Source organism: Alteromonas sp. DY56-G5 (assembly GCF_041414725.1).
GTDB lineage: Bacteria > Pseudomonadota > Gammaproteobacteria > Enterobacterales > Alteromonadaceae > Alteromonas > Alteromonas macleodii.
On record NZ_JANHZQ010000021.1, the window covers coordinates 1 to 57,671 of the forward strand.

The window sequence follows — 57,671 nt, forward strand, 5'->3', positions numbered from 1 at the left end:
AGACTGATATCGGATTTTGAAGCCTTAAAAAGATCGGTCAACCGATCATGAAAATATTCTTAACTGATCGGCATTACACTTTGATATGGGCTTTAGTGCGCTTTCAAAATGCTCTTGCTTAACAAAAGTTTTGAGGCGTATTAAGCACTGAGCTTCTGAGCTAATTCCTGCCTTACTATTTCAGCGCCAGCGCAGAGCGCCTCCAGCTTGCCTCGAGCAACCTGTCGAGAAAGGGGGGCCATACCACAGTTTGTACAAGGGTAGAGTTTGTCGGCATCCACGTACTTTAATGCTTCACGTAATGTAGCTGCTACTTCTTCTGGTGTCTCTATTGTGTCAGTTGCAACATCAATAGCGCCCACCATCACTTTTTTGCCTTTAAGAAGCGAGATCAGTTCAATGGGTACATGAGAGTTATGGCACTCCAGAGAAACCATATCAATATTAGATTTTGCTAGCTTAGGAAAGCTCTCCTCATATTGTCGCCACTCAGAGCCCAATGTCTTCTTCCAGTCGGTATTAGCTTTGATGCCATATCCGTAGCAAATGTGTACCGCAGTTTCGCATTTAAGCCCTTCAATGGCTCTTTCTAATGTGGCAATACCCCATTCATTGACTTCATCGAAAAATACGTTAAACGAAGGTTCATCAAACTGGATAATGTCAACACCAGCAGCCTCAAGCTCCTTTGCCTCTTGGTTTAGTATTTTGGCAAACTCCCACGCAAGCTTTTCGCGACTTTTATAATGGTCGTCGTACAGCGTATCAACCATCGTCATAGGGCCAGGTAACGCCCATTTTATGGGCTGATCGGTTTGGCTCCTTAAGAACTTTGCGTCTTCAACGAACACTGATTTTGGCCGTGTAACAGCTTGGGTAACGACAGGTACGCTAGCGTCGTAGCGATTGCGAATACGTACGGTTTTACGGTTTTCAAAATCAACACCGTCAAGGTGCTCAATAAAAGTAGTTACAAAATGCTGACGAGTTTGCTCACCGTCACACACAATATCTATGCCTGATAGGGCTTGTTCCTGAAGCGTAACGCGAAGCGCGTCTTTTTTGCCTTCCTCTAATGCTTCATCTTCTAGCTTCCACGGCGACCACAGGGTTTCAGGCTGTGCAAGCCACGATGGTTTTGGAAGACTGCCTGCAATAGAAGTGGGGAGTAGTTTTTTCATGTGATTCGCTTTCTTCTAATCAATAATTTGTATGGATGCGCGAAGGGCAGAACCTGCTGCCCTTATCATAGTTTTGTTGTCGCAACGTGTGCGGTTTGAATATCGCAAGTATTTAAATGAACGGATCAGGCGTAGCTTGCTGTGAATTGCGCTAACTTGTGTTGATAAGGCTTTATAAAGTTCTCTTCTACGAACTTGCCTTGTTCAACGGCTAGATGAGTCCGCTCTTCACGGTCATAAACAATGCGAGTCACTGAGTGATCGCTATTTTTCAAGTTTGGTTTGTAGCTTAAACCTGCCTGGGCGTTAGCGTTATAAATCTCAGGGCGATAAATTTTTTGGAAGGTCTCCATCGTAGCAATTGTGCTGATAAGTTCTAAATTGGTGTAGTCGTTTAACAAATCACCAAAGAAATAAAATGCAAAAGGAGCAGCACTGTTTGGTGGCATGAAATAGCGCACGTTTAAGCCCATCTTCTTGAAATACTGTTCAGTTAGTGATGATTCATTAGGCTGATATTCGACACCTAAAACGGGGTGCTGATTTTCTGTTCGACGGTAGGTTTTATTGTCGGAAACGCTTAAACAAATGACCGGCAGCTTTGAAAAATGTGCTTTATAGGCTTCTGAATTAACGAAATACTTAAACAACTTTCCGTGCAGATCACCAAAATCGGTAGGGACACTGAACGAAGACTGGCCACGATTGTGATTAGATAGACGAACGCTAAAGTCATAATCGCGAACATAAGACGAGAAGTTGTTTCCTACAATACCTTGAGTGCGTTTACCCGTTTTTTTGTCAATTATATTGGTTTGTAAGATTTCGATAGTTGGGAATGTGTTGCCGTTACCCTCAACGTCGATATCTACCGACACAATTTCAAGTTCGACAGCATAGCGATCGCCACTTTCATTATCCCAGCTAGCCAGTGCATTGAAGCGGTTGTTTATCATGCTTAGTGCATCGCGCAAATTTTCTTTGCGGCGTTGACCACGAGCTAAATTGGCGAAGTTGGTGGTGATGCGTGTGTTGTCTGAAGGGCGATAATCTTCATTAAACTGAACGCTGTTAATAGTAAAAGAGAAATCTGTGTTCACGTTGTTGTTCATGAGAATGCGCTTCTATTCCTAAAGTTAAACCGAGTAGTGAGACTGCTGTAAAAGCTATGAACACGTTATACGTTGATTTAACTATGAATAAAAATGACTTATTTTCATTTTATCATGAAATATTGTCATATATTGAGCGGGCGAAGAGCTAGTCGCCTACTATTGAGGTGGTAGATCTTTACTTGAAGTTGAGGTTTGCCACGAAATGCACAAATTATGCGTGTCTGATAAAACGTAATCATCACCGCCACAGTGACCAGTTTTTGTATGTGGCGGTCTATCCGCCACTAATGATTGCGTAACGCATCAATTAATTCGTCTTTGCTCATGTTAGAGCGACCTTCAATGCCGACTTCCTTGGCCTTTTGATACAGTTCCTCTTTAGTGCGATCCTCGTACTTTTTGCCTTTTCCACCATCTTTAGAAGGCGTTTGTTCGCTATTGGCTTGCGCATTGGCAATGCGCGCCGACTTCTCTTTGCTATAGCCTTCCTCGCGAAGGGCTTCGTAAGTGTCGTCGTTTTTAATTTGGTTACCGTGGTCCTTAGCCATGTTTAACTCCTGTTTTGCATACTGAGTAATCGATTAATGTTTCGCCGTAATTCTTACTTTGTATTTATATAGATGGATTACACAGTCGTTTAAAAGGCAGGCTTCAAGTGCGAAGAACCAATAGCGAGAGAGTGCTGCGCCTTTAACATCAGAAAAAATGTCATTCATCGCAAACGCCAAAAACGACAAAATAACGCTGCACCGTAATGTAACGACTTAACGCGTTAAAACTTATTATGTTGTCAATTTTAGTGCGCCACATGCACGTAAAAAGTGCATTTATGTCAATGGTTTAGGTCTTTCATGCTATTGCGCGTTCAAAATTAAGCCTTTAGTCTAAAGTGAATATAGACGGAAGGCAGAGCGAAATATGAATAAAAATGAACAACAGAGCACCGTGAATTCTTCACGCCGTAATTGGTTAAAGTCTGTGGGATTAGGTGCAGGAGCAGTAGCGCTAACGACCAGCGTTGACAGTATTATGGGCGACCTTCGTGCCGCAGGTATGCAAACTGAACACTTCCCGTCTGCTACCCCCAATGTAAACGATGGTCTTATTCGCTTATCGTCAAATGAAAACGCTTTTGGGCCGTCAAAAAAAGCCGCAAAGTCAATGCAAAGCGAGCTTTTAAACCTAGCGCGTTATACCGACGCTACGGTTGAAGTGTTAGCGCAAAAAATTGCTGAGCAAGAAGGTGTATCTGCTGAGCAAATCGTAATTACGAATGGATCTTCACCTATTCTTTTTGGCTATGCGGACTGGATCACCAAAAACGGCAATAAGCTGGTAACGTCTATGGCAACCTACGAAGGCGTACCGCGGGGCGCTGAGTTTATGGGGGCAGACGTGATCTACGTGCCGTTAGCCAATGATATGACTTTTGACCTAGATGCAATTGAAGCTGCAGTAACCGAAGATACGACTGCTGTGTACGTATGTAATCCAAATAATCCGACAGGGAGCATGGTAGATGCGGCGAAGCTTACCGCTTTTGCAAAACGCGTATCGAAGAAAGCACAGGTTTTCATCGATGAAGCCTACATTGAAATGTCTGATGCTTACCCCGCTAATGTGCAATCGAAGCTAGTAGCTGAAGGCTATAATGTGGTGATTTGCCGCACTTTCTCTAAGATTCACGCCATGGCGGGCCAGCGTCTAGGTTACGCCATCATGCCTGCTGAGCAAGCTAAAACAATGGGCGGTATGCTGCGCATGGGTGGTGTGAACTACCTGGCTCTGGTTGCGGGTATGGCGAGTATGGATGACCATGAGAACTTAGACACGATGCGCTCACGCATTAAAACTGAGCGCGAAAAGTTAGTGAAAGTAGCCAAAGAGTTAAAGCAGCCGTTTGCGCCAAATCCACAAGGGAATTTTATTTACATAGATACGGGCATGCCGCACGATAAATTTTCAGAAAAGATGAAAGCTCAAGGTATAAAGGTTGTAGGGCGCACATGGCCTGGGTACGACTCCTGGTCACGTATTAGTGTAGGGACACCTGAAGAAACAGACGCGTGCGTTAAAGCATTAAAAGCGGTACTCGCTTAAAAAACAACAATAACACCTAGCGCAGAGAGAAAAGGCTGAACGCAATTTGTGTTCAGCCTTCGTTTTTTGAATGGCTACTTCTCGATAGCAAACGTTAAGCCTGCTTTTTCTTCTAAACGGCTGATAAGCTTGTTACCGAGTGCTGCCGCAGGAGTGAAGAAACCACCAGATAAACTAACGTCTTTGCACAAGCAAAGGGCAGATTCTGAAATCATTTTACTGGTAGAGCCGTAGCCTGGATCCTTGTCGCCTTTTACCGATACGGCTAGCATATCACCATTGGTAGCGGTACCCACAAACATCACATCGTAAAAGCCATTTTCGCGCTCTTCTTTGCTTGGGCCTTCACCTGGTTTAGGGCCATCATCACTTGCAAGCGACTTATCTTTGGCAACGTGATTCGCCATGGCTTCACCTTTCTCACCTGGGCCAGTCATCATCATTTCATCATACTGAAAGTTCTTGCCGTAGCTATATCCGCCCAGGTAGTTCGTGCGATGAACGTTTTTAGTATTAATGGCCGCCATAATAAATGGTGCAACCCATGTGCCTAACTGCTCATCGAAGTAAGGTTTGTTGCCATCGGGCTGTGGCTGATTTGACGCACCATCGGTTAATGAGTGCGGGTTTATAAGCGCAGCCATGACAGACTTATCTTTGTGCGCAGCCGCCATGGTCGCTTTTAAACTGGCAGCCGTACCGCCAGAGAACGTGCCCTGCATTTTACGAACGCGACCTTTCACATATTCAATTACTTCACCAGTTTGCTTTTTAGCGTGCTCTTGAAGGTAGTGTACACCTAAGTCAAATGGTACCGAATCGAAGCCACACGAGAACACAATGTTAGCGCCGGTTTCTTTGGCTTTCGCTTCGTATTTGTTGATCATTTGATACATCCACGCTGGCTCACCACATAAATCCGTATAGCCAGTGCCGTTATCGACGCACGCAGAAAGTAATTTTTCGCCGTAAATTTGGTATGGCCCAACAGTGGTAAGTACTACCGCCGTGCGCTTTGTCATGGCATCGAGTGCTTCGGCATCGTCACCATCGGCTACAATGCTAGCTACACTATCACTAATGCCTAACTCCTGTTTTACATCGTTAAGCTTTGCTTCGTTACGACCAGCAACAGCCCATTTTACACTACTGTCGCTGCCATACTGCGCCTGAAAATATTCAGCTACTAATTTGCCCGTAAAACCTGTAGCACCGAAAATAACTACATCAAATTCCCGTTCGTTACTCATTGTTTTGTCCTGTTTTATTTCGTTTCGACACGAGTTAACCATTTATGTGACCCAATATACGCACAAGCGCCCTTATCTATCATTTTTTTCGGTAATATTTGTCTATTCACGAAATTAAACGGTAATTAATAAAAACCGTTAGTTTAATGATTCTACAAACTCAGCTAGCCGTGAAAGCCCTTCCTTCAAGCGTTCAATGCTAGTGGCGAAAGACAGTCTTACGTAATGGTTGGCATTGTACTCACCAAAATCATTACCCGGCGTAAGCGCTACATGATGTTGTGAAAGTAGGGCATCACAAAACTCAATTGCATTTAGCCCTGTGTGTTTAATATTGATGTAGGCGTAAAACACACCGTCAGGCTTTGCATCTAAACCAAGCCCCATATTTTCAAGTGCGCTAAAAACAAGGGAAGCTCGCTTTGTTAGCGTATTGCGGTTTTGCTCGCACTGCGCCAACGACTCAGGCGTAAAGCACGCAAGGGCGGCCTTTTGCGATAGGGTAGAAGGGCAAATAAACAAATTCTGCGCGAGTTTCTCAACGATGGGCGTCATCACTTCAGGTACCACACACCAGCCAAGACGCCAGCCCGTCATGCCAAAATATTTTGAAAAACTGTTTATTACGACCACTGTTTCTTCAAGCTGTGCATTGGCAAGTACGGTTTGAAGTTTGGTATCAGTGCCCAAGGTCGATTGGGAAGCGAATGCATCATTGCGAACATCGTGAGCAGCGGAAAGCGAAAGATCCAAGTAAATTTCGTCAACAATTAAAAAGCCACCTTTGGATTTGCAGTACTCGCCAATTTTAGTCAGTTCTTCTGCATCTATAACCGTACCAGTAGGATTGGCAGGTGTGGCAATAAGTACACCTTTCGTGTTGTGCTTCCAATTATCAGCAACACTTGTAGCGGTTAATTGAAAGTTATCCTCGCTGCGTGTTGGCACCAGCGTTACCTCTGCGCCAAATGCGTTTAAAAAACGTCGGTTACAGGGGTAAGACGGGTCGCCCAATATCACGTTATCGCCTGGTTCAACCAAGGCAGCACTTGCCAAAAGTAAAGCACCAGAAGCCCCAGCGGTCACTACCACTCTAGAAGGGCTTACCGCTACGCCATGTTTAACTTCATAAAAGCGTGCAATGGCTTCACGTAGTTCAGGCATGCCCAGCGCCGAGGTATAGGGAAAATCTGGGGCACTCAAGCTTTCTTTCATTGCCGCGAGTACTGCCGCGGGTGCGCCGAAATCAGGCTCGCCTAAATTAAGTCTTATAACATCTTTACCTTGCTGTTCTAGTGTCGTGGCTTTTTCGCCATAGGCCATAGCAAGAAACGGAGAGATCGCCGTAGCGCGAGAGGCAAACTTCAAAATAAAACCCTATTAGTAAGTGCCAATTCAAACTGTACCGCAATTAGTGATCACTCTTGGTCATGATTCAAGGGAATTCTTCGAGAAGTACAATTAACTCGCTGACTTACTTCAAAGCTAACTATTTAAACGAACAAACTTTTCGGCCAGCTCGTCTAGTGACTCTCTATTGTTCGGGTCGGGCTTAACCACATCGATAGGGCATACCGCTACGCAAGTAGGTGCATCGTAATGTCCCACGCATTCTGTACAGCGTAACGGGTCTATTTCATACACTTTATTGCCCATGCTTATAGCGGCATTAGGGCATTCGGGTTCGCACATGTCGCAGTTAATGCAGCTATTAAGAATAAGCAGTGCCATGCATTATGCCTCGCTCGCGTTTTCGGGTGTTACTGCACTAGGAGCTTTTCGAAACGGATTGCGGGTATCAACGCCTTCATCTAAATTTCGCAGCAGTAGGGCAAAGTTTAGAGACACATCGCTGGGTATCGGTATTCTTACTTGGTGTCCTGAACCCTTAGCATCCGTAATAGAATGGTTTCTCTTATCCAGCATCTCATTTAGAGTAAAGGTAATGTTGCCGCTTGGCGTCATCAACTCAAGCGAGTCACCTACACAAAATTTGTTTTTAACGTTTATAATTGCATAGCCAGACCCTTCACAACGATCAATCACTTCACCAACAAATTGCTGTTTATCGCTGACTGAGTGGCCATACTCATAGTTCTGATACGCGTGGTGCGCATGGCGACGCAAGAAACCCTCGGTATAACCTCGATGAGCTAAAGTTTCCAAGCTTCCCATTAATGTACTATCAAAAGGCTTTCCTGCTACCGCGTCGTCAATTGCTTTGCGATAAACTTGTGCTGTTCTAGCGCAGTAGTAATGTGATTTAGTGCGGCCTTCTATTTTTAAACTATGCACGCCCATTTGGGTTAACCTGCCAACATGTTGCACGGCACGCAAATCTTTAGAATTCATGATATAGGTGCCATGTTCGTCTTCAAAAGCTGGCATCAGTTCGCCGGGCTTTTCCTTTTCTTCTAACATAAACACTTGGGAGCTTGGCGTGCCTTCACCAAGGCTAGGAATTACCACTTGAGGTGCTGTAACTGCCTTATTAATCTCATTGGTTAGAACGATGTCGCCAGTTTCGTTTTCCTCGCCTGCCTTAACATCGTAAGACCATCTACAAGCATTGGTGCAAGTACCCTGGTTTGGGTCGCGTTTATTCATATATCCAGACAATAAGCAGCGGCCCGAATACGCCATACAAAGCGCGCCATGCACAAATACTTCTAACTCCATGTCTGGAACATGTTCGCGAATAGTTTCAATTTCTTCCAAAGAGAGCTCTCGGGACAAAATAACGCGCTCTATGCCTTGTTTCTGCCAAAACTTCACCGTGGCGTAGTTCACCGCATTGGCCTGTACACTCAAGTGAATAGGCATTTCAGGGAAGGCGTCGCGCACCATCATAATAAGCCCTGGGTCTGACATAATTAACGCATCGGGCTTCATAGCAATTACTGGTGAAATATCTTTAAGGTAGGTACCTAGCTTACTGTTGTGCGGAGCAATGTTGCTTACTACATAGAACTTTTTACCTAAAGCATGTGCTTCTTCTATGCCTATCGCTAAGTTCTCAAGGCTGAATTCGTTGTTTCTTACGCGAAGCGAGTAGCGTGGCTGCCCAGCATAAACAGCATCAGCGCCATAGGCGAAAGCGTAGCGCATGTTGCGTAAGCTACCCGCAGGCGCAAGCAACTCTGGCGCGATTAACGTTTGTTTTGGCAATGTTGAAACCGAGTCTTCACGTAGGTTAGAAGAGCTGCGATTAGGTGATAATTTTGAAGTCATAGATAAAAACCGCTACTAGACGCTTTAAACAAGGCGGCGGATTTTATAAGCCGTAAAATACCTCTACAACTCAAACAAAGCTTGGTGTTGACCAAGATCAAATAATTTGTTGTCGCTCATGTTTTTGAATGTTTAAACGGCAATTGAGCAGGGTCAATGCCAGCTGTTTTCTTCCATATAGTTGCTTTTTTAGTGCATTACCTTCGGTAGGAAAAACCAAGCCTGTTCACAGCTAAATAACATGCAAAAAGAGCGCATTTAAACGATGAACTGCCATGGGCAAAAGCCACCACATAGGGTAGGCTAGAAATTCACAATAATAAGGACTAACTGCATGCTGCAATTGAACATTTTTCACAAAGCGGCGCGACATGTAAAAGCATCGGGTAAATCGGCCATTGCGATTACGGTATTATTTGTCGTGTCTACGTCTTCCGCATTGGCAGCGCTGCCAAGCATTGGTGAATTCACCAGCGATATGACCAAAAAAGATGGTTTAATTCCTGTTTATTATGATGATGAAAGCGACAAAGTTTACTTGGCGGTGCCAACAGACCACGCCGAATACCTGTTTCAAAGTAGTTTGCCGTACGGCGTAGGGTCTAACGACATTGGCCTTGATCGCGGCCAGCTAGGCAATACGCGTTTAGTAAGCTTTGAAAAATTTGGAAACAAGGTTTTATTAAAGCAGCACAACACCAAATACCGAGCAGCCCATGGCAGCGACGCTGAGAAACAGAGCATTGATGAAGCCTTTGCTGATTCGTTTATCGCAGGTTTTACGCTGGTAGCCAAAAACGACAGCGCCAGTCTAATAGATTACACACCGTTCTTATTAAGCGATATCCATGGCATTGGCAATCGCTTAGCGGGAACTAACCAAGGCAGTTTTAGCGTAGATAACATGCGAAGCGGCGTGTATTTACCTAAAACCAAAGGCTTTGAAAAGAATACTGAATTAGAGGCTTTAGTCACCTTTGCAGGTAAGAAGCCAGGCGAATACGTGCAGCAAGTTACGCCCGACCCAGAAAGCTTGTCGGTGCACTTGCATCATTCGTTTGTGGCTCTGCCTGATGATAATTACACGCCCAGAGAGTACCACCCGTACTCGGGCTACTGGAAATTCAGTTACTTTGATTATTCAACGCCTATCAGCGAGCCTACTGAACAGCGTTTTATTACCCGCCATCGTTTAAACAAGAAAACCCCGCATGCTGCAATGAGCGAAGCAGTGGAGCCTATTGTGTATTATCTAGATCCTGGTATTCCAGAACCCGTAATGACCGCGCTTAAAGAAGGGGCGAGCTGGTGGAATCAAGCCTATGAAGCCGCAGGCTACAAAGATGCGTTTCAGGTGAAAGTATTGCCCAAAGGTGCCGACCCAATGGACGTGCGCTATAACGTAATCAACTGGGTACATCGCGCAACGCGCGGTTGGTCTTATGGTTCGTCGGTTGTCGACCCGCGCACTGGTGAAATTATCAAAGGTCACGTTACGCTCGGCTCATTGCGTGTAAGACAAGATTATTTAATTGCCCTTGGCCTAACCAGTCCTTTTAAGGACGGCAGCACCGACACCACTGCACAGCAAGAAATGGCTTTAGACCGCATTAGGCAGCTTTCAGCCCACGAAGTAGGGCACACATTGGGTATAGCCCACAACTTTGCGGCAAGTGAAAATAACCGTGCGTCGGTAATGGATTATCCTCACCCCAAAATTAGTATTAAAAACGGCAAAATTAGCTTGGAAGGCGCGTATGATAAAGGCATAGGCGCATGGGATATTCACGCCGTCGCGTATGGCTATCAAGATTTTGCAAGCGACGTAGAGGCAACGGAAGCCTTGGCAAAAATTATCGTAAAAGGCCGTAATGAGGGTTTAAGTTTTAAGTCAGACCCCGATACCCGCAGTAGTCGCCATGCATCGGCAAACGGCCATATGTGGGAAAACGGTAGCAATCCGCTAGATGCTTTCGATGAGATTTCACAAGTACGCGAACTGGCGTTAGCCAATTTAGGTTTAGACACCTTAAGCCCAAATAGCAGTTTATCCTCTCTTGAAAATGCTTTAGTTCCCATATACTTGCTACATCGCTATCAGCTAGAAGCCGTTGCAAAGCAAGTCGGCGGCTTAGTGTATGAATACGAGCGCAAAGGTGACTATACCAAAGCACAGGGCCAGCAGTTTGTAGCACCCGCGGTGCAGCAGCGCGCTATGCAGAAGTTAATTACGGCCACTACCGCTGATTACCTGACGATACCTGAATCGGTACTCGCCCTTATTCCACCGACAGCGTATGGCGACGATATTACTCGCGAGCACTTTAATGGCAAAATGGGGTTAATGTTAGACCCTGTTTCTGCCGCTGCTTCAGCATCTAACTTTGCGTTTGAATTACTATTGCACCCAGAGCGCTTAAACCGCTTAGAGTGGCAAACAAGAAGTACTAATGACAGACGTAAAAAAGTAGGCGTTTCTATGCTGGTGAAGCAAATACTTAACGTTCACTGGTATAAAAATAAGTCACAAAGCCCATTAGCAAAACGCTTACAGTTAGTGGCGTTGAACGCTGTTATGCAGGCGGTTACTAATGAAAAGCTAGCGCCTGAAGTAAGAATGGAGGCCGAACTTGCCCTGCTTGAATTTAGCGAATGGTTAGACGACAAAGCAGACGACAATCAGTATGAAATACTGAAAGAACAGTTCGATACTTATTGGGCTAGTAAGGCATGGCCAAGTACCTTTGAAGTAGAGCCGCTACCGCCAGGTTCGCCGATTTAAGGAAGTTGATAATAAATGTTAGGTACAACGCAATTAGAGCAAAATCATAGCCCGAGTAACCAGCAAGTGCCGCAAAGAACTTTTGCGGCCTTGATCACTCCGTTACTCGCTGTGTTAATTCTAATATTAGTTCCCTTAGTGGAAAGTCTGCATGGTGGTGTGCTGTGGGGCTTAAACTACCATTCCCCCAAGTTTATGTCACAGGTCGGCGACGCGTTAGCCTTAGTTAAGCTTATAGCGCTTTGCGCAGGGGGGTACCTGCTTTTTACGCAGCAAGGTACATTTAGGCATCTTTTTAAAAGTAAATGGATATCTATTGTTTTGAGCAGTGTTTTAGCAATAGTGGCGCTCATTCAGATTGCGATAGGTCTAATAGGTGTACTGATTGATGCAACACTAGGAACTAACCGAGACTACTTTCATAAAGAATTTGCAATAGAAAATAACGCTATTTATGTGTTTACCGCAGATCCAGGTGCCATGGGGACGGCCTACCATTATTTTTATTTAAAATGCCCACTTCCTTTAAACCGTTATGAACTAACATTTATTGAAAAAATAAATTGGGTATGGGAGCTAGAGCTTAAAGCTTCTGATAATGGTTTTGACGTATTTAATCAGCGTGGTGAGTTTAAATATCGCGTTAGTTTGGGTGAAGTAGGGTGTGGTTAGGTACCTTGTAACTCTGCTCTGAGTGAATGAAATCTTGTGTGGTTATCGTTAAGTGATACTATAGTGGTACATTTGAAAGCTGGAACCTGCATCGTGAAAGTAGAATTAGTTACTACATTGAAGAGACAAGCCACAAAAATTTTGCAAGACCTGCACTCTTCAAAAGAGCCTGTTTTGATTACTGAACATGGTCAGCCATCGGCTTACTTAGTTGATGTTGATGATTATGAGATGATGCAAAAGCGCATGTCGATTCTGGAAGGTATTGCAAAAGGTGAGCAGGCAATAAGAAATGATGACGTTTTAACTAACCTGCAGGCCAAAGAGAAAATGGATAAATGGCTGAAATAGTATGGACAGAACCTGCTCTAAATGACTTGGACAGTATTGCTGAATACATAGCGGTATCTAATTTAGTTGCGGCAAAGAAACTGGTTAAAGAAGTCTTCGCCAAAGTAGACATACTTCAGGAATATCCTAAATCAGGAAAGTCAGTCTCTGAATTACCATCTCTAAATTACCGCGAGCTTTATGTGAAGCCCTGTCAAATTTTTTATAAATTTGAGGACAACAAAGCATTTATTCTGCATGTAATGCGGCAAGAACAAGATCTTAGGCGCTTTTTACTAGATTAGCGTTGATTAATCTTAAGTACATTTGGTAAATACAGAAGCTTTTGTTCGTTACTTTCGGCTTTTGACCATTAGCGGACACTCAATCTTGACACCAAGTGATCAAAAACCAATCGAATACGTTGTGGTACTGGACCACGTTGAGGGCGATAAATATATAAATCCCAAGGCACAGGCTCGACCTCTTCTAACACTCTCACAAGTTTCTCTTGGCGTAATAAATCTTGGACCAAAAAGTCAGGAGTTTGAGCAAACCCCAGTCCATTTTGTATAGCCATTAATTCAGCTTCGGCGTCGGCACTTCGAAAACGTGTTATGGATGGCGTCCACTGTCTGTCCATCGAAAAAACCCATGGCCAAAGCTTTCCCGTATTGCGATCTACTAACCCTGTAACCGGCAAGTGGTTTAGATCGTCAGTAGACGCAGGCGTTCCCACTCTATTTATTAACTCAGGCGAAGCCACGACATACATATTAATTTTGGCGAGCTGGCGGGCAATAAATCGACTATCCCTCATGAAGCCGATACGAATCCCAATATCTATTTTTTCGTCAACTACATCCACGCGCTCGTCACTGAGTGTCAGGTCTATATCAAGTTGAGGATGTACTGTTGAGAGTTCCATTAATGCTGGCATTAAGCATTTATGACCAAAACCAACAGGCGCTGCGATACGAACCCGCCCTTGTAATTCATTACCCGAGTTAGGGGCGCTTGTTTGAAACAATTCATCTACAGCGCGCAGGCGTTCTTTTGCTATCAAAGCAAATTTTTCTCCAACTAGGGTCACTTGTATGTGTCGAGTATTTCGATGAAATAAAAGCTCCCCTTTCAATTGCTCTAATTCCTTCACTGCTCGTGTCACTGCCTGAGGAGAAATTCCCAGACGGTTAGCCGCTTCTTTAAAGCTGCTAGACTCAGCAGCAGTACAAAATATCCGGAGCATTTCCAATCTGTTAAGCATCACAGTCACATTCAGGTTTGATATGAATACACTAATATTATTCCAAATTATGGAATTGTGAAATTAAAACTTTTCCATTTATTGGTTTTTGAAAGTAAGGGATAATTTGCATGTTATTTAGACAGAGTCATTCATTCAACTGATTTGAGGATATTAACTATGAGTAGTGTTTTAGCAAACAACATCAGTGGTAAGGTCGTTGTCATCACTGGTGGTAGCAGCGGTTTGGGCGAGACCACGGCAAGACATCTAGCCAGTCTTGGCGCATCTGTTGTTTTAGGTGCCCGACGTATCGAGAAGCTTGAAGCTATTGCTGCTGACATTCGCTCAGCAGGCGGAAAAGTTGCGGTTCAAGCGACAGATGTGACTAGCCAGGAAGAAGTGAAGGCCCTTGTAAACCTTGCACAAGAGCGCTTCGGTAAAGTTGATGTGGTTATCAATAATGCAGGATTAATGGCGATTGCACCGTTAGCTGAGACTCGAGTTGACGAATGGGATCGCATGATTGACATCAACGTTAAAGGTCTGCTGTATGGAGTAGCCGCAGCGCTTCCGATCTTTCAGGCTCAGGGAACAGGCCACTTTATCAATATTTCTTCCGTAGCGGGTATCAAAGTATTCAGTCCCGGCGGCACGGTTTATAGCGGAACCAAATTCGCTGTTCGCGCTATTGCCGAAGGCTTACGCCATGAAGTTGGGGGTAACATTCGTTCAACAATCATTTCACCAGGTGCAGTCGAATCTGAATTAAAACATGGAAGTTCAGATACTCAGGGTGCAGCCTTTGTAAAAGATTTTTATCAGCAAAATGAAATTCCATCTGAATCTGTTGCTCGTGCTATCGCATACGCAATTGAGCAGCCTGCGGATGTGGATATCAACGAGATTGTTCTGCGCCCAACTGTTCAAGAATTTTAATTCGTTTAATAAAAGATCTATTAACCAGCGGGTGATTTAACCACCCGCTGAATATTCAGTATGTGAGGTTATTGATGACAGCGTTAAACAGACAAATGCGTGCTTTGGTATTAGATAGCTATGAAGAAGGTACAGTATTCCGGGATGCCCTGATTAACTTACCCTCTCCATCAGCAGGTCAGGTGCAAGTAAAAATATTTGCAAGTGGAGTCAATCCTATTGATTACAAGATCCGCCAAGGTGTCGCTCCTTATGCCATGCCGGAATTACCCGCAGTACTTGGCACCGATTTAGCTGGAGAAATTGTTGCGATCGGCGACGGCGTCACCGGCTTTGCAGTAGGCGATGCAGTTTATGGTCTGACTGGCGGAGTGCGAGGATTGCAAGGATCATTAGCTGAATATGCCAACGTAGATGCTGAGTTACTTGCTCTCAAACCGAAAAATTTGTCCATGCGTGAAGCTGCGGCTTTACCTCTGGTTGCACTTACCGCTTGGGAAGGTTTGGTTGACAAGGCGAATGTTAAAGCGGGCCAGAAAGTCCTTATCCAAGGTGGAGCTGGCGGAGTTGGGCATTTAGCTGTGCAAATTGCTAAGGCCTTAGGTGCCGACGTTTATGCCACTGCATCGACTGGAAAACAAGAACTGCTCAAGGCGCTTGGTGCCACGCCGATTGATTATCACACTGTAAGCCCTGCCGACTACGTGGACGCATACACCCAAGGCAAAGGGTTCGATATCGTTTACGACACTGTCGGTGGCTCTGTACTCGATGCCTCATTGGGTATCATTGCACATTATGGACATATTTTAAGCTGTGCTGCATTCGGCTCACATAACCTGGCACCGTCGTCATTACGCTCTGCAACATTGTCAGCGATTTTTGTGTTACACCCACAGCTCAGCGGAGAGGGGCGCAAACATCATGGTGACATTCTGCGGCAAATTACGGCGCTTGTTGAAGCTGGACAAATTAAGCCACTACTCGATCCGTTACGCTTTTCCCTAGACACGGCAATGGATGCACATAATGCCGTAGAGTTGGGGTCCATGGGTAAAGTAGTTATTGATGTAATTGCTTAAAAAGTCATTGTTGTAATTACTTAAAAAGTCATTGTTGAGGATGCATATGAGCCCAAGAAAACTAATTCGAACTGTTCGTTTCCATGAATTAGGTGGCCCCGAGGTATTAACTATTGACTCGCTCGCGAGTCCAAGTTTGCAGGCCACTGATGTACGTATTGCGGTCAAGGTTGTTGGGCTCAATCGTGCTGATGCCATGTTTAGGCGAGGCAGCTATATAGAAAAGGCTGACTTCCCTTCGCGAATCGGCTATGAAGCATCCGGGATAGTCATTGAAGTCGGGGAAGAGGTAAATCATTTACGCCTTGGGGACGAGGTTTGTATTGTCCCTCAGATGGGGCTTTCTCAGAACGGCTGCTACGCAGAAGAGATTGTCGTACCAAGTGAATATGTGGCACTCAAACCAGCAGGGCTAACCTTTGCTGAAGGCGCAGCAGCTTGGATGCAGTACCTGACAGCTTATGGCGCTTTGGTCGAAATTGCTAACGTGCAAAAAGGCGATGCAGTACTGATAACCGCCGCATCGAGCAGTGTTGGATTGGCTGCGATTCAAATTGTGAATGCTCTGGGGGGCATCCCTATCGCTACAACTTTAACAGGAGCTAAAAAGGCTGCTGTGCTCAAGGCTGGCGCGGCCCATGTGATTGCAACCCAAGAAGAACCGCTGCTGGATAGTTTGAGAAGTATCTTGGGAGAAAACAATTTAAAAATCGCATTTGATGCTGTCGGTGGGCCGCAGATAGCAGAAATTGCTGAAGCAATGAGCCCTGAAGGAACAATAATAGCACACGGAGCATTAAGTCCCGAAGTCACTCCTTTTCCCTTAAAAATAGCACTTCGTAAAAGTCTGACAGTTAGGGGGTATGTGTTTACTGAAGTTATAAAAGACATCGAGCGTTTTCGCAGAGCAAAGCAATTTATCCACTCGGGTTTATCCGAGGGAACACTCAAGCCTGTCATTGATCGAAGCTTTAAATTTGAAGAGATAGTAGCAGCGCATCACTATCTGGAGTCCAATCAGCAGATTGGTAAAATAGTGGTCGAACTTGATTAACAGTTCGTAGCTTCCGCTAGTCTCTCAACTCAGTCAGTGGCTGATATTGGTTGGGAATTTGCGTGTTCAGTGGCGAGTAGCATGGCGGAATTTATTGGAAGGCTAGATAACCCAAGCAATGAGATTTGGACGATCAAACGGGACGGTAAAATTCTAGCTTCTGTACGAAAGTCAGGGCTCTGAATTGGTGGAAGAGAAACTAGGCTTACAATGGGGTATAGAAGTCTTGGAGCAACGCTTCACCAAGTACCTATAAACGTGAATAAATATTTAAGGAGTCTCAATGACAGCTACAAAAGAAGAAGTTATCGCTTTCATGAATTCGGAGTTTCCACAAAGCAAATGCGTTGTGGAAGCAGTGAGCAACGGTAGAGCGACTGTATCTCATCATGTAGGTCAGGATGAATTACGTCCTGGCGGAACGGTTTCGGGGCCTGTCTTAATGAGTGTGGCTGATGTGGCACTTTATGTGGCGATACTTGGTAAAATTGGCATCGTGCCATTGGCAGTAACAACTAGCCTTAACATCAACTTCTTACGTAAGCCATCGGCAAATGAGCGAATCATTGCGGAATGTTCTCTGATAAAAGTCGGCCGTACTCTCGTGGTTGGGGAGGTTTCTCTGTACTCTGACGGGGTGAGGGATTTGGTAGCACATGCTGTGGGTACATACTCTATACCGCCCTATTAATGCTCGGCTAACAAAAAAAGCCAGCCGACGCATACCGCGCAGCTGCTTTGAGCGATGGGCCGCTTAAGGTACTCTTCTGCCGTTCAATACAATAAATTGAACGGCAGGAAGTAATTCAAAGAATAAACCAGTGACTTGCGTGAGACGTTCCTACGTACCCTAATCAACCATGTTGTAATAAAGTTTTACTCCATCAACTTGCGTACAAAAATCTACAACTCCTTATAATTCGTAAACACTTTGTACAACTGTGTACCACTTAACACCGAAGCCGACGGGAAGTGCAGAATAGGGATCAAATCGCAGGGCGCTTCTAAGGTCCTGCTGCCGCTCTCGGTATCCAGATCGTCAATATTTAAAATTTGCGCCAGTGGTTCGCCTTTTTTCACCGTTTGGCCTGGTTTCGCCATGTACTCCACCATGCCGCCCCAGTTAGTAAACAGGGTTTTATAGTCTTTTAAATACACGCCTAAACGCTTCATTTCTGTCGGTTTAATATCGCACTCGTGCAATACGCCTTTGGCGTTTAAGTAGCTAAGAATACTGGTGGCGTCTATATTACCTTCGTTAAAGTCGATCACTTCTTGGCTACCCATTTCAAGCGTAAACGCTTCAACGTTAAAGCTTATCTCACGCGCTAAATTAGTTTTGATGCTTTCTTGCAGTGTCCACCATGGGCAGAAGGTGGCTTCGTCTAGTGCTCCTGCAAATACGTTAGGTATAAAAATACAGTGGGGAATGTTAAACAGCTTGGCGCTGTCTTTGGCGTACTCTGGAATGTAAACGTGACGGGTAGACACCGGGCCGTTGTGGAGATCTAACACGAAATCGGCGTTGACCGCCATTTGCTGTAGCTTTAGGTTTAACTGCTGTGCCAAGCCTAAACCCCATGGTTCAGCCAATTTGTTGTCGATAGCGTTAGATAAATGAGCGCGAAAACGTTGTTTTATGCCTTCAATAGACTCTTCGCGGGTTACCGTTTTGGCGAAATGCTCAACTGCATCTTTATCGAAGAAGTAGCCACGGTTCCAGTTTGTGCCGTTCACAGGATCGAACCGGCCTAGTGTGTACTCACCGGCTTTAATGTTAGTACCAATGGGATTACAGTTGGGCACTAGGATAATTTCGCCGCAAATATCCATGTCTTTTAAGCGCTGAATGAGATGGTAAATTACCACGTTGCCTTGCACTTCAGCGCCGTGAATAGAACTTTGAATATACACGGTGGGGCCAGGGCGCGCGCCCTTCATACGATAAATTGGCACGTTCATGTTACGTCCAGACGCGTTTTGCGCCACTACCATGTGTTTTTTCACTACTTGGGTTGTCATTTAAATCAACCTATTTTCTGTCTTGTTCTTTGTTTTAGTCTGTTGCTTTTAACCACGTCTTTAGAATTCATGCCGCAAATGCACATAAACTTAACAAGCACATAGCTCGCAATCTACGCCTTTAGGTAGCTTCCAGTTTCGCCACTCGTGCGACAGAGCATCAAACGTCATTAACGTGTTTTTAGGAATACTATCGAAATCCATCAATACTTGCATAGCTAGCATCGCTTGGTAAGTACCAACAATATTCACCACTGGCGAGAATATACCTGCCTCTACACAGCTTAAATCGGGCGATTCAAATAGCGTCCGTAAGCATGCATAGCAACGGCTCTCACCGGGTATAGCGACGAAAAGCTGGCCTTCAAAGCGAATGGCCGCGCCCGATACTAGCGGGGTATTTAGTTTAAAACACAGTAAGTTTACTAAATCTCGCGAGTTTGTATTGTCGGTGCAATCTAGCACAACGTCAGCACGCTCTATGGCCTGCTTTAATTCTGGTGACAGCTGACTAGTGTCGGGCGCCGAAAACGGTTCTGCCATTACGGTAATGTCGCAGTCGCTGTTTATTGCAGTAAGCCGCGCTTTAGCCGCCTCTACTTTACTTGTGCCTACATCTTGTTCGCTAAACAAGGTTTGCCTTGGCAGGTTAGTGGCTTCGACTGTGTCGTGGTCGATGAGTGTAAGAGAGCCCACGCCACTGGCGCAAAGGTTAGTGGCGGCTGCGGTGCCAAGCCCGCCAATACCAATGATACAAATATTGGCGTTTAGCAGCGCTTCTTGACCGTCTAGATCCACTTTTGGAAGCACGATATGGCGGTTATAACGCATAGCCTGCTGATGAGTTAGGCTTTTAGACATAGTTTATGCCAACTTAGTTGTTGAATTCATGGCGTGCACCCTTATAAAGTGATAACCAAATAGTATTTTGGCTGGTACTTTATCAAAAACCGCCAAAATGTCGCATATCAAATTAGGATTTCATATGTCAGTTGTCAGCCAACCCCTTAATATTGCCGTACTCACTATTTCAGATACGCGCACCCTCGAAAACGACAAGTCGGGAGACTACTTGAAAGAGGCGCTTACCTCGGTTGGCCATAACCTTTACGATCGCGATTTGGTGAAAGACGATATTTATCAGCAGCGCGCCGTGGTGTCGAAATGGATTGCCGATAAAAACATTCACGCTGTCTTAATTACTGGTGGTACAGGTTTCACCCACCGTGACTCAACGCCAGAGGCCATCAGTGTATTGTTCGACAAAGAAGTCGACGGCTTTGGCGAGCTATTCCGTCAAATTAGCTATGAAGAGATTGGTACATCAACCATTCAGTCTCGCGCGGTTGCGGGCTTTGCTAATAATACGGTTATTTTCTGCTTACCAGGCTCAACAGGCGCGTGTCGTACTGCGTGGGAAAAAATAATTTCGAGCCAGCTTGATGCCGACTTTAGACCGTGTAATTTCGTAAAGCATCTGGTGGAAGCATGAGCACCTTTAGCCATTTAAACGCTGGCGGTGAAGCTAACATGGTTGACGTTAGCGACAAAGACGTTACCAAGCGAGAAGCCACAGCAGAAGGTTTTTTATACGTAAGCGAAGACGTTATTCGCCAAATCTCTGAAGCAAAAATTGCAAAAGGTGATGTATTTGCAGTTGCCCGTGTAGCGGGTATTCAAGGGGCGAAACGCTGCGCCGATCTTATTCCTCTTTGTCACCCATTGGCACTATCAAAGGTGGATATAAACTTCGACATTCAGGCCGACCAAAATCGAATTCAAGCCACCTGCTATTGCAAGCTAAGCGGTAAAACCGGCGTTGAAATGGAAGCGCTCACGGGTGTAAATGTGGCGCTGTTAACCTTGTTTGATATGTGCAAAGCCATCGACCCTGGCATGCATATGGAAGGGGTACGGGTACTGGAGAAAAAAGGCGGTAAGACAGGCCACTGGCAGTCCGACACCTAGTTTTCACAAAGGCCAGTGAAAGGCCAGTGAGCTAAAAAAGTAACGTGTATAAAGCGAACAAGCATTCAAGACGCAGCGCACTTTAGGCTCAACGTATTTCCGAGGCTTGGAAAGATTAATTAGCGCGCACAAAGCAACCTTAACAACGTAGATAACAGGCAAAGCATGCAGGTAACGGTAAAAACATTCGCACAAACCAGAGAGATTACGGGAGAGGACAATATCGCGCTTCATATAAGCGAGAACAGCACTATTGAGACCGTGATATCGCAGCTTAAAACGCGTAGTGACAAGTGGGCATTAGCCCTAGAGGGCAGTGTGCTAACTGCCTGTAATCAAGAGCTTTGCGATCTCCAAACAGTACTTAGCGACGGCGATGAGCTGGCGCTATTTCCACCTGTGACAGGGGGCTAGCTATGTTCGCACTAGTTCAAGTTGAAGATTTCGACCAAGGAGAGCTTTACGCTAGGCTAAAACAGTCGGCAGATGAGAAGGCCTGCGGCAACACCGGCGCGATTGTTACTTTTACTGGGCTAGTGCGAGACTTTAATAACGCTGGCGATATAGACGGTATCGAATTAGAGCATTACCCGGGCATGACTGAAAAAGCGTTAATGCTTCTGGTTGAACAAGCGAGCGAACGCTTTTCACTTAACAGTGCTGGCGCACTGCACAGAGTAGGGCGCATACACAACAACGAACAAATTGTATGGGTAGGTGCCGCCGCTCCCCACCGCCAGGCGGCGTTTGACGCTGCCTGCTACTTAATGGACATGCTTAAACAGTCGGTACCGCTTTGGAAAAAAGAATTTAAGGGCGATAAATCTGAATGGGTTGCGGCGAAAGCATCTGACGATAAAGCGGCACTTAAGTGGATGCGCAAAAAGTAATGGTTTGTTCTTTAGCAATGCGACTTTCAAGCTTTGTTAACTTGGCCATGCTTATTTTGGTAAGTGCAAGTGTAACCCTAGGCGTTACGGCTTTTTCAAGTTCTGTGGCACATGCAAGCAGTTTTGAAGCGGCAAATAATAATGTAAATGAAGGGAGCGTTATTAGTGCTGAAAAACAAAACCAGTCAGTAAATTTCAAGCGCGACGAAAAAATTAACGTAGCCGTTGCGGCAAACTTTGCAAAACCGCTAAAGAGTATTGCTGAGCAGTTTACTGAGCTAACCGGCATAGAAGTCGCGGTAACGGTATCTTCAAGCGGTACTTTGTATGCGCAAATTCAACATGGTGCTAGCTTCGACGTTTTTCTATCTGCAGATCGCGCTAGGCCGCAAGCGTTGGTTGATAACAACGTAGTTCACCACGGCAATCTGGTGGATTACGCTAAAGGCAAGCTTGCGTTTGTCTATGCTGGCGACTTATCAAGTGAGGCATCACATGAAACATCCGGTGAAAGGAATTGCGAGCAAATCGCGCACTCATCTACTGGAGACACAACTGCACAAATAAACGTTCAGCTTACCGATTGCTTGTCGAAGCAGCTTGTTCAATTAATGGAAAATCCTCAAAACAAGGTAGCTATCGCAAACCCTAAACTGGCTCCCTATGGTGATGCTGCGCAACAGACGTTGCAAAACTTATCCTTATGGCAACAGTTTTTACCTCACAGAGTGATGGGTAAAAACGTGCTACAAACCTTGCAGTTTTATACCACCGGCAGCGTGAAAGGGGCGTTCGTTGCGTACTCATCGGCGTTAGATTTGCCCGCAGACTTATCCTCTAATTTGCCTTCTAATTTTAACAGTGTTGTGAATACCGAAAGCGCTGAGGCTATTACGGTTATCGTCCCAGTACCTGAAACCTTATATAAACCCATCATTCAGTCGTTGGTGGTTAACAGTAAAACGGTAGCTACATTATCTCCGAATCTGTTCGAACCACTTCCAATTAAAAATGCGACAGCGCCAGTTGATGAGCCTATTCACAACGACAACGTTGAGCCAACCAGAGCATTTCGTTTGAGTGACGCTAAGGGAGTGTCATCACCCAGCCTGTTCGTACAGTATTTAATGTCGCAAGGGGTGCAGCACAGCTTAATTGAATGGGGCTATGAACCTATCATTGCATCGGGCGTCGGTAACTAAGTATGCTCACAGAATTCTTCGGGGCATCGACACTTGAAGCCATATTACTTACCTTTAAGCTGGCCTTTATAACCAGTGGTTTGCTGTTGTTAATCGCATTGCCGCTAGCGTGGTTTTTAGCGAAATGGCAGAGCAAAGCTAAGCCTTTGGTTATGTCGATACTCGCGTTGCCTTTGGTGTTACCGCCAACTGTGCTGGGTTTTTATTTGCTTATTGCTTTTTCGCCGCAAAGTGCGTTGGGGCAGGGATGGCAAAGCCTCACCGGGAGTAATTTAGCATTTAGCTTTGAAGGCTTGGTATTGGGGTCTGTTATCTACTCCCTTCCATTTGCTCTACAGCCTTTGTACAGCGGCTTTTCACAATTGGATAACCGTTATTTAGATGTAGCAAAAACGCTGGGGTTTTCGGCTTTTGAAGCGTTTATAAAAATAGTGCTGCCTTTAAGCAAAGCGCCCATAGTGGTGGCATTAGGCTTAAGCTTTGCACATACCATAGGCGAGTTTGGCGTAGTACTAATGATAGGTGGCAATATTCCTGGAGAAACTCAGGTGCTGTCTATCGCGCTATATGAACAGGTAGAAGCGTTGGAATATAACAGTGCACACAACCTTGCGTTGGCCCTTCTGATTTTTTCATTCGTGATGCTCGCGGCGCTCTATCGTTTTAACGGTGTCGCACGAAGTGATGAGGCGCGTTAACATGCAAATATCTGCGCGACTTTCTAATCGCATTAACGCACAAATCTCATTGCAGCCGCAAAGCCGATTCATTGGGATTACCGGTCCATCAGGTGCGGGAAAAAGCAGCTTGTTTCGCGCCCTAGCTGGCGTAGAAAAAAGCGCAAGTGTGCAAATGCCGTGGACCTCTCAAAAGGTCGGTATCGTTTTTCAGCAGCCCATGCTATTTCCCCATACCGATGTGCGCGGTAATTTAGCCTTGGCGCAGCGTCACGCAAGCCCTAATGCAATGTCTATCGACGCCTGCTTGCGCGGCTGTTATTGCGAACATTTAATCGATAAGCCTGTTCAGGCGCTTTCTGGTGGAGAAGCGCAGCGGGTCGCGATTGCGCGTGCGTTGGTCAATGGACCAGATGTGTTATTGCTAGATGAATCGTTAAGCGCGATTGATATTTTCACCCGTCGCAAAATTTACCAGTTTTTGAATAATTTGTGTGTGTTGGGGAAGCTCACCTGCCTTGTAATTTCTCACGATTTAGATGATCTTGCCTTGTTCAGCGATGAGTTGGTTTTTATTGACCAATGCCGCACCGAGCTTTGTGGAAAAACGCGCGATGTTTTGACTCAAGTATTCGAAAAAGAAGGATTTGCGACATCGTCTAGCGTACTTGAGGGATTTAAAGTTACTGCGCATAACGAAGCACACGACAGCAACCAGTCACAAAACGCCGTTGTCAGCTACAAACACGGTAGCCAAACGCAACAAGATCAAAATGCTCTAACCTTACAAGGCAATGAGCAGTGCCAGTCGGAAAACGGAATTGAGCGCGTTGAGGTAGCGGGGCAAGAGATATTCGTCACTGCAGAATCAGTGTCCTATTTGCCTCAGCAAAGCGGTGAAAAAGTTTCTGTTCGTTTTGCAGTTAAAGCTTGTGATGTAAGTATCGATACCAATATTGCTGACTTTGGCAATGCCAGCACAATCAGTATTTTAAATGCGCTGCCATGTGTTATATCTAGCATCGAACCCGTGGTGAATCCACTCAGTCCCCTGAACGAACCTGAAAATAACGCCGATACAAAACTCGCAGATACAAAGTTAACTTCTAAAAAGCTAGCGACCGTAAACAGCGCGAAAGTGTTGTTAAAACTTGATGTACTAGGCAGTAACCAAACCCTTTATGCCAGCATTAGCTGTATCTCTCTATCGCGTCTTAAGCTTGATGTAGGGATGCAAGTGATTGCGCGGTTTAAACTGCCCTAGGTTTAAATGGCTTTGGAGTAGCTACTGAGTATTTCACTTGCGTTCAAATAAGCGTCGAAACGCGCACAAATAGCCCGAATGTAAATACGAGCAGACTCTGGCACTCGAATATACCGAGATGTCGTTTCGATAAGCCCGTCTTCTTTAAGTTCTTCAAGGTTGTTTAAGGCTGAAGCAAAGTATTCATCAAAAATGATGTGGTGCTTGTCGGCAATTGCTTGCTTGTCTACCGCTAAATTGCACATTAAGCTAGAAATCACGTCTCTGCGAATAAGGTCGTCGACACTTAATGACAGTCCGACTTTCGCATTGGGCAGGTGGTTGTCTAAGCGATGGTAATATTCTTTTAGCTCCTTAGCATTTTGCGCAAAGGCATTACCTACCGTGCTAATGGCTGATACGCCGAACCCTATAAGGTCGGTGTCTCCACGTAAAGTATAGCCTTGAAAGTTGCGGTGAAGCTCGCCTTTATTTTTCGCAATAGCCAGTGAGTCTTTGCTTAAGGCAAAATGATCAAGACCAATCATTTCATAACCTATGTTTGTAAAGCTGTTAACGGCAAGCTTGTAAAGCGCCGCTTTTTCTTCACTACTTGGCAGTGTTTCTTCAGCAAATTTACGCTGCGCTGCGAACCTCTCGGGAAGGTGTGCATAGCTAAAAAGCGAAATACGATCTGGCATCATGGCTTTTGTTGCGGCGATGGTTGATGAAAACGTTTCAATTGACTGATTCGGTAAACCATAAATTAGATCTAAGTTGACTGAGTCGAAACCCAGCGACCGAGCCTCGAATACTAAATCGGCAATGTGAGATGTGCTTTGTACACGATTTATGGTTTTCTGAACATTGTAATCAGTATCTTGTAAACCAAAGCTAATGCGTGTGTAGCCGAGACATTTTAAGTTTTGAAGATAGCGTTTATCGATATTTCTGGGATCTAACTCAATTGACAGTTCAGCACCTGCTTCAAAGGTAAAGTGTTTCTTAAGCAGGTACATTAAATAAGTATGCTGAGTCTCGCTCAAAAAACTGGGTGAACCGCCACCCAAGTGCAGAGAAACTGCACGCCTGCCGTCAGTTAAATAACGCTTAGACAGGATTTCTTTTTCTATGTAATCTAAATATTCGTCCGCTTTTTCATTGTGACGCGTCACCATTTTATTGCAGCCACAGTAGTAGCACAGCGTTTTGCAAAATGGAATGTGCACGTAGAGACTTACTGCCGGCGCTTTTGACACTGCAAGTGCTTGTGGAAGTATGTCATCTTGTAGCGGTTCAAATTTAAGTGCAGTAGGGTAAGAGGTATAGCGAGGAGCATTCAACGCATACTTGGTAATGGTTGATACGGGGCGTTGTTGTACGGCAATTATAGTCATATTGGCTCTGCACTTATATGTAGATATCTAGGCGCGAATTCAATTCGATGGTTAAAGCTTAATGGATTGCTTAGGAGGCTGACTTGATCTACTTCAAGGTTTTGGTATTAAACCTGATAATTGTTTTACTTCTTCCAGTCATTTTGCTTCAAGCATTGTGGGTGAGGAAAAAGACAGCTGTACTGCCAGAGCCTGACGGCGAGCGGGTATTAGCCTCAGCCGATAGTAAATTGCTGCTAACTAATAACGTTTTGGTTATAGGCGATTCTGCTGCCGCTGGTGTTGGTGCAACGACGCAAATGGGGGCACTCACAGGTCTGCTGTACTCAAACCTTGTTAAGCATGGGCCAACGCGAGTGACGTTGAACGCTAAAACAGGTTTTAAAAGTGAAGATGTGCTCAAGCTTCTTCATGAAATGCCTGCCGAGCACTTTTCGTCGGTGCTCGTCTCTATTGGTGTTAACGACGTGACCAAATTTGTACCGTTGAAACGGTGGCGACAAAACATCGATGCTATGAGTACGCTACTGTCAGATAAATTTGGGTGCGAAACAATACTGTTTACTGCGCTACCGCCAATTCATTGCTTTCCTGCGCTTCCGCAACCTTTGCGTGCACTATTAGGTTACCGTGCGTGGCTACTAAACCAAGTTTTGGCTGATAGCGTAACAGACCTAGCTAACGCAGACATGTTATATGTTAGTGCACTTAATGTGAGCGGAACTATGACGGATATTCAGCAAAGTGGTTTGATGGCAGAAGATGGCTTTCATCCCTCCACGAAAGGCTATGAAATATGGGTACACTCAGCCCTTGAAAAACTTTCCACGCTTTACAGCACCACAATGGGCACGACAACAAAAGTCACAGCAGAAACTGATGTAACTGCGACGAAATAATCGCAGTGTGGGGTTGAAGTTTCTTTTTGTAACCTTATCTAAGCCCTTATATCTTCATGAAATCAATAAAGCGAGGCCTATCATGGCAGCAAATGAGCAAGGTGTACAAAGTGCGAGCGGTATGCAGAGTGTAACAGTTAATATGGTTTCTGACGTAGTATGTCCATGGTGTATTGTTGGGTACCAGCGTTTGCAAGAAGCCATTAAAACCCTTGATAACATTGAAGTGGATATTAAGTTTCACCCCTTCGAGCTAAACCCCAATATGCCAGAAGAAGGGCAAAACCTTCGCGAGCACATAATGGAAAAATACGGCATTAGTGAGCAGCAAAGCGCGCAGAACCGAGCACGGTTAGTAGAAGCGGGCGAGCAATTAGGCTTTTCGTTTAACTTTACTGACGACTCTCGCATGCAGAACACGTTTAAGGCTCACCAACTTATTCACTTTGCTGCAGAAAACGGCCTTGAAGAAGAAATGAAGCTGGCCTTATTTAATGCCTACTTCACAGACGGTAAAAACATTAATGATCTAGGTGTTCTAGTAGCGTTGGCACAAACGGTTGGCCTTGATAAGTCTGAAGCTGAACAAGCGCTTAAGAGTGAAAAATACGCGCAAGCAGTGCGCGAGGAAGAAGCCCTTTGGATGCAGCGCGGTATCCAAAGTGTACCTACTTTTGTCATTGGTAATCAGGGCGTAGCCGGGGCACAAGAGCCAGCAACATTGGCTGCATTTATTTCCCAAGCGGCATCACAGCAATAAGCAAGTTAAACGGGTTTAGAGGTAGTTATGAGTAATCACGTTAACCATTTGTTGGCCCAGTGGCTTCCACTTAAAAACAAACATAAGTGGGTGTTAGGTTTTATTTTTAAAACCGAAGGCTCATGCTACCGCAAAGCAGGCGCCATGATGTTGTTTAGTGACGCTGGGCATCAGTTAGGTATATTAAGCGGTGGCTGCTTAGAAAGTGACATCGTTAAAAAAGCCCAGCGAGTAATGACAGACGGGGTTAGTCGTACCGCGGTTTACGACGATGAAGATGAAGAAGACATCGCGTTTAAGCTAGGTGTTGGATGCGGCGGTGTGGTGCACTTGGCACTCGTACCAGTTAACGAGAGTAACCAGTATTTATCGTTGGATGTGGTTAGCAAAAGCTTATCAAACGGAAAAGCGTGTGAGTGGCGCTGCGCTGTAGACGGTACGTTGGGTGATTGCACGGAATTGGAAGACCATTCTGCTAAACCTAGAAAAGCTGTGCTAGACACCGTTGATGGCAAGCGCATCTTGTCGGTTTTGATGCTGCCGCCTATCCACCTACTTGTTGTTGGAGGTGGGTACGACGCTACCTTTATGACTAAGCTTGCTAGTTTGCAGGGCTATTTAGTCAGCCTTTGGGATCCAAGGCCTGCACAAGCAAGACTTGAACATTTTCCCGAGGTAAATTACTTGATTGAAGACCCGTCTACTGAAGGCTTACGTCTTCACATGGGCGAACATAACGTTCAAGCAGCAGTGCTTATGTCCCATCACCGTGAAATTGATGCAAAGGCGCTGCAGGTGCTAAGCAAGCAATCGTTAACCTATACGGCAATGCTCGGGCCACTGCACCGTAAGCAGGAAATTATGGATTTAGCCGGGCTTGGCGATACCAACTTTACTCAGTATTTTGCAAGCCCCGCTGGTTTCGACATTGGTGGTGAGCTACCTGAGCATATAGCGCTGTCTGTTATTGCTCAGTGCCATGCGGTGTTTCATACCAAACCTACGCATTTAAAGCGTTAGAAAGACTTTCTGAAGGTAACGCCAAAGCTTCTAGGCGCGCCTGGGTAGGCCATGATCTTTCCGGTTTGTACGGGTACATCAAAGCCACTTCGTGCAACGTACTCTTCATCGAAAACGTTGCGCGACCACGCAATAATTTCGCTATCCCATTGTGGGATAGTGAAACTTACGCGAACGTTAAATAATGAAAAGTCGTCAGCGTATTTGTACGGGTCGTTCGCATCATCAAGAAATACGTCGCCCGTGTATTGGTAGTCAATACTGGCGGAGGCTGGATAATTCCCAACTTCGAAATAGTGATTCAGCATAAGAGACAGTGAGTTCTGAGGCTCGAAGCCTACGCGGTCTCCGTCTCTTGAACAGAACGGGTCGTTAGGCGCCACTCGGCCCGGATCGTCAATGCCCGTCTGCCACGTGTACGCAACCCAACACGTACCGCGTTTAAACTCATCAAAGTTCGCCAATGTGCGCGATGCAACAGCGTGTAATTCGGTGCTTTCTGTCATTAGCCATGTGGCTTCAAGCTCTATGCCTTTTACTATGATATCGCCCGCATTTTGCAGGTTGAACCCCGTTCCGGTAAAGGTCGTCGCCTGAAAGTCGCTAATTTGTGTATAGTGCGCCGCAGCATTTACGCGCACGCCGTATTCTTCAAAATCGTGTTTTATACCTATTTCAGCACTTCGCGATTTTTCAGCATCAAAAAGCGGGCTAAGCGAAGGTAAGATTCTGTCGGTATTCGTACCGCCAGCTTTGTAACCAGTCGCAAAACTAGCGTAGGTTAGCGTGTTGTCATTAGGGTGATAAGCCAGTTTTACCGTGCCGGTTAACTGTGAATCATCAAGCTCTTCGTTTAAGTCAGGGCGCGGCATAACCGCTGCAGATCCCAAGAAAAAATATCCCCAGCCCGCTTGTTGAAATGGTGCTATTGCGTTAAGGGACTGTGCTGTAGGAGCTTGTCCCGCCGCTAACGCAGCAGCGATGTTTTGTAACCCAAATACAGCACGACCTACATTAGGCCATTGCGCTGGGTCTTGAGTCAGTCCGTCAATACCAGGCCCTTGCTCATCGTAGGCTCCGACAATCGACTTTTCTTCGCGGGTATAGCGTAAGCCCGTTGTTAAGGTGAAATCACTGTTTAACAGCCAATCCAGCTGAGAGAATAAAGCAATACTATCTTGCTCTTGATAGGCGCTGTGCGCGAAAGCAGTACCGGACGGCGCGGGTGCTGCAGCAGGCGCAATAAAGCCTGATGTAACTGCAGATAGCTCGTTGATGGCGTTAGCCAAAGGCAGCAGATCGGGCGCGGCGGCATTAAAGAACGCACTAAAATCATCTTGCGTGGTAGTATCAAAGGTTAGATCTAAGTTTTGGCTGTAATAGTAAACACCTATTAAACCGCGCACATCTTCACTGGTGTAATGTAATCTAATTTCTTGAGAAAACGACTGCTGCTTGGCGTCGTTAGTGGCAGTAAGAAGGTCCGCATCAGAAAAGTCGGTATCTACCGTATCAAAGCTGTCAAACGCGCGGTACGCGCTTATGCTCACTAAATCCCATGCTTTGTTTAAAGCCACATCTAATTGAACTGATAGTCCCTTGTCTTTCATTTTTGAAAGGGGAGTTTGCGACAGCGAGGTTTTATAGTCATAAAAGTTATCGCGCCCGTAAATAGTCGCATTGAATGGCGGTTGTAGCAGCAGCGCATCAGTGCCAAATTTACCCGCTATGTCATTAGCCTGAATGTTGTTTTGAAAAGTAAGTGCGCCGCAGCATCGTTCATCTAGCTCGCCGTAATCAGCGATAAGCCGTACGCTAATGTCAGCTGTTGGAGTGTAAAGCAGCTGTGCTTTTATCGCAGAACGGTTACGGTTATTCAGGGTTTGCCCGCTGCGCTCATCGGTAATGAAGCCGTCGCTATGAGAGCTAAAACCCGAAACCCGCATGGCAAGTACATCGTCGATAAGCGAAAACGATGAGCCTGCGCTTAAACGAACCAAGTTACCATTGCCGATGATGGCTTCGGCAAAGCCGTCGCGCTCGTAGTGTGAAGGTGCGACCGTAGTTAACGTCATTGCGCCAGCGGCAGTATTCTTTCCGAATAGTGTGCCCTGTGGCCCACGCAACACTTCAATAGATTCAATATCGACTAAGTCGTTAATTAACGCGTTTTGTCGTGCACGGTACACACCATCTACGTATAAACCCACCGAAGACTCGAAGCCGAAGTTTTGTGAAGACGTGCCAATGCCGCGTATTGAAAACCCTGAATTTGTTACGCTTTGATTTTGAAACGCGCCAAAAGCAGGTACGTAGTTTTGCAGGTCAAACACATCTCGGCTTACGGTTTCAACTAGGTCTTGACCTGAGAGCGCAGTGACCGCAACGGGCACATCTTGCAAGTTTTGACTGGTCTTTTGCGCCTGTACAACAATGTGTTCCAGCGCCTTTTTGTTATGCGGAGTAGATAGAGCATTCTCATCGGCGTGAGCGTGGGGAGCCAAAGCAAGTGTCGACGAAACAATAGAGGCAATAAACGGCGAACTACACAGGCAACGCGTAATGGCGTTTTGTGGTGTAGATATGCTTAAGCTATTACAAGACAAAGCGTGTGTAAGTGACTTCATTTTGGTTCTTTTTATTTTTCAAAAGCGGGGGGCTTTAAACAAAATTAATCACGACAAGGTCGCGTCCAAATGCGTACAGTCCTTTACATTTTAAATACGCCAACTTCCCTATGACGTCGTGTAGTGCTTTTTCACTATACAATCTAATGAACATATATTGCACGCATTTGAAGCTATCATGTCAAATTTTGTTCGTAACGTGCAAAAAGCGAACGGATATTTGGCAGTGAATAGTTTCACATGATGCATACTCATTCAAAATATCAATTAAACTTATATCGCTGTTTTCCTTAGTATGTTGGTTGAAAGTTAACATATTAATAACATCAGGCAGCGGTATGACAGACATCTATTTAGTGCGACATGGTCAAGCGTCTTTTGGCAAAGCGAACTATGACAAACTTAGTGAACTGGGTGGGCAACAGGCCATTTGGCTTGGTGACTATTTCAAGCATCGCAATGTTGAATTTGATGCAGTTTTCTCTGGCGACATGGTTAGGCATCACGAAACCAAAGACGGTATTGCCTCGGGTATTGCTACTGAAGACTATACGCTACCTGAAGTTACAGTGAATAGTGCACTGAATGAATTCAATTTTCAGGCAGTGGCTACCGCCTATTTAACACGCTACCCAGAAGCAAAAGTACCTGAAGGTGCTTCGCCTTCTGAATATTACCGATTGCTAAAAAAAGCAATGCTTGCCTGGTCGCAAGACGAATTGGCGCATGAACTCCTTGATGAAACATGGGGTCAGTTCGAAGACAGAGTTCACAGTATGCTCACGCACCTTCAAAGTATAGATGCGAAGCGTGTTCTCGTTGTGAGTTCTGGCGGTGCAATTGCCATGATGCTCAAACACATTCTTGGCTACGATGCGGCCACCGTTGTAAATATGAATTTGCAGATCCGAAATGCCAGTTTTTCTCAATGCTTTGCCAATGCGCGAGGCGTTCACCTTAATAACTTCAACAGCGTACCTCACCTGGATGTGATTGACAGGTTACACGCCATTACCTACAGCTAAATGGGGCAGTTATGAACTTTGAATATAATGAAAAGACCCAAGCACTTTTAGAAAAACTAAAAGCGTTTATGAAAGAAGAAGTGTATCCAATTGAAAAGGAATACATTCACGCCGTAGAAAATGGCTCTGCCAACAATGGCGAAGGTCGTTGGAAAACGCCTGAAATGATGCATACATTGAAAAAGCGTGCAAAAGAAGCGGGTCTTTGGAATCTATTTTTACCTGAGGAATATAAGCCATATGGCGCGGGCTTGACTAACGCAGAGTATGCACCACTTTGTGAAGAAATGGGCAGAGTTTTGTTTAGCTCTGAAATCTTCAACTGTAGTGCGCCAGATACCGGCAATATGGAAGTGCTGGCGAAATACGGTAACGAGAGTCAGAAAAAGCAGTGGTTAGAGCCTCTCTTAAACGGGGAAATACGCTCAGCCTTTGCTATGACAGAGCCTGCAGTGGCATCAAGTGACGCGACAAACATCGAAACTTCCATTAAGCGCGATGGCGATGAATACGTTATCAACGGCCGTAAGTGGTACACCAGCGGTGCTATGAATGAAAACTGTAAAATTATGGTGGTAATGGGCAAAACTGATTTCGATGCGCCTCGTCACCAGCAGCAGTCTCAAATCTTAGTTCCTATGGACACCAAGGGTGTAACTATTGTTCGCCCAATGGCAGCAATGGGCTATTACGACGAGCCTATTGGTCATGCTGAAGTCTTGTTTGAAAACGTACGTGTACCGGCAGAAAACTTACTGCTTGGTGAAGGGCGTGGTTTTGAAATCGCGCAAGGGCGCTTAGGCCCGGGCCGTATTCACCATTGTATGCGCCTTATTGGCTGTGCACAGCGCGCGCTCGATATGGCCTGTGAACGAGTTGAAAGCCGAGTGGCGTTTGGCAAACCGTTGTCAAAACAGCAATCGGTTAGAGAAAGCATTGCGCAGATGCACTGTGATATTGAACAGGCGCGTCTGCTTACGTTGAAAGCGGCTGATAAGATGGATCGCTATGGCAACAAAGTATCGCGCGACCTTATCGCTGCTATCAAGATAGTTGCACCTACTATGGCCTGTAACGTTATCGACCATGCCATTCAGATGCACGGCGCTGCAGGTACAAGCCAAGATTTCGTATTGTCTGCCATGTACGCTTATGCGCGTACTATCAAGCTGGCAGATGGCCCTGATCAGGTTCACATGATGCAGTTAGGTCGTAATCTTATTGCTGAAAAAGCAGTCGCTGAATAAGTCAGTGTTGTAAATAAACAATACAAAAAATTACGGGTAAGGAGTGAATGTGTCTAAAGACAATGCGAAAGCCCCACATGTCATAGATTTAGCAGTGCTGAATTCGTATTTATCTTCTGCGTGCCCGAGTATTGGGCACGTCAAAAGCGCTGAGAAATTTGCGGGTGGGCAATCGAACCCGACGTTTAAACTTACTACGGATAACGGCGTTTATGTATTACGCCGTCAACCTCCGGGCAAATTACTGAAATCGGCCCATGCAGTTGACCGAGAATTTCGCGTTATCAACGCGTTGCAGGGCTCAGAAGTGCCTGTGCCCAAAGCGTACCATTTATGTGAAGATGCCAGCATAATCGGTAGCATGTTTTACATTATGGCCTATGTTGAAGGTGACATTTTCTGGAATAGCGCACTGCCTGAAATAGCATCTTCTGCTACTCGTGGTGCCATGTATGATGAAATGAACCGGGTGCTTGCAGCGCTTCACAGCGTAGATATTGAAAGCGCAGGCTTACGCGATTATGGAAGGCCTGGCAGCTACTTTGAACGTCAGCTAAGCAGGTGGACCAAGCAGTATCGTGCATCTGAACTTGAGCATGTTGAAGAAATTGAAAGTCTTATTCAGTATCTTGAAATCAACCTGCCAAAAGATGATGGTCAAGTCTCGTTGGTCCATGGCGATTTTCGTTTAGACAATATGATGTTTGATATGTCTGACCCTAAAAAACCAAGAGTAGTCGCGGTGCTTGATTGGGAATTATCAACGTTGGGGCATCCGTATGCCGATTTGGCTTACCAATGTATGCAGTTGCGCCTTCCCTCTGACATTGCGCACGCAGCTGGGTTAGGTGGTTTAGACAGAGAGCAGTTAGGCATTCCAAGCGAACAAGAATATATCAATGCGTATTGCGAGCGAAGAGGTATTGATGGCATTAGCAATTGGACGTTTTACCTCGCATTTAGTTTTTTCCGTTTAGCCGCTATTTTACAAGGCGTGGTAAAACGCGCACACGATGGCAATGCGTCAAGCGAGAAGGCTATGCAATTAGGCGCAATGGTGCGACCTCTGGCGCAAATTGCGAACCAAACCATTCACCAAAGCGAATAAACGCCATATAACGTATTTAATGACATGTCATGCTATCAATAGCGTGCTCGTCGAACAAAGCAACTGGAGACAGTATGAAAGCAATTGTATGCGAATCTTTTGGACCACTTGAAGAACTTCAATTTAAAGACGTTGCAGACCCAGAAGTAAAAAAAGGGCATGTAGTCGTAAATGTTGAAGCCGCAGGGGTGAACTTTCCAGACGGACTATTGGTGCAAGGTCTGTATCAAATGCAGCCAGACTTCCCGTTTATTCCTGGCAATGAAGTGGCAGGCACCATATCTGAAGTAGGTGAGGGCGTAAGCCATTTAAAAGAAGGGCAACGAGTTATTGCGTTGTCTAACTTAGGTGGTTACGCAGAAAAAGCGCTGATCCCTGCCACTCATGTTATGCCGTTACCTGATCCCATCCATGTTAATGAGGGGGCTGCTCTTGTAACTGCGCATGCGACAGCACATCACGCGTTAAAGCAGCGCGCAAAACTGCAGCCAGGCGAAACACTGGTTGTAACCGGCGCAGCGGGTGGTACTGGCTTAGCAGCAGTGCAAATAGGCAAGATTATGGGCGCTAAAGTTATTGCAGTTTGCTCAACAGAAGAAAAGCTGGCGCTTGCTAAAGAGTATGGCGCAGACGTTTTAATTAACTACAAAGAAAAAGATCTCAAAGAAACGCTGAAAGAAGTCACAGGCGGCAAAGGTGTCGATGTAGTTTATGAATGCGTTGGCGGTGACACATTCCACGCTTGCAGCCGCAGTATGGCATGGGAAGGGCGTTTACTTGTGGTTGGCTTTGCTGGCGGTGAGATCCCGAAATTCCCGGTTAATTTGGCGCTGGTAAAAGGCTATTCAGTCATGGGGGTATTTTGGGGTTCGTTTACTCAGCACGATCCAAAAGGCTTTGCGGAAAACATGCAAGAGCTTTTAACTTGGTATGTGCAAGGTAAGGTAAAGGTGGTCGTAGATGAAGCATTACCCTTAGAACAAGCAACGAAAGCCATGGCCAAGGTAATGAACCGGGAAGTGAAAGGTAAGATGGTGCTTGTGCCCTGATCCTACAAGCCTGACACGTGGGTAACTTAACAATAAAGCCTGAACAATCGATGTTCAGGCTTTTCTTGTTAACAGTGGGTTATTCCATAAGCCACATTCGGGCGCTTCTTCCTGGTACATAGAACTTGTGCCACTGAGTTGTAATATATTGCACATCATTACTTAACGTATCGCGGTAATTTCTATACCACCACAAATTGTCCGTAGATGTATCTACCCATATATCTTGGCCGTCTGCGCATTTATTAATACCCACAACGCCTTGATGGTCACGCTTGAAGAAAATAACGCAGTCATTATGACTTACCACTTGCATGCCACTGCCCTGAACTCCGTTATGGAATTTAACCATACCCTTGATGTCATCACGCTTGTACAAATCTACCCAACGATTATCACCACTTTCATTGTTATCTGAGTACAGTAATGGAACACCACCGTCACGGCCTAGTACATAGGCATTTGCCAAATGTTCGTCGGTAGGGTCAAGTAACTGGTAGCGGAAGCCGTCGTTTAGCGGGATGTCGTGGGTAATACTAAATGTGATGGCCTTGTCGCCTGATAAAGCCTGACCGTACGCTCCTGGGTCAACTAAGGCATTCATCGAACCACCGAAGCTAAATGCACTGCGTATCTGCGCGAAAAGCGGGAAGTCGTAGGCCGAGTGACCTGTTGCTGATAAATAAGGTGCAAGGAAGTTATCATACTCACTAGAGCCTGCACCGCCCGTGGTAATTATTTCTCCGAAAACATGCACGCCGTTTTTTATATTGCTGTCGAACACCGCGTTGATATGATAGTTGGTCATGTGCTTTGCAGCATCAACGCGGAAACCGGTTACACCCATGTCTTTTAACGCCTGAAGATACGCTTTTTGCTGGGCTACTACCCAATTATTGGGGTCTAGGTCGGGCAAGCCAGGATCTGGCGCGGCGCCGCATAATCTATTGTACTGAACATCGCCCACGTCGCTGTAGTTACTAATGCACTTAGGGCCACCTTGATCATACGTACCGTGGAAGTCACCACCGCCAAAAAGGCCGCTACTTACATCACCAAACAATGTGATGCCATTGTAGTATCCCTGATTTGAAGAGTACTGCTGTAGTATTTCACTTCCGGGGTAGTTTAAGTCTGAACGTTTCCATGCTTCGTTCGCCATATGATTAAAGACAATATCCGCATAGGTCTCTACACCTTTGGCATTTAATGCATTAACCATCGCTTGAAAGTCAGCAGTGTCACCAAGTGGGTTATCAATAACTCGATAGTCCTGTGGTTGATATCGCGCCCACCACTGATCACCTGTCGATTTATAAGCAGGCGAAACAAGTACTTTGGTGTAACCAAGATCCGCAATTTCCTGGGCTTTTGCGGCTACGTCGTCGTAGGTCCAGTTAAATGCGTGTAGTATAACGTCGGCATAGCTTTGATAACTTAATGTACTCAGTGCTGCGCCTATTAGAACGCCAGCCGCATGTTTCTTCATCTTCATAGTGTGTCCTATTTTATGTGGAAGCGAGATAAAAGATGAAAGTAATGCTTACATTTTGTTTACAAATAATAAACATCATGCATACGTATTCAATTCACCTTTAATTTTAAATTAAAGGAAAGGTGAACAATCAAGATGCGCAGGGAAGGGAGTACAGTTAGTTATTGCAATTGGGTTAGCGGCTCTTAGTTGCGCAGCACTGTTTGAATTTTTTGTTGCTACCGCAAACACAAGGTAGGTTTCTCCCGTATTTAATTTTGCCGCAGTCGTCGTGTAATACGCCGTCGTGATAACGCCACTTACCGTCTTCAACACTAAAATTCGACGTTTCGTGAAGCTGATACATGCTTTTATTTTCAAAATAGTAAGCAGTGAATTCAACAATGGCATTATTGGGTTTGGAGATGGACTTTAAATTAGTCTTAGAGATTGGCTCGGCGTTGGTTACTGCTTCGACTTTAGCGTCGGCATGTACAGTACTGTCTATCGAACTATCTTCAGTACTACTGACCGAGTTACCTACCAAGCTATCTACGGAGCTAGCCGCTAGAGTGGGGTGAACTTTAAGTGCGAACCATGTCGCACCTTGTGCGCTTTGCGCCAAATCCTCTACAGAAAGACCCTGCTGCTTTTCTTTGGTGTAGGTTTCAAGAATATACTGATAATGCGCTGTAGCGTAGGCTGAAAAACGGGAGCGCATAAGTTGCTCTGCAGAACTAGGGTGTTTATCACCCTTAATAAAAGGCCCGCAGCATTCGTCGAAGGATTTTGATGAGCAACAGTAGCAGCGCATAAGACAACTCGCAGTTTAAGAGTAAAACAAAGCGCTACAGTATAAGTATAAGTTGCGTGAGCTCCAACTTTTTTAGACGTAAATATTGCCGATATTCAAAGATTCCTTGGCGGTCCATGCCAGAGGGTACATGTCAGAGATTTCAAGCCAAAGAGTTGTATGAAAATAGATATTTAGGTTTTGTTTACGCACCGCTACTCAGGCTAACGTAAGATGGGGCAAACGCAAGATGTAAGCATAAACAGGCTTTGTATTACCAAGGACCTAATGCTACGTTTTGTTCGTCATTAATACTGTTAACACGTACATTCACTAGGCTGACAGAATAAAGCTCACACAGCTTTCTGATCATTTCACTGTCGGTTGGTTGAAGGTCTAAATCAATGTTTTCCACATACAGTGTTTTACACTGGCCACCTGTAATCAGCTTACTGATCCATTCGGGCATTTTTTCTTTTTCAGGTTTTTGAATACGGATAGCGTGATCTACAGTTTTCGAAAACGACACCGTATTTGAAAGCAGATAATTCCAACCTTTGTCGTTACTTCCTTTTCCATTACCTTGTTTTTCGCTAGGAAACCCTTCTATCGGCAAAGGTAGTTGAACAACATTTGAAACCGAAGCGCGTAAAGCATTGAATCGTGAAACTGAAGATGTGTTCATAGTAAAACCCTTTATGCATTTGCCCTTAAGTTCATAAATCGAACTTCAGGAATATTGTTATTGATTGATACTGGTTGCTTGTACAGTGTGTATGTGTATACAGTATTCTTAAAGGAGGACTTTGGCAAGTATTTAGTTGTACTTTTTTCACACAAATTGGTGTTTTCTCAGTAACTACATAAAAGATAATGGTTTTTTTGTGCTATCGAATTCTGAAGGAAGTATTCATACTCCGATTAAGGTAAGATGCGCGCGAATTTTACATAGAAAACTACTGTATAAAGCTGGAGGAGCGTTGAGCGCATTAATACATTTAGGCTACTTGGGGATGTTCTTATCGGCATTTTTGGCAGCCACTATATTGCCTTTTAGTTCTGAAATCGTGCTTAGTGCTTTATACAGTAGTGGGTTGAACTGGGTGTTGTTGCTTGTTGTTGCTTCGTTGGGAAATGTACTTGGCTCGGTGGTTAATTATGCATTGGGCTTCAAGTTCGGAAAAGAAATTGCGACCGATAAGTTAAAAGTGAGCGAAGCGGCGTTTAAACGTGCAAGCTACACCTTTACAAAGTGGGGGAAGTGGAGCTTGTTTTTATGCTGGGTACCTATTATTGGCGACCCTATTACTTTAGTAGCAGGTGTACTTAGATGCCCGTTTTGGTTTTTTATTCTCGCGGTAACGCTCAGTAAAACAGCGCGTTATGCTGCGCTGCTTTACGTACTTGTTTAAAAGGTTTTCGACTTTAGTTTTCTCACGCCACTGCGTTTTTGCCTCTCGACTTCTTTTGGCTTTTCTTCTGATACGTCACATACCACAGCTTCATTCTTGGGCTCATTAATATCAGTCCAATCATCCAATACCAAACGGGCTCTTGCCAAAACGTCTTCTGCGACCAGCTGAAATGAAGTAGTGCAAGGGGCAGGATCAGGTAAATGCTGTTGTGAAGCTTCTGCCACTTTTTTCCCATGTTGCGCTGGATACGCTTGAACGACGTAGCGGTGAGAGCAAAAAGAAGAAGTAACGCTGCCATGCCAACAATGATGTATGGCCTGCTTACTATCTCGCTAGCCACTAGTGCCATATCAAGCTGGATTTCAAACACAATGTATGTGAGCAGGTGTGCAAAGGCGTACACAAAGGTGTATACGCCAATCATACGTCTGAATTGCATCGGTTCTGGGCTTGGTAGCCATTTAGCAAGTGGGCTAAGAGTAAGCGTTAGTAAAAGAAAGTGAATTGCCCAGGTTCCAGTCTCATTGATGAGCGTGTTTACAGGGTCTGGACCAAGCTGATCGGTTACCCCTGCAAAAAACAACCAGGCGATATAGCCCAATGCGAAAAGGTGAATAAGACCTTTTAGGCTGCGGCGTTGCCAAACAGAGAGTCGAAATGGTTTTTTTCTTAACGGCATTAAATGAACAACTTAATAATAATGTTTAATAGCTTCGGTCATGAGATATTGGTTAGAAGGGCTAGCTATTTGCTCGTAGCCCTATAAAACGTACCAGCTAGTAATAACGGGACAAGTCCATATCTTTGTATAGCGGCGCGACTTCGCTGTAACCGTTGAACATTTGGGTGTCGATGCGATTTCTGGCGAGTAGCCCACCTGTGGTTATTCTACGCTCGCTGGCCTGGCTCCACCTTGGGTGCGACACGTTTGGATTCACATTGGCGTAAAAGCCATACTCGTTGGCAGCCAGTCGATTCCATGTGGTAGGCGGCTTCTTGTCGGTAAGGCGAATTCTCACAATAGACTTAATGCTCTTAAAACCATACTTCCACGGTACAACAAGCCTGATAGGCGCGCCGTTTTGAGGTGGCAAGGTCTTCCCGTAAAGACCAACCGACATGAGCGTTAACGGGTGCATGGCTTCGTCAAGACGCAAACCCTCTACGTAAGGGTAATCAATACCACCACCGGTAAAGCGGCTTCGTTGACCGGGCATTTGCTCAGGGTCATATAAAGTTTCAAATGCCACATATTTGGCTGACATTAATGGCTCGGCTTGTTTTAACAACGCCCCCAACTCAAACCCAATCCAAGGCACCACCATCGACCATGCTTCCACGCAGCGCAAGCGGTAAATGCGTTCTTCAAGGGGAAAACGCTTTGTCAAGGCATCGTGATCAAGCTCAATGGGGTTTTTAACCATCCCGTCAACTTTTAACGTCCATGGATTAGTTTGAAATTCAGTCGCATTTTTGGCTGGTGCATCTTTAGATGTGCCAAACTCATAGAAGTTGTTGTAGCTGGTCACTTTATCTTCAGGCGTTCGGGTTTCCGTTATTTGAAACTCAGGGGGCTGACTAAACTCCAGCGCCTTTCCCTTAAACGCTGCCTTCTCTTCTTCATCTTCCCAAAACCAACCGGCAGCGCCTGCCGACTTCGCCAACAGCGTAGACGCTCCCACAAAGCCCATAGATTTGAGCAATGAACGGCGACTCTTGTAAACGTCTTCATTGGTTACGTCGTTATCAGTTAATTTTACTGAGGGTTTAAATGGTTTTGGCATTACGTCACCTAAATTATGATAAGACTATGAGAAATGGTCGTCACTTCGCCCAGTACATTTAGCTACGTTAATGTAACGAGTAAGTTCAACATAATAAAAAAGACCGAGAGTACGGTCTTTTCATTTCAATTAATTTGGAAAAACAAAACAATCTACATATGCAGACTATCTTGAATACCGCCTTGTTTAGGTGAAAAGATATTACTGTATAGGCGAGATGCGAATTCATCGGTCATACCCGATATATAGTCGGCGAGAACGCGCATACCATTGCCGCTCTCGCAGGCCTTACGCCAGCGAACTTGAGTGTTTTCGGGAAGTAAGCGGTCGGGATCTGATGCAAAGGCTTCAAAAAGCTCCATAACCACCAGCTGTCCTTTGTATTCAAGAAGCTGCACATCGGGGCGGCGTATTACTTTGTTAAACACAAAGCGTTTGAAAAGCTCCAAGGCTTGTGCAAAATGTTCAGGCATTACGGCGTTGAACGCCAGTAACGGGTGAGCGAAACCCTCAACGCCTTTTATTTCAATAGCTGTAATAAAGCTATTTACCAGCGCGCCTATGGCATTTTTTCTTTCGTGATGTGCAGCGCTAAATAGCTTATTGGTTAGCACTTCTATATTGTCTGAAAGCCACGGTACATCTAGCGCTTTTAGCGGCGTGGTTACATCCTCGACAAAGTGATGCTTGTCGACCATATCCATTACAATGGCATCTTCTAAGTCGTGAATGCCATAGGCGATATCGTCAGACAGTTCCATAATTGAGCAGTCGAACGATTTAAATTGCGTTTTACTGTGTGCATTCAGTTTTGCAGTAAACTGCATAAACCCATCTTTATCTTCATTGCTAAATGGCGTAAGTAGCCAGTCGAACAGGGGCTCATCGCAGCGAAACAGACCTTTTGGCGGATGCCAGTCGTGGGCCTTCACCTGACGAAGTGAAACAGGGCGCTCTGGCGTAGGTCCTTTACTATGAAGGGCATCGATAAAATTCGGATATTTAACCAAGCCTAACACGCTTCTTCTGCATAAATTCATGCCGTGTTCGGCGGTATAGGGCTCTAGCTGAGTGATGATCCTAAAAGTTTGTCCGTTTCCTTCAAACCCGCCGTATTGGTGCATCATGTAATTAAGCGCAATTTCACCACCATGGCCGAATGGGGGATGACCAATATCGTGAGCCAAACAGAGGGTTTCGATTAACGTAGGATCAAGCGCTAACGTCGAGGCAATATCTGGAAATTTCACCCAAAGTTGGGCAGTAATACCGGTGCCAATTTGGGCGGCTTCTAGAGAGTGGGTTAGTCGAGTGCGATAGAAGTCGCTCAGCCCCACACCGAGCACCTGGGTTTTTGCCTGCAATCTACGAAAGGCGGCGCTGTGAAGAACGCGCGCTTTATCACGTTGATATGGATTGCGATGATCGCCGTCTCTTGTTTCGCTACGGGGTAAACGACGCTCGTGTAATGCTAATTCCCAATCGCTTGTTGCCAAAAAAACCTCGCTGCCTTGCTTTGTATGCTACTTCTATTCGTCAGTATAGTGATTTATGGGCTGTTAGCCGCCTCGCTCACATATCGTCTTGCGTAATTTCATCAAGACTTAAAGAAAAGCTTGGTACGTAACGCGTTAAGAAGTAGTCCACCTCTTCAGAATGATATTCTTTAAGGGTTTTATCTAATCTTTTCTTAGCCAGCTTAAACTCTTGGTTACCAGCAGCTAATTCTTCAAGCGTTTTTAGGTAAGCGCAAAGTACGTCTGCTGCTTTCACAATAAAAGCTTCTTCTTCACTATGGTAGTGATGATCAATAAGCGCAGCGTAGTCTTCTCGAAATGCTTCTGGTGCCATTTCAATTAGCTTGTTCTCTGCAATTTTTTCGATCTTTTTATATTCTTCTTTAATCGCAGGGTTAAAGTATTTCACTGGGGTAGGGAGGTCTCCGGTGAGTACCTCCGACACGTCGTGAAATATTGCCATGGTAGCAATACGATCAGGGTTTAGTGTGCCGCCAAAAAACTTATTTTTTATTAAAGCAAGTGCGTGGGCAACCATGGCCACCTGCAAACTGTGCTCCTGCACATTTTCTGTGCGCACGTTGTGCATTAGCGGCCAGCGATTAATAAGCTTTAAGCGCGCCAGGTGCGCAAAAAAGTGACTTTTATCAGACACATTACGCCCCTTGCTTATACGTTCTAAAGAAGTTGCCAATACGATGCAGAGCAGGCACCAATACATCGCTGTGCGGTAAAAATACTAATCGAAAGTACGTGCCTTCGGTCAGGTTAAACGCGCGACCGTGTACCAGCAGAATTTTTTCAGAGCTTAATAAGTCCAGCACCATTTGTTCGTCGTTTTGAATGTTGAATTTCTTCTCATCTACTTTGGCGAAACAATACATGGCACCTTTAGGTTTAACGCACGAAATACCGTCAATGCCGTTTAGCATATCTGTAGTCACGTCGCGCTGAATGCGAAGACGCCCGTTTTCTTTCACCAAGTCGTCAATGCTTTGATAGCCGCCTAACGCAGTTTGAATAGCACTTTGACACGGTACGTTAGCGCACATCCGCATGGAAGACAGAATATTAAGCCCTTCAATATAGTCAGACGCTAATCGCTTATTGCCGCTGACTACAAGCCAGCCAGAGCGAAAGCCCGCCACACGGTAGTTTTTGCTTAAACCGCCAAAGGTAACAAAAAAAACATCGTCAGCCAGTGAAGCAATACTGGTGTGTTTTGCTTCATCGTAAAGAATTTTGTCGTAAATCTCGTCGCTAAATACAACAAGTCCATGTTCGCGGGCGACTTCAACCACATCTTGTAAAAGGGCTTTGTCGTAAACTGCGCCGGTTGGGTTGTTAGGGTTGATCAGTACGATCGCGCGAGTTTTACTGGTGATTTTACTTTTTATGTCGTCAATATCTGGGAACCAGCCTGCTTGCTCGTCGCAGCGATAATGAACGGGTGAACCTGACGAGAGGCTAACTGCTGCTGTCCAAAGCGGGTAGTCAGGGCTTGGAATAAGCACTTCATCGCCATGATTAAGTAGCGCCTGCATTGCCATCATAATTAACTCAGATACGCCGTTACCAATATAAACGTCGTCTACACGGATGTCTTTAATGTTGCGCTGCTGGTAGTACTGCATCACGGCCACACGGGCAGCATAAATTCCTGTCGAGTCTGAATATCCTTGAGACGTAGGCAGGTTATGAATAACGTCTTTTACGATATCGTCAGGGGCTTCAAATCCAAATGGGGCAGGGTTACCGATATTCAGCTTTAATATGCGGTGTCCTTCGTCTTCCATTTTGCGTGCTTGCGCAGCGATTGGGCCTCTAATGTCGTAACAAACGTTATCTAATTTATGTGAGCGAGATACAGTTTTCATGGTCTATCTGGTTGATTTACATACCCTGAGATTATCGCAATACAAAGCCATATGCGATGGCCTTTTTGCAGTATTTCTGCTTTAAGCACTACTTTTTTCACCAAGTGGCTATTTATTAATCACATAACGAGATGAATGATCCGCTTGTCACTTAAGTATAAAATTTATGTTAATAGCTTGTGAACTTTTCATTCAGCGCCTATCGTAGTAGTAAGGCGTGTATAAAAAACGCGTTAGTAACAAACAGGCTAACAAGCAGAGGTGATAAGAATATGTCGCACCATTTCAAAGAAACACCAGAGAATGCAATCACGCAAAGTGGTATAGCACGCGTTATTCCCTGTAAAGAATTAGACGTTGGCGACCCTATAAAATGGTTGTCATTGGCATTACGAGACGCTATGCGCGCACCAGGTCTCACATTGTTTTATGGCGTTCTCTTCGCGGTTATTCCGTGGTTTATTATGTACTTGGTTGAAATGACAGGTTGGCACTTGGTCATTCTACCGGCCATTGTTTGCTTTATGTTGGTAGGTCCATTTTTGGCTGCTGGTCTTTATGATGTGAGCTGGGAAATGGAGAAAGGCCATAAGCCCACGTTACGCCATTCTTTGCGTGCAATGCGCAGAAATGCGTTTAACGAGTGGGGCTTTGCCATTTTACTTATGGTGATGATGATATTCTGGTTGCGTGTTGCATCGCTAATCCATGCACTTTATCCGCCTTATATCGAAAACGATTTAGAAAGCTTATTACCATTTTTAGCACTAGGCACAATTGTTGGTGCGGGTTTTACATTGGCCATGCTTTTCATTACGGCGTTTACCCAACCAATTTTGATGGAACGCAAAGTTGACCTTGCCACCGCTGTATTAACCAGTGTTAACGCAGTGTGGCTTAATAAGGTCCCCATGCTTATTTGGGGGGCGATCATCTTTACCACCGTTGCGATTGGTTACGTAACCGGGTTTATTGGTTTTATCGTGTTAATGCCTATAATCGGCTACGCGTCATGGCATGCTTATATTGATGCCATTGAAACTAAGCGCGAACGCAAATATGAGTAATTGCCCACGCTTTCTGTAATTTAATTACGGAAATGGTGAGGTTTTCTGTACGTTAGATGCGCTTTATCATTATATATTTTGTTAAAATTACAGTTTTAAGGCCCCAAAAGGGGCCTTTTTATACTTAAGTCTTATATTTCTTTCTTCCTACAAGTTCCATCGCTAGATACATTAGTAATATGTAATCTAAATTAATCTCGATAAAACAGTGATTTAGCCTAGTAACAATGGTGTAACAAACTGATTTACCACACATTTACCCCCATTACACAATCATTCAACAGAAAAGTTCTAATTCTTGATGCATAAATAAAGGGCGTTGAGCGAATTGTTGATTGTTCAGCTTTGTTCAACCAAAAACTAAGAGTTTGCCACAAACTTGATTAAAGCCTTTATCTACACATTGAGGAATTAAACATGAAACCAGTTAAATCGAAACTAGCCAACGCGGTAAAAGTGCTAGCTGTAACTGCAACCGCAGCATTTAGCGTTAACGCAACTGCCGCAGCACCGCAAAAAGACATACGCTTTGTAGGCGAAACCCAATTTGCAGGGTTTTGTAAAGCTGTGATAAATGATGATGTTAGAGTACTTCGCTCTAGTCTTTCACGTAACGTAGGTCGCATTGGTGCTAGTCAGCGTGAAGTGTTGCGTATGGTAACGTCTGAAGAAGGATTAACGTGCAATGGCAGTAGCCTAATTGAGTTTTCAGTTGAGCGTCACGCTGATGCCGTACATGAATACTTAACGTCGCGTAGCTAAGGCGTGGTAGCGGTTACGATAAATCCAGAAAAAGCGGGCTAGCTTGCACTCATCGTCAATCACGTTGACGTAAATGGTGAAAACTAGACCCGCTTTTTGTCTTACTTTTTGCTTTAAAATGCGCCTTAATTAGCGATTTTAATATACGTGGCTACACGCGCTTTACTGGTTTTAAACAAACGTTGCGTTTTAAACCTAAGCTTTAGTAGCAACACGTAAGCAAGTGGTACTAAGAACAAGCTGGTTAGTGTTGAGAACACCAGCCCACCAATGATTGCAATGGCCATTGGCGAGTAGGGAGGGCCGTCGCCGCCAATTCGAGTACTCCCCATCGCAAGTGGAATAAGCCCTAGAACTGTAGTGGCTACTGTCATCAGAATAGGCCTGATACGTGTCATACACCCTTCAATTACTGCGTCATACAGCGACAGACCTTCATTGATGAGCTGATTAATTCTGTCTACCAATACGATGCCATTGTTAACCACAATACCCATCAGAATCAGCATGCCAATCATCCCCATGATAGACATAGATGTGCCTGTAACCATGAATGCCCAAAAAACACCTGTAAAGGAAAACAGTAGTGACGTAATTACAGATGTTGGAAGAATTAGCGATTCAAACAGCGCGGCCATCACAACGTATATCATGCAAAGCGCTAATAGCATATTCATTTGCATTACGGCATTGGCTTCATCCTGGCGAGAGAAGCTGCCGTCTAGCGTCCACTTATAGCCTGTCGGCAATTCGATATTAGCTAATGCTTTTTCTATGCGTTCACGAGCTTGTTCGGTGGTGGTTTCACCCTCTAGATTTGCACCAATAGCTAGCGCTGTTTGACGATAGTTGCGGTTAATTTGCGAAAGCTGTGGCACCACAGAGAAATCTGCAATCATGTTCAGCGTTACCGATTGACCCTGTGTAAACCCAATATTGATGTTCTTAAGTTCGCTTAGCGAGGCTTGAATATCGCTGCCAAACTTAAGCTGCACCGCCACTTCTCCGGCGTCACCATAGCGGAATGTACGTAAATTACTGCCGCGTAGTGCCGTAGAGATAAGTTTAGCCACATCGTTTACTTGTATGCCAAAGCGGTTTGCTTTCTCTCTGTCTATGCGTATTTGAACCTCATCACGGGTAGATCCCGTGTCGGCTTTTACATCTTCCAACCCATCTATGGTGGAAAGAATAGGAATGATTTGCTCTGAAATAGTGAGCAAGGTTTCTGAAGATTCCCCCAACAGCGTTACTCTTACGCCACCACCGTTGCCGCTATCCCACTGGAAAGAGGGGCGAGCACGCACAAATGAAGGCATGTTTTCACGAATATCCTCCTTGATTTTTCCTACACTTACGGGCAATTCATCATTAAGCGTGATACCACTTACCGCATGGCCGGCAGTAAAATAGGTATACACCTGCTTAATATGAAAGCGTTCTTGGTTTTCATAAAGATATGCTTCCATTTTATCGACTGTTTTTTCCACTTCTTCTAGAGTGAAGTTTTGCGTCACATGGTAATTAAGCCAAATACGCTCTTGGTTGTCGTTACCCTCATCGTCAGACGTAACCACCTGCATAGGCACAAAGGTCGACGCGAGAATAAGCAGAGCAATAACACAAGTTACGCCCTGGTGTTTCAACATCCAGTTAAGCGCACGACCATAGCCTTTTATGTAGGACGGTGTTTTAGGCGTTTTTACAACAGGGATCTTTACCTTAGTTGTCAGCAAGGGAATAAGTGTTTTAGCAATGAAAAGCGACGCGAACAGAGATATACAGATAGCCACAGCAACGTGCTCTAGGAAAATAGTCACGTCTATTTTTACCCCAATAATATTAGGTAAAAACACTATTGCCGTGGTTGCAGTTCCGGCAATGACTGCAAGACTGACTTTGTTTACACCAATCTGGGTGGCTCGCTTAATGTCTCCCTCTTGTTGGCGTTCTTGAAATACGCTTTCAGTGATCACAACAGCGTTGTCTACCAGCATACCCACGGCTAGCATGAGGCCCATTAACGATAAGATGTTGAGGGTATAGCCCAATAAATACATCACGCCTAAGGTAATACAAATCGAGAATGGCACTGAAAGCACGACGATTAAGGTGGTGGTAAGCTGGCGCAAAAATAAGTACAGCACAATCACTGAAAGCAACGCACCTAAAAGGCCAGCGTTTAGCAAATCGCCCAGCGACGAAGTCACGCTCTTAGCGGTGTCGTCCATTACAAATAAACTAATGCCTGTAAACTCAGGGTCTTCCTTGGCTTTTTCGATAACCTTCATTACCGCGTCGGAAACTTCTACAAGATTGCTGCCCGATTCGCGAAATACGTTAAAGCCTACCGCAAAGGTGCGATCTAAATGACGTCCTTCATTGCGTTGAGGAAGCTCGTAAGTCACGCTGGCAATATCAGACAAGCGAACGCTGCGGGTAACCCACATGTTTTTAAAGTCGTTTACATCGGTAAATTCGCCAGTTGGGTTAACCAGAATTTTTTCACCGTTATTGTACATGTAGCCCGCGGTTAGCGAGAAGTTGGCGTTTTGAAGCTGCTGCTCTAAGCGTGTACCGTCTATTTGGTAGGCCGCCATTTTCTTAGGATCTAAGCGAATAGTAATTTGACGCTTCATGGTGCCGTATAGCTCAACTTTCGATACACCCGGAACACGCTCTAGCGGTCGCTTAAGGTTACGTTCAAGCAAGTCGTAAGCATTCGATAAGTCGCGGTCGCTCGATACACGCAGCTGGAATATAGGCATATCGTTGGTGTTAAATTTATACACCATGATCCGCTCTATATCGTCAGGAAGTTTGTGGCGAATAGCGTCAATCTTCTCCCGCGCTTCAATACTTTTGGCTTTAAGGTTTTCATCCCAATCGAACTCTACAATGACCTCAGCCATATTGTCGTACGACCGTGCCCTTAATCGCTTTATCCCCGACATGGTAGCAACAGCTTCTTCAACCGGACGGGTTATCATCGTTTCAATCTCAACAGGCGTTGCATCAGGGTAGGGGATCTGCACTACCATTTCTGGAATATCAATCCCAGGGAATTTCTCTAAAGGCAATAAGCGGCCAGATACAATGCCGAACAGCAACATAGACAAAAACAGCTTTCCGATGGTAACGGGCTTATTTAACGCAAAGCGTGCAAGCGAGGCGCCTATACCTGCAATTTTTGAAAGGTGCGGCTGTGAAGCTATGTCTGTCTCGCGTTGATTCGGGTCACGTGTTTGGCGCTTGTCAGTGTGGGTTTCAGAACTGTTATTAGCGTTGTGAGAAGGTGTACTCATAGTACACCTCCTTTCGACATTGCTCCTTCGTCACCAAAGCCCGCATTAGTATTAACAGACGTTTTCTGCGCAACGTTTTTCTTAACGTCGAACAGGCTGTAAAGCACTGGCAGTAATATGAGGGTGAGCAAGCTTGCAAACAGAAGGCCGTATATAACGGTGATGGCCATTGGCGTGCGAATTTCAGCACCTTCACCAAAACCAAACGCCATAGGCAATAGACCCAACACCGTAGTAAGTGTAGTCATCACAATGGGGCGCAGGCGGGTCTTTGCAGCATCTAGAATAGCGGTGTCTTTATCTACTCCTTGACGGCGTAATTGATTTATACGGTCAACTAATACAATAGCGTTGTTCACTACAATACCGCAAAGCATAATCAAACCGATAAATACCACCACGTTTAGCGGCGTATTGGTAAGCCACAATCCATACACAGAACCTGCGCCGGCTAGCGGCACTGCGAACAAAATAAGCAGAGGGTGCAGCAGCGACTCAAACTGTGACGCCATAACCAAATACACCATAAACACTGCAAGTGCCAGGGCAAACTGTAGCGAACGGAAGCTGCTTTGCATGTCTTCACTTTGTCCAGTTACTGTTGCACTTAAAGATAGAGGAAGTTGGGTTTCATCAATGACTTTATTAGCAACGGCAACCGCTTCATCAAGCTTACCTTTGGCTAAATTCGCAGATACCAGCGCTACACGCTGCTGTCCAACGCGGGTGATCTCGCTAGGACCTACACTCATGTAAACGTCTGCCACGGCACTTAATGGAATAGGTTGTGCAGAGCCTGGATTAACAACAATGGCACGCACGCTGGCGATGTCATCTCGCTGGTTTTCTTGCGTTCTTACTAGCACATCCACCTTTCTGTCTTCAACACTGTACTGTGTAGCGACACGGCCACCTACTTTGGCTGCAATAAGCTGAGAAACGGTTGATGCATCAAGCTCAAGGCGAGCAAGTTTGGCGTGATGGAAGGCTATTTTAAGCTCTGGGTTTCCGTCACGAATGCTGGTCGTTACGTCTGCAAAATTACTAAAACTGGCTAGCTTGGTCGCAATGGCGTCGCCATACTGCTGTAACTGATTTAGGTCGTAACCCGCAATTTCAATTTGAATAGGCGATGCAAAGCTAAATAGCTCAGGCTCTGAAAACGTTGCCTGAACCTGAGGTTTAAAGGCTAGGTAATCACGAAGCGCACGCTTTACCGCGTCCATATCGCCAGCTGTCGCCGAAGGCTGCATGACAATGTTTAAGCGGCCCCAATGATCGCCACCCTGATTAGGCGCAGCGCTTATAAGGCTTCCCGTACCAGACATGGCATAGGTGCGAAGCACCTTGGTTTCGCCGCCATCATTGTTATTTACTGCAACCGCAGCAAGCTCGCTGATAATAGCGTCGGTACGCGCTAGTGGCGAGCCCGCAGGAAGGGTCACTTCTACCGAAAATTCTCCTTGTGACAGGGTAGGAATAAGTTCCATACCTAGTCTTGGTACAAGCATTATCGCGCCAGCAGCAAGAATAAAGGCAGTAGCTAACACCAGCGCTTTGGCTTTAAGACTTACGCGCAGCAGTTTTTCATAAGTAGAAGCGAGAAGGTCAAACCCTTTGTTAAATACCCAGATAAGTGGTTTAAAGGCAACGCTTAATAACTTGCTGACGATATGCCATGCACCTATCACCAAGGTGACCAAGGCTGCAGGTAAAAATACAAAGATAAGTCTGAATACCCAACGAACTGGCAGGGTAACGTAATACATAACTTTGCCAAACGTCGACGTAGGAGGGGTAGGCGCTGGTGTAGTGAACACATCTTCGTGATCTAGCTGTTGCTTTTTCTTCTTATGTGCCATCGCAGGGATAAGTGTGAGCGCAACAACAAGCGATGCAGCTAAAGCGAACGACACGGTTAACGCTTGATCTTTAAACAGCTGACCTGCAATACCTTCTACAAATATTAGCGGCACAAACACGGCCATAGTGGTCAGTGTCGAAGCCACAATTGCGCCAGAGACTTCTTTTGTTCCTTCACTGGCGGCGGAATCCTCTGCTTTAGTGTTTTCAGCTCTTGAGTTTTCATTAGCTGTAGCGTTATCACTCCCAGCCACTTTTAATTTTTTATGGCGATCGATATTTTCAAGCACAACAATGCTGTTATCTACTAATAATCCAACAGCCAGCGCGATACCACCTAAGCTCATCATGTTTAAGCTTATATCGTTGGCATACATTAGATTAAAGGTAGCAATTACTGATACCGGAATAGAAACCGAGATAATAACGGTAGCCCAGAAGTCTTTAAGAAAAAGATACAGCACTAACATGGCTAAAATACCGCCCATCACTGCCGCTGATTTTACGTTATCTATAGCTTGCTTAATGAACACGCTTTGGTCATAAATTTCGCTAAGCGTGTAGTTTGAAGGCAAGTTGTTGTTGACCTCATTTAACCGGCTAGCCACTTTTTGCGCAACGTTAACGGCATTAGCATCGCCTTCTTTATAAATGGCAATTTCAATGCCTTCATTGCCGTTAAAGCGCGTTACCACATCACGATCTTTATAAGCACTCTCAACCGTTGCCACGTCTTTAAGTTGAATGTTTCTGCCTTCAAAACGCCCAATGAAAAGGTTTTCGATATCGCTCAGTGTTTCAAACTGATTCAGGGTTCTGACCAAAAACGCCTGGGCTGCGTTATCAATTCGACCGCCGGCCGCGTTAATGTTTTCAGCACTGACCCGGTCAATAATACGGGTAATAGGAATAGACAGCTGACTGGCTTTCTGCTGGTCGATAAGAATGTGTATCTCGTTTACTAAACCACCGCCAACGCGCACGGCTGCCACACCTTCTACCGACTCTAAAGCTCGTTTTACCTGTTGTTCGGCATATAAACGTAATCGCTTCATTTGCGCTACGCTTAAACTTGACGTATCGCTTTGTGCCGTCAGCCCCAGTTTAATTACCGGGTCTAGACTTGGGTTAAAACGAAGGAGTCTTGGCTTTTCTATATCAAGGGGAAGTTGTAATACATCAAGTTTTTCGCGCACTTCTAAGCTCGCGAAATCCATGTCAGTACCCCATGCAAATGAAAGCACTACGTCAGACTGGCCTGCGCGCGATGTGGACGTAACTTTACGTACGCCTTTTACTACGCCAATGGCTTCTTCAATGGGTTTTGAAACCAGTTGTTCGACTTCGCCTGGCGCTGCACCGTCGTAGTCAGTACGAATGGTGAGAGTAGGGTAAGATAAGTCAGGCAGTAGGTTAACCGACAGTCTGCCTAACGACACCATACCAAATAGCAATACCGCAAAAGTGAACATACTAACGGCAACAGGGCGCTTTACAGCAATATCTACAATACGCATTGTGTGAGTTCCTTGTTGGGCCGAATTAGCTGTTAACTACTTCAACAGGGGCGCTGTCTTTCAAGTTTTGGTGGCCTGCGGTAACCACTTCTTCATTACCGTTTAAACCATTAATAACTTCAACGACTTCGTTGTTTTCAAAACCTGTAGAAATATCAACTTTTTTAACTTTGCCGTTGTCGACAACGAATACACTATGATTATTATCGATGGTAACTAGCGCTCTACGAGGCAACAACGTGGCGTTAGCATGTGTTGCGTACTCAAGTGACACATCGGTAAACATGCCGGCTTTAAGTTTGTTATCTTCGTTAGGTACTTTTAAGGTTACTTTGAACGTGCCTGTGGTCGCATCGATGACCGGGCTTATACGTTCAACACTCGCGGTGATACTCCTGTCGCCTAAAGCCGCCACGGTAAGCATTGCACCTTGTCCAATCACTACGTTAGGTAGCTCATTTTCAGGCAGATACACAATGCCTTGAAGATTACGTTGCTGAACGATATGGAACATTCTCTCCCGTTGGAACGATTCGGTTAAGTTACCTACTTTTGCGTTTCGCTCTGCAATGTATCCATCAATTGGGGCTGTGATCGTTGCTTCTTTCAAATCAAGTTCAGCCAAGCGTACAGATGCTTTTGCTGATTCAAATTGCGAAGTGAGCTTGTCGTAAGTGTCATCGCTGATAAGCTTTTTGGAATAGACTTTGTTGACCTTTTCTAGTTCGCTTTCAATGCCAGCTAAATCAGCCAAAGCTTTTGATAAGTTCAGCTCGTAGCGGCGTTTATCAAGCTGTGCTAGTACCTGGCCTTTTTCAACATAATCACCTTCTTCTACGAAGATTTCTTCGATAATTCCAGACGCTCGCGCAACCACAAATGCTTCTTCACGGGCCTCTAAAATAGCGGTTGTATCGTAAGTGGACGTAATGTCGCCAGTAACAATGGTTTGGGTTTCAACGGGAATAGCAAAAACGGTTTCTTCAACTTCGGTGGCGTTGGCTTGGTCATTAATGGCATCAGCATCAGAACATGCTGTCATCGAGAGAGAGAGGGCAACAATACCGCTTCCAACAAGTAATTTGAGTGATGTTGGCGAAAACGGTAATAAAGAATGTGATGGTACAAAAGAGGTGTTGCTGTGCGTTGTAGTTTCCATGGTCAATAACCCTAACGTAGTTGTCGTTATATAATAATGACCATATACAGCAGCTAATATGCCAAAGATGTTAAATGATGTTAATTGTTATTAATATCAATCACTTATGAGTGTAACAAACAGTTTCAACGAAAAAGCCAACCCAAGTGGTTGGCCTTTTCTACTAATGCTTAGCGAGAATCGCTAAAAAGAGGCTGGTTCTACTATAGTTTATTAAACCAAAGTATAGCTTGTAGTGATCTCAACATTACCCGTTAGCATTAGCATGACGGAACAGTATTTTTCTGCAGAAAGCTGCACAGCGCGAGCAAGGGCCTTTTCACTAATGCCTTCACCTGACACCGTGTAATGCGCGTGAATTTTAGTAAATACACGAGGCGGCTCTTCAGCGCGTTCAGCTTCTAATTCACAGTTACAGGCTTCAATGTTAAAGCGCCCTTTTTTAAGAATATCTACCACGTCAATACTTGAACATGCACCAACTGCCAACAGCACTGATTCCATTGGAGATACGGCCTTACCGCTGCCGTCCATCACCGTTTTGTAACCGCTGTCTGTAGTTCCTGTAAAAGTTAAATCTTGATCCCAAGAAACACGTGCTTTCATTGTTTGTCCTAATGTCATAAAAATAAAAAGGAAGCTGCAAGACAGGCCAGTTTAGCGCTTCAATACAGCTGTGACATGTGCGTTTATTTGTTAAGGCGAACTGCATCTGGGCTAAGCGTGATTTTCTTTTGCTTATATAACGCCCCTAACGCTTTTTTATACGCGGCTTTACTCACGTTAAAATGAGAGTAAATGGCTTCTGGCGCACTCTTATCTGTTAGCGTAGAAATCCCACCGTGGGCTTCTAAGTCATCCAAAATGGCTTGTTGAAGTGCATCACGGCCACCTTTGTCTACGCGCTGAAGGGCTACGTCCACTTTGCCGTCGTCACGAATTGTTTTAATTACCCCTTCAGTAGCTTGCCCGACTTTAAGTGGCTTAAAGGCATCGCTATGGAAAATAAGACCTAAGCTTTTTTCATTGATAACGACCTTAAAACCTAAATCAGTTTTGGCATAAACCAAGCATTGCACTGTGTCGCCCTCGTTGAGATAGGCACTACTTTCCTTTAGAAAATAGTGAAGCTTGGTAGCACCTAAAATACGCTGGGTTTTATCATCAAAAAAGGTGTGAACAACATAGTACATACCTGGATTGACAGGTTGGGCTTGGTAGTCGTTGGGCATTAAAAGGTCGTTGTCTAAACCCCAGTCGAAAAATGCACCAAAGTTAGTGGCAGATACCGCTTTAAGTACCTTAGTTTCACCAACTTGAATCAAAGGTTTCTTCATGGTGGCATAGAGATCGCCGCGCTGATCTGTGGCTACAAATACGTCTATCTGTTGTCCTTCTGCGAGGGAAGTTTCTACTTCGTCAATCGCAAGGGTCACAGTTTGCAGCTCTTCAGCATCATCTATTTCTATTACGCAGTCGTTTTCGTCGTTGTTTTCGACAAGTGGCGCTAAAGCGTAGCCAAAAGGGTATTGGGCTACCACGCGTAATGTATTAATTTTTCCAATATTTATCATCAGCACTGACTTTTTAAAAAGAACAGGTAACATGATACTGGAATGAACGTAAGAGCTAAACCATTATGAAGTTAAATTGCGATTTAGGTGAGAGTTTTGGCGCATGGTCTATGCCGGTGGAAGCGGCCATTATGGCAGAAATTGATCAGGCCAACATTGCTTGTGGTTTTCATGCGGGTGATCCGTTAGTGATGAAGCAGGCTATTCGGTTAGCCAAACAACATGATGTGGACATAGGTGCCCATCCAGCCTATCCAGACTTACAGGGATTTGGTCGCAGAAGTATGGCGATTGCCGCTGATGAACTCAGCGCTATGATTCAATATCAAGTAAGTGCATTGAGTGGAATGGCAAAGGTTTGTGGGGCCAACGTGAGCTATGTGAAACCTCATGGCGCCCTTTACAATGACATGATGAAAGATACAGCTGTCATGCGCACAGTAATGCAAAGCATAGCCGAAATAAATATGCAGTCGTTAAATTCGCCCCTCGCACTAATGGTACAGGCTACGTCGCAAAATGCAGCGATTAAAGAAGCTGCGCAAGAGTGGGAGCTGCCGTTGTATTTTGAAGCATTTTCAGACAGGCGTTATACCGATGAAGGTTTACTGCAATCTCGCTTGATCGAAGGTGCCGTGTTAAGCGAGAGCGACGCATTGCTCCAAGCTAAACAACTTATATCATCGGGAACAGTAACGACAGCCTCGGGCGCAACACTTGCAATAGAAGCGGATTCTCTGTGTGTACATGGAGATACCAAAGGGGCGGTGAGTATTGCAAAGAAAATCAGAACATTTCTATAAACCTGCCTCATAAAAAACACATTTTACAAGAACAATACAAGAGGCTGTTACCCATTGTTGTGCTGAGAGAGGTATATCTAAAACCAAGTACTCAGAACCAAGCACTGACAGCCATTCAAATAACAAGGACAGTAGATGCAAGCTTTCGGTCGCATTAAGCGAATAGTTACTGCAAGTGCAGACGCCATTATTTTGTACTTTGATGGCGCAAACCTGGACGACGCGAATAATGCCTGTCATTGCATGCTGGCAGCGATAGATAGCAAAAAGAAAAGCAATTCATGGCGTTGGCTGCGCGAATGTGTGCCTTCCTATGACAGCCTGTTGATTATTTTTGATATGGCATTAATTGATAGCCACGGTGTATACCGTGCCATCAGTAATTTAAGCGCTGAAGACATGAGCCTGCAATCAGTCTCTTTGCAAGCAAAAGAGAATGAAAGTAGCGCCGTGATTGAAATTCCTGTTTGGTACGGTGCGCCTAATGCAAGTGATTTAAGTGTAGTGAGTAAGAAAACGTCACTGTCTATTGAAGAGATTATCGAATTGCACACTAGCACGACTTATAAAGTATACGCAGTGGGTTTTTCTCCGGGCTTTGCCTACATGGGTGATATTCCAGAAGCACTCAAATGTGCGCGACTA

At 45.0% G+C, this 57,671-nt stretch carries 53 protein-coding genes (1 of these 53 running past the window's edge); 28 read left to right on the top strand and 25 right to left on the bottom strand.

The features are described 5' to 3' along the window. Positions 1-140: 140 nt before the first annotated feature. The 3 genes from NO989_RS11625 to NO989_RS11635 form a co-directional block, all read right to left on the bottom strand. Positions 141-1,181, bottom strand: a complete 1,041-nt coding sequence (locus NO989_RS11625; protein ID WP_278343481.1) for a methionine synthase — start codon at positions 1,179-1,181, stop codon at positions 141-143. Between the two features lie 125 nt (positions 1,182-1,306). Then, positions 1,307-2,281 carry a DUF1852 domain-containing protein gene (locus NO989_RS11630; RefSeq protein ID WP_014949789.1) on the bottom strand — a complete coding sequence of 325 codons (975 nt, stop codon included), beginning with the start codon at positions 2,279-2,281 and terminating at the stop codon, positions 1,307-1,309. Positions 2,282-2,580: 299 nt separating this feature from the next. After that, positions 2,581-2,844, bottom strand: coding sequence for a Rho termination factor N-terminal domain-containing protein (locus NO989_RS11635; RefSeq protein WP_014949788.1), 264 nt, complete (start codon positions 2,842-2,844; stop codon positions 2,581-2,583). Positions 2,845-3,214: 370 nt separating this feature from the next. On the opposite strand from NO989_RS11635, the gene NO989_RS11640 reads away from it, so the two are divergent. Then, entirely contained in the window at positions 3,215-4,396 is a 1,182-nt protein-coding gene (locus NO989_RS11640; protein WP_278343482.1) for a histidinol-phosphate transaminase, read from the top strand. Positions 4,397-4,470: 74 nt separating this feature from the next. Here the strand turns inward: NO989_RS11640 and NO989_RS11645 are convergent, their stop codons facing one another. The 4 genes from NO989_RS11645 to yegQ all read right to left on the bottom strand — a co-directional run bounded on the left by NO989_RS11645 (position 4,471) and on the right by yegQ (position 8,877). Then, a complete protein-coding gene (locus tag NO989_RS11645) occupies positions 4,471-5,646 on the bottom strand; it encodes a trans-acting enoyl reductase family protein (protein WP_371342586.1) in 1,176 nt (391 codons plus the stop codon). A gap of 138 nt (positions 5,647-5,784) precedes the next feature. Further along, positions 5,785-7,014, bottom strand: coding sequence for an aminotransferase class I/II-fold pyridoxal phosphate-dependent enzyme (locus NO989_RS11650; RefSeq protein WP_371342587.1), 1,230 nt, complete (start codon positions 7,012-7,014; stop codon positions 5,785-5,787). A 117-nt stretch (positions 7,015-7,131) separates the two neighbouring features. Next, positions 7,132-7,377, bottom strand: a complete 246-nt coding sequence (locus NO989_RS11655; protein WP_014998660.1) for a YfhL family 4Fe-4S dicluster ferredoxin — start codon at positions 7,375-7,377, stop codon at positions 7,132-7,134. A 3-nt stretch (positions 7,378-7,380) separates the two neighbouring features. Further along, on the bottom strand, positions 7,381-8,877 hold the full coding sequence (gene yegQ / locus NO989_RS11660) for a tRNA 5-hydroxyuridine modification protein YegQ (RefSeq protein WP_371342589.1): 1,497 nt from the start codon (positions 8,875-8,877) through the stop codon (positions 7,381-7,383). A 334-nt stretch (positions 8,878-9,211) separates the two neighbouring features. Between yegQ and NO989_RS11665 the strand changes: the two genes are divergently transcribed. The 4 genes from NO989_RS11665 (at position 9,212) to NO989_RS11680 (ending at position 12,966) form a co-directional block, all read left to right on the top strand. Then, a complete protein-coding gene (locus NO989_RS11665; RefSeq protein ID WP_371342591.1) occupies positions 9,212-11,659 on the top strand; it encodes a zinc-dependent metalloprotease in 2,448 nt (815 codons plus the stop codon). Positions 11,660-11,674: 15 nt separating this feature from the next. Next, on the top strand, positions 11,675-12,331 hold the full coding sequence (locus tag NO989_RS11670; RefSeq protein WP_338851549.1) for a hypothetical protein: 657 nt from the start codon (positions 11,675-11,677) through the stop codon (positions 12,329-12,331). 93 nt (positions 12,332-12,424) lie between these two features. Continuing rightward, complete coding sequence (locus tag NO989_RS11675; RefSeq protein ID WP_214994063.1) at positions 12,425-12,682, top strand: type II toxin-antitoxin system Phd/YefM family antitoxin; 258 nt, start codon at positions 12,425-12,427, stop codon at positions 12,680-12,682. Beyond that, positions 12,670-12,966, top strand: a complete 297-nt coding sequence (locus NO989_RS11680; RefSeq protein ID WP_338851547.1) for a type II toxin-antitoxin system RelE/ParE family toxin — start codon at positions 12,670-12,672, stop codon at positions 12,964-12,966. Before NO989_RS11675 ends, NO989_RS11680 begins: the two co-directional genes overlap by 13 nt. Before the next feature lie 68 nt (positions 12,967-13,034). Here NO989_RS11680 and NO989_RS11685 read toward each other — a convergent pair whose 3' ends face one another. Continuing rightward, positions 13,035-13,928 (bottom strand): LysR family transcriptional regulator, encoded by an 894-nt coding sequence (locus NO989_RS11685; RefSeq protein ID WP_338851546.1) that lies wholly within the window; start codon positions 13,926-13,928, stop codon positions 13,035-13,037. A 159-nt stretch (positions 13,929-14,087) separates the two neighbouring features. On the opposite strand from NO989_RS11685, the gene NO989_RS11690 reads away from it, so the two are divergent. The 4 genes from NO989_RS11690 to NO989_RS11705 all read left to right on the top strand — a co-directional run bounded on the left by NO989_RS11690 (position 14,088) and on the right by NO989_RS11705 (position 17,673). Further along, the gene (locus tag NO989_RS11690; RefSeq protein WP_338851544.1) at positions 14,088-14,846 is read left to right on the top strand and encodes an SDR family oxidoreductase; all 759 of its coding nucleotides are present in this window, start codon (positions 14,088-14,090) and stop codon (positions 14,844-14,846) included. A gap of 74 nt (positions 14,847-14,920) precedes the next feature. Then, a complete protein-coding gene (locus NO989_RS11695) occupies positions 14,921-15,928 on the top strand; it encodes a zinc-dependent alcohol dehydrogenase family protein (protein WP_338851543.1) in 1,008 nt (335 codons plus the stop codon). Positions 15,929-15,974: 46 nt separating this feature from the next. Next, the gene (locus tag NO989_RS11700) at positions 15,975-16,982 is read left to right on the top strand and encodes a zinc-dependent alcohol dehydrogenase family protein (protein WP_281715688.1); all 1,008 of its coding nucleotides are present in this window, start codon (positions 15,975-15,977) and stop codon (positions 16,980-16,982) included. Positions 16,983-17,265: 283 nt separating this feature from the next. Next, positions 17,266-17,673, top strand: a complete 408-nt coding sequence (locus tag NO989_RS11705; RefSeq protein WP_338851541.1) for a PaaI family thioesterase — start codon at positions 17,266-17,268, stop codon at positions 17,671-17,673. A 212-nt stretch (positions 17,674-17,885) separates the two neighbouring features. On the opposite strand, the gene NO989_RS11710 is transcribed toward NO989_RS11705, so the two are convergent. Next, positions 17,886-19,004: a succinylglutamate desuccinylase/aspartoacylase family protein gene (locus NO989_RS11710; protein WP_338851539.1), complete on the bottom strand. Its 1,119-nt coding sequence runs from the start codon at positions 19,002-19,004 to the stop codon at positions 17,886-17,888. Between the two features lie 90 nt (positions 19,005-19,094). Next, on the bottom strand, positions 19,095-19,865 hold the full coding sequence (locus NO989_RS11715; protein WP_338851537.1) for a HesA/MoeB/ThiF family protein: 771 nt from the start codon (positions 19,863-19,865) through the stop codon (positions 19,095-19,097). Between the two features lie 124 nt (positions 19,866-19,989). On the opposite strand from NO989_RS11715, the gene moaB reads away from it, so the two are divergent. From moaB to NO989_RS11750, 7 genes are all read left to right on the top strand, one after another. Beyond that, positions 19,990-20,496, top strand: coding sequence for a molybdenum cofactor biosynthesis protein B (moaB, locus tag NO989_RS11720; RefSeq protein WP_014949775.1), 507 nt, complete (start codon positions 19,990-19,992; stop codon positions 20,494-20,496). After that, a complete protein-coding gene (moaC, locus tag NO989_RS11725; RefSeq protein WP_179983676.1) occupies positions 20,493-20,972 on the top strand; it encodes a cyclic pyranopterin monophosphate synthase MoaC in 480 nt (159 codons plus the stop codon). The genes moaB and moaC overlap by 4 nt, the downstream gene beginning before the upstream one ends. 165 nt (positions 20,973-21,137) lie before the next feature. After that, positions 21,138-21,386, top strand: coding sequence for a MoaD/ThiS family protein (locus tag NO989_RS11730; protein WP_014949773.1), 249 nt, complete (start codon positions 21,138-21,140; stop codon positions 21,384-21,386). Positions 21,387-21,388: 2 nt separating this feature from the next. After that, complete coding sequence (locus NO989_RS11735; RefSeq protein WP_014949772.1) at positions 21,389-21,862, top strand: molybdenum cofactor biosynthesis protein MoaE; 474 nt, start codon at positions 21,389-21,391, stop codon at positions 21,860-21,862. After that, complete coding sequence (modA, locus tag NO989_RS11740) at positions 21,844-23,064, top strand: molybdate ABC transporter substrate-binding protein (protein WP_371342594.1); 1,221 nt, start codon at positions 21,844-21,846, stop codon at positions 23,062-23,064. The genes NO989_RS11735 and modA overlap by 19 nt, the downstream gene beginning before the upstream one ends. 2 nt (positions 23,065-23,066) lie before the next feature. After that, entirely contained in the window at positions 23,067-23,762 is a 696-nt protein-coding gene (gene modB, locus NO989_RS11745; RefSeq protein ID WP_283619835.1) for a molybdate ABC transporter permease subunit, read from the top strand. 1 nt (position 23,763) lies between these two features. Further along, positions 23,764-25,005 carry an ATP-binding cassette domain-containing protein gene (locus NO989_RS11750; protein ID WP_371342596.1) on the top strand — a complete coding sequence of 414 codons (1,242 nt, stop codon included), beginning with the start codon at positions 23,764-23,766 and terminating at the stop codon, positions 25,003-25,005. Positions 25,006-25,007: 2 nt separating this feature from the next. On the opposite strand, the gene hemN is transcribed toward NO989_RS11750, so the two are convergent. Continuing rightward, positions 25,008-26,381 (bottom strand): oxygen-independent coproporphyrinogen III oxidase, encoded by a 1,374-nt coding sequence (hemN, locus tag NO989_RS11755; protein WP_371342597.1) that lies wholly within the window; start codon positions 26,379-26,381, stop codon positions 25,008-25,010. 83 nt (positions 26,382-26,464) lie between these two features. Between hemN and NO989_RS11760 the strand changes: the two genes are divergently transcribed. The 3 genes from NO989_RS11760 to NO989_RS11770 all read left to right on the top strand — a co-directional run bounded on the left by NO989_RS11760 (position 26,465) and on the right by NO989_RS11770 (position 29,060). Then, a complete protein-coding gene (locus NO989_RS11760; RefSeq protein ID WP_371342599.1) occupies positions 26,465-27,280 on the top strand; it encodes an SGNH/GDSL hydrolase family protein in 816 nt (271 codons plus the stop codon). A gap of 82 nt (positions 27,281-27,362) precedes the next feature. Further along, the gene (locus tag NO989_RS11765) at positions 27,363-28,040 is read left to right on the top strand and encodes a DsbA family oxidoreductase (protein ID WP_156086513.1); all 678 of its coding nucleotides are present in this window, start codon (positions 27,363-27,365) and stop codon (positions 28,038-28,040) included. Positions 28,041-28,067: 27 nt separating this feature from the next. Beyond that, on the top strand, positions 28,068-29,060 hold the full coding sequence (locus NO989_RS11770) for an XdhC family protein (protein WP_156086512.1): 993 nt from the start codon (positions 28,068-28,070) through the stop codon (positions 29,058-29,060). Here the strand turns inward: NO989_RS11770 and NO989_RS11775 are convergent. Next, the gene (locus tag NO989_RS11775; RefSeq protein ID WP_371342600.1) at positions 29,057-31,687 is read right to left on the bottom strand and encodes a TonB-dependent receptor; all 2,631 of its coding nucleotides are present in this window, start codon (positions 31,685-31,687) and stop codon (positions 29,057-29,059) included. The genes NO989_RS11770 and NO989_RS11775 overlap by 4 nt on opposite strands. Positions 31,688-32,025: 338 nt before the next feature. On the opposite strand from NO989_RS11775, the gene NO989_RS11780 reads away from it, so the two are divergent. The 4 genes from NO989_RS11780 (at position 32,026) to NO989_RS11795 (ending at position 36,116) form a co-directional block, all read left to right on the top strand. After that, positions 32,026-32,712, top strand: coding sequence for a histidine phosphatase family protein (locus NO989_RS11780; protein WP_014949763.1), 687 nt, complete (start codon positions 32,026-32,028; stop codon positions 32,710-32,712). Positions 32,713-32,723: 11 nt separating this feature from the next. Beyond that, on the top strand, positions 32,724-33,959 hold the full coding sequence (locus tag NO989_RS11785; RefSeq protein WP_014949762.1) for an acyl-CoA dehydrogenase family protein: 1,236 nt from the start codon (positions 32,724-32,726) through the stop codon (positions 33,957-33,959). Positions 33,960-34,008: 49 nt separating this feature from the next. Next, positions 34,009-35,067, top strand: coding sequence for a phosphotransferase family protein (locus NO989_RS11790; protein WP_156086510.1), 1,059 nt, complete (start codon positions 34,009-34,011; stop codon positions 35,065-35,067). Between the two features lie 74 nt (positions 35,068-35,141). Further along, the gene (locus tag NO989_RS11795) at positions 35,142-36,116 is read left to right on the top strand and encodes an NADPH:quinone oxidoreductase family protein (protein WP_014949760.1); all 975 of its coding nucleotides are present in this window, start codon (positions 35,142-35,144) and stop codon (positions 36,114-36,116) included. Between the two features lie 79 nt (positions 36,117-36,195). Here the strand turns inward: NO989_RS11795 and NO989_RS11800 are convergent, their stop codons facing one another. The 3 genes from NO989_RS11800 to NO989_RS11810 all read right to left on the bottom strand — a co-directional run bounded on the left by NO989_RS11800 (position 36,196) and on the right by NO989_RS11810 (position 39,068). Then, positions 36,196-37,611: an alpha-amylase family protein gene (locus tag NO989_RS11800; protein WP_083605958.1), complete on the bottom strand. Its 1,416-nt coding sequence runs from the start codon at positions 37,609-37,611 to the stop codon at positions 36,196-36,198. A gap of 175 nt (positions 37,612-37,786) precedes the next feature. After that, on the bottom strand, positions 37,787-38,404 hold the full coding sequence (locus tag NO989_RS11805) for a YchJ family protein (RefSeq protein ID WP_371342602.1): 618 nt from the start codon (positions 38,402-38,404) through the stop codon (positions 37,787-37,789). Between the two features lie 253 nt (positions 38,405-38,657). Then, the gene (locus NO989_RS11810) at positions 38,658-39,068 is read right to left on the bottom strand and encodes a hypothetical protein (RefSeq protein WP_014949757.1); all 411 of its coding nucleotides are present in this window, start codon (positions 39,066-39,068) and stop codon (positions 38,658-38,660) included. 328 nt (positions 39,069-39,396) lie between these two features. Between NO989_RS11810 and NO989_RS11815 the strand changes: the two genes are divergently transcribed. Next, positions 39,397-39,795 carry a YqaA family protein gene (locus NO989_RS11815; protein ID WP_371342620.1) on the top strand — a complete coding sequence of 133 codons (399 nt, stop codon included), beginning with the start codon at positions 39,397-39,399 and terminating at the stop codon, positions 39,793-39,795. A gap of 22 nt (positions 39,796-39,817) precedes the next feature. On the opposite strand, the gene NO989_RS11820 is transcribed toward NO989_RS11815, so the two are convergent. The 5 genes from NO989_RS11820 to NO989_RS11840 form a co-directional block, all read right to left on the bottom strand. Further along, entirely contained in the window at positions 39,818-40,477 is a 660-nt protein-coding gene (locus tag NO989_RS11820; protein WP_014976752.1) for a sulfite oxidase heme-binding subunit YedZ, read from the bottom strand. 97 nt (positions 40,478-40,574) lie between these two features. Further along, positions 40,575-41,582, bottom strand: coding sequence for a protein-methionine-sulfoxide reductase catalytic subunit MsrP (gene msrP / locus NO989_RS11825; protein WP_156086508.1), 1,008 nt, complete (start codon positions 41,580-41,582; stop codon positions 40,575-40,577). A 152-nt stretch (positions 41,583-41,734) separates the two neighbouring features. Further along, on the bottom strand, positions 41,735-43,078 hold the full coding sequence (locus tag NO989_RS11830; protein ID WP_014949753.1) for an anti-phage deoxyguanosine triphosphatase: 1,344 nt from the start codon (positions 43,076-43,078) through the stop codon (positions 41,735-41,737). A 76-nt stretch (positions 43,079-43,154) separates the two neighbouring features. Then, entirely contained in the window at positions 43,155-43,754 is a 600-nt protein-coding gene (gene yfbR / locus NO989_RS11835; protein WP_012519109.1) for a 5'-deoxynucleotidase, read from the bottom strand. A gap of 1 nt (position 43,755) precedes the next feature. Next, entirely contained in the window at positions 43,756-44,976 is a 1,221-nt protein-coding gene (locus NO989_RS11840; RefSeq protein ID WP_014976750.1) for a pyridoxal phosphate-dependent aminotransferase, read from the bottom strand. Between the two features lie 272 nt (positions 44,977-45,248). Here NO989_RS11840 and NO989_RS11845 point away from each other — a divergent pair, with 272 nt between their 5' ends. Both NO989_RS11845 and NO989_RS11850 read left to right on the top strand, forming a co-directional pair. After that, positions 45,249-46,043 (top strand): DUF2189 domain-containing protein, encoded by a 795-nt coding sequence (locus NO989_RS11845; protein ID WP_014949751.1) that lies wholly within the window; start codon positions 45,249-45,251, stop codon positions 46,041-46,043. A gap of 417 nt (positions 46,044-46,460) precedes the next feature. After that, positions 46,461-46,805: a DUF3718 domain-containing protein gene (locus NO989_RS11850; RefSeq protein WP_014949750.1), complete on the top strand. Its 345-nt coding sequence runs from the start codon at positions 46,461-46,463 to the stop codon at positions 46,803-46,805. A 125-nt stretch (positions 46,806-46,930) separates the two neighbouring features. Here the strand turns inward: NO989_RS11850 and NO989_RS11855 are convergent, their stop codons facing one another. The 5 genes from NO989_RS11855 to NO989_RS11875 all read right to left on the bottom strand — a co-directional run bounded on the left by NO989_RS11855 (position 46,931) and on the right by NO989_RS11875 (position 56,223). Then, positions 46,931-50,110, bottom strand: a complete 3,180-nt coding sequence (locus tag NO989_RS11855; protein WP_371342604.1) for an efflux RND transporter permease subunit — start codon at positions 50,108-50,110, stop codon at positions 46,931-46,933. Then, positions 50,107-53,490 (bottom strand): efflux RND transporter permease subunit, encoded by a 3,384-nt coding sequence (locus tag NO989_RS11860; RefSeq protein ID WP_371342606.1) that lies wholly within the window; start codon positions 53,488-53,490, stop codon positions 50,107-50,109. The genes NO989_RS11855 and NO989_RS11860 overlap by 4 nt, the downstream gene beginning before the upstream one ends. A gap of 25 nt (positions 53,491-53,515) precedes the next feature. Continuing rightward, complete coding sequence (locus NO989_RS11865; RefSeq protein ID WP_371342607.1) at positions 53,516-54,649, bottom strand: efflux RND transporter periplasmic adaptor subunit; 1,134 nt, start codon at positions 54,647-54,649, stop codon at positions 53,516-53,518. A 213-nt stretch (positions 54,650-54,862) separates the two neighbouring features. Further along, positions 54,863-55,255 carry an OsmC family protein gene (locus NO989_RS11870; protein WP_014949747.1) on the bottom strand — a complete coding sequence of 131 codons (393 nt, stop codon included), beginning with the start codon at positions 55,253-55,255 and terminating at the stop codon, positions 54,863-54,865. Between the two features lie 83 nt (positions 55,256-55,338). Further along, positions 55,339-56,223: a S1 RNA-binding domain-containing protein gene (locus NO989_RS11875; RefSeq protein ID WP_014949746.1), complete on the bottom strand. Its 885-nt coding sequence runs from the start codon at positions 56,221-56,223 to the stop codon at positions 55,339-55,341. A gap of 65 nt (positions 56,224-56,288) precedes the next feature. Between NO989_RS11875 and NO989_RS11880 the strand changes: the two genes are divergently transcribed. Beyond that, the gene (locus NO989_RS11880; RefSeq protein WP_278344157.1) at positions 56,289-57,026 is read left to right on the top strand and encodes a 5-oxoprolinase subunit PxpA; all 738 of its coding nucleotides are present in this window, start codon (positions 56,289-56,291) and stop codon (positions 57,024-57,026) included. Between the two features lie 135 nt (positions 57,027-57,161). Continuing rightward, on the top strand, positions 57,162-57,671 hold the 5' portion of the coding sequence (pxpB, locus tag NO989_RS11885) for a 5-oxoprolinase subunit PxpB (RefSeq protein WP_039225490.1). It continues 231 nt past the right edge of the window; only the first 510 of its 741 coding nucleotides appear in the window; it begins with the start codon at positions 57,162-57,164; the stop codon falls past the right edge of the window.

Bases quoted from the DNA above. Each gene is read 5' to 3' on its own strand.
- NO989_RS11840 (WP_014976750.1), bottom strand. From the start codon at position 44,976: ATGAAAACTGTATCTCGCTCACATAAATTAGATAACGTTTGTTACGAC.
- NO989_RS11880 (WP_278344157.1), top strand. From the start codon at position 56,289: ATGAAGTTAAATTGCGATTTAGGTGAGAGTTTTGGCGCATGGTCTATG.
- NO989_RS11820 (WP_014976752.1), bottom strand. From the start codon at position 40,477: ATGCCGTTAAGAAAAAAACCATTTCGACTCTCTGTTTGGCAACGCCGC.
- NO989_RS11800 (WP_083605958.1), bottom strand. From the start codon at position 37,611: ATGAAGATGAAGAAACATGCGGCTGGCGTTCTAATAGGCGCAGCACTG.
- NO989_RS11785 (WP_014949762.1), top strand. From the start codon at position 32,724: ATGAACTTTGAATATAATGAAAAGACCCAAGCACTTTTAGAAAAACTA.
- NO989_RS11625 (WP_278343481.1), bottom strand. From the start codon at position 1,181: ATGAAAAAACTACTCCCCACTTCTATTGCAGGCAGTCTTCCAAAACCA.
- NO989_RS11855 (WP_371342604.1), bottom strand. From the start codon at position 50,110: ATGAGTACACCTTCTCACAACGCTAATAACAGTTCTGAAACCCACACT.
- NO989_RS11860 (WP_371342606.1), bottom strand. From the start codon at position 53,490: ATGCGTATTGTAGATATTGCTGTAAAGCGCCCTGTTGCCGTTAGTATG.
- NO989_RS11640 (WP_278343482.1), top strand. From the start codon at position 3,215: ATGAATAAAAATGAACAACAGAGCACCGTGAATTCTTCACGCCGTAAT.
- NO989_RS11795 (WP_014949760.1), top strand. From the start codon at position 35,142: ATGAAAGCAATTGTATGCGAATCTTTTGGACCACTTGAAGAACTTCAA.
- modB (WP_283619835.1), top strand. From the start codon at position 23,067: ATGCTCACAGAATTCTTCGGGGCATCGACACTTGAAGCCATATTACTT.
- NO989_RS11705 (WP_338851541.1), top strand. From the start codon at position 17,266: ATGACAGCTACAAAAGAAGAAGTTATCGCTTTCATGAATTCGGAGTTT.
- NO989_RS11690 (WP_338851544.1), top strand. From the start codon at position 14,088: ATGAGTAGTGTTTTAGCAAACAACATCAGTGGTAAGGTCGTTGTCATC.
- NO989_RS11775 (WP_371342600.1), bottom strand. From the start codon at position 31,687: ATGAAGTCACTTACACACGCTTTGTCTTGTAATAGCTTAAGCATATCT.
- NO989_RS11680 (WP_338851547.1), top strand. From the start codon at position 12,670: ATGGCTGAAATAGTATGGACAGAACCTGCTCTAAATGACTTGGACAGT.
- moaC (WP_179983676.1), top strand. From the start codon at position 20,493: ATGAGCACCTTTAGCCATTTAAACGCTGGCGGTGAAGCTAACATGGTT.
- NO989_RS11750 (WP_371342596.1), top strand. From the start codon at position 23,764: ATGCAAATATCTGCGCGACTTTCTAATCGCATTAACGCACAAATCTCA.
- NO989_RS11850 (WP_014949750.1), top strand. From the start codon at position 46,461: ATGAAACCAGTTAAATCGAAACTAGCCAACGCGGTAAAAGTGCTAGCT.
- NO989_RS11700 (WP_281715688.1), top strand. From the start codon at position 15,975: ATGAGCCCAAGAAAACTAATTCGAACTGTTCGTTTCCATGAATTAGGT.
- msrP (WP_156086508.1), bottom strand. From the start codon at position 41,582: ATGCCAAAACCATTTAAACCCTCAGTAAAATTAACTGATAACGACGTA.
- NO989_RS11670 (WP_338851549.1), top strand. From the start codon at position 11,675: ATGTTAGGTACAACGCAATTAGAGCAAAATCATAGCCCGAGTAACCAG.
- NO989_RS11765 (WP_156086513.1), top strand. From the start codon at position 27,363: ATGGCAGCAAATGAGCAAGGTGTACAAAGTGCGAGCGGTATGCAGAGT.
- NO989_RS11715 (WP_338851537.1), bottom strand. From the start codon at position 19,865: ATGTCTAAAAGCCTAACTCATCAGCAGGCTATGCGTTATAACCGCCAT.
- NO989_RS11815 (WP_371342620.1), top strand. From the start codon at position 39,397: ATGTTCTTATCGGCATTTTTGGCAGCCACTATATTGCCTTTTAGTTCT.
- NO989_RS11735 (WP_014949772.1), top strand. From the start codon at position 21,389: ATGTTCGCACTAGTTCAAGTTGAAGATTTCGACCAAGGAGAGCTTTAC.
- NO989_RS11695 (WP_338851543.1), top strand. From the start codon at position 14,921: ATGACAGCGTTAAACAGACAAATGCGTGCTTTGGTATTAGATAGCTAT.
- NO989_RS11645 (WP_371342586.1), bottom strand. From the start codon at position 5,646: ATGAGTAACGAACGGGAATTTGATGTAGTTATTTTCGGTGCTACAGGT.
- NO989_RS11780 (WP_014949763.1), top strand. From the start codon at position 32,026: ATGACAGACATCTATTTAGTGCGACATGGTCAAGCGTCTTTTGGCAAA.
- NO989_RS11665 (WP_371342591.1), top strand. From the start codon at position 9,212: ATGCTGCAATTGAACATTTTTCACAAAGCGGCGCGACATGTAAAAGCA.
- NO989_RS11845 (WP_014949751.1), top strand. From the start codon at position 45,249: ATGTCGCACCATTTCAAAGAAACACCAGAGAATGCAATCACGCAAAGT.
- NO989_RS11685 (WP_338851546.1), bottom strand. From the start codon at position 13,928: ATGCTTAACAGATTGGAAATGCTCCGGATATTTTGTACTGCTGCTGAG.
- yegQ (WP_371342589.1), bottom strand. From the start codon at position 8,877: ATGACTTCAAAATTATCACCTAATCGCAGCTCTTCTAACCTACGTGAA.
- moaB (WP_014949775.1), top strand. From the start codon at position 19,990: ATGTCAGTTGTCAGCCAACCCCTTAATATTGCCGTACTCACTATTTCA.
- NO989_RS11730 (WP_014949773.1), top strand. From the start codon at position 21,138: ATGCAGGTAACGGTAAAAACATTCGCACAAACCAGAGAGATTACGGGA.
- NO989_RS11805 (WP_371342602.1), bottom strand. From the start codon at position 38,404: ATGCGCTGCTACTGTTGCTCATCAAAATCCTTCGACGAATGCTGCGGG.
- NO989_RS11865 (WP_371342607.1), bottom strand. From the start codon at position 54,649: ATGGAAACTACAACGCACAGCAACACCTCTTTTGTACCATCACATTCT.
- NO989_RS11635 (WP_014949788.1), bottom strand. From the start codon at position 2,844: ATGGCTAAGGACCACGGTAACCAAATTAAAAACGACGACACTTACGAA.
- NO989_RS11655 (WP_014998660.1), bottom strand. From the start codon at position 7,377: ATGGCACTGCTTATTCTTAATAGCTGCATTAACTGCGACATGTGCGAA.
- NO989_RS11770 (WP_156086512.1), top strand. From the start codon at position 28,068: ATGAGTAATCACGTTAACCATTTGTTGGCCCAGTGGCTTCCACTTAAA.
- NO989_RS11870 (WP_014949747.1), bottom strand. From the start codon at position 55,255: ATGAAAGCACGTGTTTCTTGGGATCAAGATTTAACTTTTACAGGAACT.
- hemN (WP_371342597.1), bottom strand. From the start codon at position 26,381: ATGACTATAATTGCCGTACAACAACGCCCCGTATCAACCATTACCAAG.
- NO989_RS11710 (WP_338851539.1), bottom strand. From the start codon at position 19,004: ATGACAACCCAAGTAGTGAAAAAACACATGGTAGTGGCGCAAAACGCG.
- NO989_RS11810 (WP_014949757.1), bottom strand. From the start codon at position 39,068: ATGAACACATCTTCAGTTTCACGATTCAATGCTTTACGCGCTTCGGTT.
- NO989_RS11875 (WP_014949746.1), bottom strand. From the start codon at position 56,223: ATGATAAATATTGGAAAAATTAATACATTACGCGTGGTAGCCCAATAC.